A 56,856-nucleotide genomic window follows, 5' to 3' on the forward strand; every position below is an offset into this window, starting at 1 on the left:
CGGAAGGTGACCTTCCGGCGCCGCAAGGCGCACCGCCCGCAGGGCGGACTCCCCGGCCGTGTCAGGCGACGCGATGACCACCCGGCTCCGGTGGGGTTGGACCCCAGGTAACCCTTGTGGTTCCGGCCGATTACACTGAACAGGTTGTCTCGGCGAGGCGGGCTCCATGCTGCACCCGGTGCCCGACGTGATCGACGCGGCGGCTTGAGGTCCGCTGCTCGAGCATGTCCGTGGAACTCGCCGCCGATGCGACCACCCGCCATCTGCGCCGCCACGCAAAATTGTTTGAAGGAGTGCTACACCGTGTCCGAGGTACGTCTGTCCGCCGAGCCCCGCACCGAGTTCGGCAAGGGCGCCGCGCGCCGCACCCGTCGCGCCGGCAAGGTTCCCGCCGTGCTGTACGGCCACGGTACCGACCCCCGCCACCTGGCCCTGCCCGCTCTGGAGTTCGCCCGCGTCATCCGTGAGAACGGCAGCAACGCGGTCCTCACCCTCAGCCTCAACGGCGACACCGAGCTGGCCCTGACCAAGACGGTCACCGTGCACCCGATCAAGAACTACATCGAGCACGTCGACCTGCTGGTCGTCCAGCGCGGCGAGAAGGTCACCGTGGACGTCCCGGTCGTGCTGACCGGCGAGCCGGCCCCGGGCACCCTGCAGGTGCAGGAGGTCGACACCCTGTCGATCGAGGTCGAGGCGCTGCACATCCCGGAGCAGTTCGAGGTGTCCATCGAGGGCGCCGAGGCCGGCACCCAGATCCTCGCCTCGCAGGTCACCCTGCCCGCCGGCGCGGTCCTGCTGACCGACCCGGAGAGCCTGGTCGTCGCCGTCAACGAGGCGCAGGCCACCTCCGCGGAGCCCGCCGAGGAGACCGGCGACGAGGCGGCCGAGAGCGCCGCCGAGTAAGTGAGTTCGGACGTTCCCGGGGCCGGCGAGCTGGTTCTGCTCGTCGGCCTCGGCAATCCCGGCCCGCGTTACGCCGGCAACCGGCACAACGTGGGTTTCATGGTGCTCGACGAGCTCGCCGCCCGCGTCGGCGGCAAGTTCAAGACCCACAAGTCCGGCGGTGAGGTCCTGGAAGGGCGTCTCGCCGGGCGTCGCGTCGTGCTGGTCAAGCCGCGGTCGTTCATGAACGTCTCCGGCGGCCCGGTCGCGGGCGCGGCCAAGTTCTACAAGGTCGACCCGAGCGGCGTCGTCGTCGTGCACGACGAGCTGGACGTGCCGTTCGGCGGGCTGAAGCTCAAGCTCGGCGGCGGCGAAGGCGGCCACAACGGGCTGCGGTCGATCAGCAAGTCCCTCGGCACGCGTGACTACTACCGCGTGCGCTTCGGCATCGGGCGGCCCCCTGGCCGGATGGACCCCGCCGATTTCGTGCTCAAGGACTTCTCCACGGTGGAGCGCAAGGACCTCCCGCTGGAGCTGGACCGGTGCGCCGACGCCGTCGAAGCGCTGATCGGCAAAGGGCTGACGGCGGCCCAAAACGACTTCCACGCTGGGTGAGCGTCAGTCACCCACAGGTGTTCCTCTCACCGCTCCATGGTGTTCCAGGGGGACAAATGCTCTTCCGGAGGTTTGATCCGGCGGCTAGGACGGGATTAGGGAAGTTGTCCCGTCCACGCTGAACTGGAGCACTCCACATGTCCCTTTCCGCCGAAGACGTTTATCGAGTCGAGTTCGGTAACGCCCCCATCGGCCGGCGCGGGTACGCCAAGCACGAGGTCGACGAGTTCGTCGAGCGCATCGCCAGGACCCTGGTGGGCGAGGACGACCTGACGGCCGCCGAGGTGCACCACGTCATGTTCAGCAAGCCGCTGCTCGGGAAGCGGGGCTACGACGAGCGCGAGGTCGACGAGTTCCTCGACCAGGTCGAAGACGAGTTCGCCCGCCGAGGCGGCCGCCCCTACCCGGTGCCCGAGGCCCGGACGGTCACGCAGGCGACCGCACCACGCGCGGAAGGCGACCCGGCCGAGATCCCGAAGGTGACCCTCACGGAGTGAGCAACCGCCGAACTCGCGCCTGAGCGCAGACCACACCCCCTGGAACGTGGGGCTCGCGCACACCCGGCGAGCCCCACGCCCAGCGAGCCCTGCGCCCGGCCCCGCGAACCCCACACCCCAGCGAATGAACTCCCCACCCGGGCCGGGTGGGGCGGCGGTCAGGAGGCGGCGTTCTTCGCGATCGCGTCGGCGTACTGGACCGCCGTCGCTGCGCGTTTGACCTTGCCGGACGGCGTCTTGGGCAGGCTGCCTGCCGGCAGGACGACCACCGCGTACGGCCGCGCGTCCACCGCGTCCCGCACCCGCGCCGCGACCTCCTTCTGCAGCCTCCGCTCGGCCTCGGCGTCGCCGGCCAGCTTCGACTCCAGCACCACCGCGAACCGCTCCCGGCGCGTCCCCGCGTCGATCCGCACGGCCACCGCGTTGCCTGCCCGCACCCCGTCCACGGCGGTCGCGGCGCGCTCGATGTCCGTCGGGTAGATGTTGCGGCCACCCATGATGATGACGTCCTTGCGGCGCCCGCAGATCACGATCTGCCCGTCGACCAGGTACCCGAGGTCGCCCGTCGCGAGCCAGCCCTCGGCGTCCTGCGTCGGCTTCGGGCCCTCCATCGTCAGGTAACCGGGCGTCACGGCCGGGCCGGTCAGCTGGATCTCCCCGACCTCGCGGTCGCCGAGCACCTTGCCGCTGTCGTCGACGATCCGCGCCTCCAGTCCGTCCAGCGGCCGGCCCAGCACGGCGAACGAGCGGACCTCCTCGGTCCCGCGCCGCGGGTCGCCCTCGGGCACCGGCACCGCCCGGTTGTCCGCCTCGAGCGCGTCGGCCTCGATGACGTCCAGCGTCAGTCCGGTGAACAGCGGCGCGAACGACACCGCGAGCGTCGCCTCGGCCATGCCGTACGCGGGGAACACGCACTCCGCGGGCATCTTGAACCGGGCGCCGCCCTCGACGAACGACTGCACGGCCGACTCGTCGATCGGCTCGGCCCCGTTCAGCGCGATCCGCAGCGTGGACAGGTCGTAAGCGTTTTCGTCCTCCACCCGCTGCAGCCGCTTGCCGACGATGGCGTAGGCGAAATTCGGGGCCGCGGTGGTGGTGGCGCGGTACTTGCTGATCAGCTCGGGCCAGATCAGCGGCCCGGTGAGGAACTCGGCCGGGGTGATCTTGATCAGCTCCACGCCGAACGTCATCGGCACGGTCAGGAACCCGACCATGCCCATGTCGTGGAAGGTGGGCAGCCAGGAAACCATGATGTCCTTCGCGAAGTCGAACTCCGCCCGCTCCACCATGGCCTTGACGTTGGTGTAGAGGTTGCCGTGGGTGATCCGCACGGCCTTCGGGTCGGCGGTCGAGCCGCTGGTGAGCTGCAGCAGCGCCAGGTCGTCCTCGCCACGCGCCACCGGCTCGGCGATCGGCTCGCCCTCGAACAGGTCGGTGATCATCCGGAACCCGATGTTGTGCTCGGTGAGCACCGGCGCGAGCGCGTCGAACGGCTCGCCGAGCACGACCAGCTTCGCGTCGATCATGCCCAGCACCTTGACCGTGTCCTCGGCCCACAGCGCGAGGTCGGTGCGCGGGGTGGGCTGGTGCAGCATCGTCACGCTGCCTCCGGCGAGCCACACCGCCTGCACCGTCGGTGCGATCAGGGCGGGCGCCCCGGCCAGTACGGCGACGGCGCTGCCCGGCTCCAGGCCGCCCGCGACGAGCGCGCCGGCCATCCGCCGCGCCTGCTCGTGGACTTCGGCCCAGGTCCGGCGCACCGGCTCCTTCGGCTCCCCGGTGACCATGCCACGCAACTGACCACCCTCCGCAGCGGTGCGGACGAGCGTCTCCACGAACCGACTCATGGCGCTCACCTTATCCGGCGACGAAGTTCCCCGGATCGTCCCGGCGGCGGTGTCGAAACCCGCCCCCGCGCTCCGACCTCCTGGTAAGACAGCCCTTGAGGAGGCACCCGTGAAGTACTTGCTGATCATGCACATGAACCCCGCCGTGTGGGAGTCGCTGACGGAGGAGGAGCGCAACGCGATCATGAGCGGGCACGGACCGTTCATGGACGCCATCCGCGAGTCCGGCGAGTTCATCGGCACGACCGCGCTGGCCGACCCGTCGAACAGCGCGGTCGTGCGGGTGCGGGACGGCGCGCAGGTGGTGACCGACGGCCCGTACCTGGAGGCGAAGGAGTACCTCGGCGGGTACTACCTGGTGGACGTCGAAAGCCGGGAACGCGCACTGGAACTGGCCGCGATGATCCCGGACGCCGCGGTCGACGGGCTCGGCATCGAGGTCCGGCCGGTGATGTTCTCGGCAGGCACCGAGATGTGAGACCCGGTGCCGGGCGGGGTGGCCCGCCCGGCACCGGCGGTCACACCGCGCGGGAGCCGGCCGAGGCCATGCCCAGCCAGGTGTGCGGGTTGCCCTGCCAGCACCAGCCGAGCTTCGGCGCCCGCTTGCTGATCCAGATCGCCGGCACCCGCCGGTCGCCGCAGCGCGAACCGCCCAGCGAGAAGCACTTGTTCTTGACCAGCACCTCCGGGAAGTGCGTGATCAGGGCGATGCCCTCCTCGATGGTGAGCAGGGTGCGGCTGCGGCCGGCGATCACCTCCATCGCGTCGTTCGGGACCGCGCCGCAGAACTCCTCGCCGCGCTCGACGTCGAACAACAGGTAGGCGTCCGGGGCCGGGAGGTCCACAGTGGACACCAACCGGTCGAGCGATCCGGGTTCGAAGGAGTGGTCGACGAACCCGGGCAGCCTCCCGCGGTGCAGGGTGGTGCGCGGCATCGTCTCCTCGATCGGTGCGACCTTCCGGGTCACGACCAGCAGGAACGGCACGCGGCCCGCCTCCGGGTCGAGGTCGCCGGCCCGGGCCGCGGCGCGCAGCGGCTCGACCAGTGCGCGGAAGCCGTCCTCGTCGAGCCCGGCGAGCGCCGGGTAGCCGCGGTCCACCAGGTTGGCGACCTGGCGGTCGAATTCGGCTGTCACATCGAACGTCAAGCCCTTACCTCCTTGATCGCGGCGATGTCGGCGGGCGTGCCGGACATGATCGTCCGCACGTGCCGGGTGACCAGTTCGACCGGCCAGTCCCACCAGGCGGCGCGTTCGAGCCGTTCGACGTCCTCCGGCTCGTAGCGAGCGCGGATCGGCCGGGCCGGGTTGCCGCCGACGATCGTGTACGGCGGCACGTCGGCGGTGACGACCGCGCCCGCGGCGATGATCGCGCCGTTGCCGATCGTCACGCCGGGCATCACGGTCGCGCCGTAGCCGAACCAGACGTCGTTGCCCACCACCGTGTCGCCCCGGCTGGGCATGTTCGTGACGAGGTCCAGTGTGGACTCCGCCCACGCGCCGCCGAACATCGTGAACGGGTAGGTCGACACCCCCATCGTCGGGTGTTCCGCCCCGGCCATCAGGAACCGCGTGCCGGAGGCGATCGCGCAGTACTTGCCGATGATCAGCTTCTCCGGCCCGTAGGCGTAGAGGACGTTGCGGGTCTCGAACTCGGTGGCGGCGTCCGGGTCGTCGTAGTAGGTGAACTCGCCGACCTGGATACGCGGATCGGTGACCAGCGGTTTCAGGAACACCACGCGCGGGTGCTCGGCGAGCGGGTGGAGCACGGTGGGGTCTGGCACGAACACCTCACAGGAGTAAACTTACTACCGACGTAAACTTATCCCGAGCGCAGGCTGGTTGTCAACGTAAAAATAGGACGAGGGTAAGATTCGCTCATGACCGTCACCGGCCTCCGCGAAGCCAAGAAGCAAGAGACGCGGCAGTTGATCTCCGACCAGGCGACCCGGCTCTTCATGGCGAAGGGTTTCGAGCAGACGACGATCGCCGAGATCGCGGAGGCCGCGCGGGTCGCGAAGAAGACCGTGACCAACTACTTCCCGCGCAAGGAGGACCTGGCGTTCGACCACCAGGACCAGTTCGTGGCGAGCCTGGCCCGCACGGTCGTGGCCCGCGAGCCGGGTGAGTCGGCGCTGGCCGCGCTGCGCCGGGACTTCCTGGGGGCGGTCGAGCGGCAGGACCCGGTCGCGGGGTTCGCGGGCCCGGAGTTCAGCCGGATGATCGCGGAGAGCCCGACGCTGTCGGTGTGCCTGCGCGGCCTGCACGACCAGCGCGAGGAGGCGCTGGCCGCCACCCTCGCCGAAGCGACCGGAGCCGCACCCGGCGACATCACACCCCGCGCGGCGGCGTCGGTGCTCGGTGGGGTGCACCGGGTGCTGTTCGCGCGCATCCAGGAGCTGACCCTGGCCGGCCGGGGCAACCCGGAGATCGCCGCCGTGGTCGGCCCGGAGGCCGAGCAGGCGTTCGCCCTGCTGGAACCCTCACTCGGCGACTACGCCCGCGCCTGACCGGAGACCGGCACCAAGGCCCTCAGTGATGGCGTCGAAGCAGCCCGGTGCGCCTACTCCACCAGTTCGGAGGTCTCCAGCCAGCGCGCCTCGACGTCCTCGATCTCCGCGCGCACCGTCTTCAGCTCCGTGTTCAGCTCGACCAGCTTGTCCGGCTCGGTGGCGTGCTCGGCGAGCTGCTCGTGCAGCTTCGTCTCCCGCGCGTGCAGCTGGTCCAGCCGCCGCTCCAACCGGGACAGTTCCTTCTGCGCCGCCCGGAACTCCGCCGCGCTGGACGTCTTCTGCGCGGGCTTCGGCGCCGACACCGAGGCACGGGCGGACGCCCGCCGCGACAGGTACTCGTCGATTCCGCCGGGCAGGTGCGTGATCCGGCCGTCGCCGAACAGGGCGTACACCGCGTCCGTCACGCGTTCCACCAGGTAGCGGTCGTGCGAGACCACGACCATCGTGCCCGGCCAGGAGTCCAGCAGGTCCTCCAGCTGCTGCAGCGTGTCGATGTCCAGGTCGTTCGTCGGCTCGTCGAGCAGCAGCACGTTCGGCTCGGCCATCAGCAGCCGCGCCAGCTGCAGCCGCCGCCGCTCGCCGCCGGACAGGTCCTCCACCGGCGTCCACTGCCGCGCCGGCGGGAACCCGAGCTTCTCCGCCAGCTGCGACGCCGACAGCTCCTGCTTGCCCAGCACGACCCGCGCCGAGACCTCCTCGACGGCCTCCAGCACCCGCAGCTGCCCCGGCAGCTCGTCCAGCTCCTGCGACAGGTGCGCCAGCCGCACCGTCTTGCCCTCGATCCGCCGCCCCGCGACCGGCTCGCGCTCCCCTGCCAGCAGCTTCAGCAGCGTCGTCTTGCCTGACCCGTTCACGCCGACCAGCCCGAACCGGTCACCCGGCCCGATCCGCCAGGTGAGCCCCTCGACGACCGTCTTGTCGCCGGCCTTGAGGGTCACGTCCTCCAGCTCCAGCACGGTCTTGCCGAGCCGCCGCTTCGCGAACGACATCAGCTCGGCCGTGTCGCGCGGCTCCGGCACGTCCGCGATCAGCGCCTCGGCCGCCTCGATCCGGTACCGCGGCTTCGACGTGCGGGCCTTCGCGCCGCGCTGCAGCCAGGCCAGCTCCTTGCGCGCGAGGTTGCGCCGCTTCTCCTCCATCGACGCCGCGAGCCGTGCCCGCTCGGCGCGCGCGAAGATCCAGTCCGCGTACCCGCCCTCGTACTGCTCGACGCGGCCGTCGGCGACCTCCCAGGTCCGCCCGCACACCGTGTCCAGGAACCACCGGTCGTGGGTGACGACCACGAGCGCGGACCGCCGCGCCAGCAGGTGGTCGGCGAGCCAGCGCACGCCCTCGACGTCGAGGTGGTTGGTCGGCTCGTCGAGCACCAGCAGGTCCAGGTCGCCGATCAGCGCGGCGGCCAGCGCGACCCGGCGACGCTCCCCACCGGACAGTGTCGCGGTCGGGTTGTCCAGCCCCAAGTCGGTGATCCCGAGTCCCTCCACAATGGACCGGACCCGGGCGTCGGCCGCCCACTCGTGCTCGGCGTCGAAACCGGCGAGCACGGCGTCGCGGATCGAACTGCCCTCCGCCAGCTCCGTGCGCTGGGTGACCACCGCGAGCCGCAGCCCGCGGACCTGGCTCACCCGGCCGGAATCCGGCTCGGCGAGTCCGGAGAGGACCTCCAGCAGCGTGGTCTTGCCACCGCCGTTGAGGCCGACGACGCCGATGCGCTCGCCTTCGCCGACGCCGAGGGAGACGTTGTCCAGCAGCGGGCGGACCCCGTAGGACTTGGAGACCGCCTCGAGGTTGATCAAATTCGCCACTACGCGTGCACCTGCGGAGGAGTGGGCCGGTGTTCGTCGCCGCCGACGAGCCGCGCGCCCGGCACCGGGCCGTGCGCGACCCGCACCGTCCGGCACACGCCGGCCCCGGCCAGCTCGGCCGCGACCTCGAGCGCGGACTCCGCGTCAGCGCACAGGAACGCGCACGTCGGGCCGGAACCGGACACGGTGCCTGCCAGCGCGCCGGCGTTCACCCCGGCGCGCAGCGTGCGGCGCAGGCCGGGCCGCAGCGACACCGCGGCGGCCTGCAGGTCGTTGCCGAGCAACAGGGCCAGCTGACGCGGGTCGCCGGAGGCCAGCGCCTCGACGACCGGCGCGTGCGAGCCGACGCGCGGCGGGTTGCCGGTCTCGCGGAGCCGGTCGAGTTCGGCGTACACGCGCTCGGTGGACAGCCCGCGCTGGTCGAACGCGAGCACCCAGTGGAAGGTGTGCCGCGACAGGACCGGCACCAGCTGCTCGCCGCGGCCGGTGCCCAGCGCGGTGCCGCCGTAGAGCCCGAACGGCACGTCCGAGCCGAGCTTCGCCGCGATCCCGGCGAGCTCGTCGCGCCCGATGTCCAGCTTCCACAGCGCGGCGAGGGCGACCAGCGTGCCCGCGGCGTCGGCGCTGCCGCCCGCCATTCCACCCGCGACGGGGATCCCCTTGCGGAGGACCACCCGGACGTTCGAGGCCCCGTCGGTCTTGCCGACGTGCGCGGCCAGCGCCTCGACCGCGCGCCACGCGAGGTTGCTGGCGCCGGTGGGCACGACCTGCTCACCCTCGCCGTAGACCTCGACACCCGGCTCCTCGGCCAGCGCGACGGTGACCTCGTCGGTCAGCGAAAGCGCGTGGAAGACGGTCGTCAGGTCGTGGAAACCGTCCGGGCGCAGGTCGCCGACCGACAGGTGCAGGTTGATCTTGGAGGGCACCCTGACGGTGACAGGTGGCGGTACGACGGCGAGCACCAGTCAAGCCTACGTGCCCGCCGGAGAGCGTGGAGAGGCAAGCTCCAGTGCGACGCGCAGCGCCACGTCGGCCGACTGCTCGCTCGGGTTTTCGTCCAGGAACTGCGGGTTGTTGCCGAGCATGAGCGCGACCAGGGCGAGCCGGGAGCGCAACTGGTCCTCGGGGCTCGCGTCGGCGGGGACGAGGAAGGTGAACAGCCCCTTCATCCGTGTCGCGAGCACGTGCCCGGCGTGCAGGTCCTTCAGCGCGGGCTGGTTGTCCTGCATGAACCGCATGATCGGGCCGAACCGGCCCTGGATCAGGTCGGAGAGCCTGCGCAGCAGCTCCTCGCGGGCCTGCGCGGGATCGTTCTGGGCCCGCGCCCACTCGATGATCTCGTCGAGCGAGGCGCCGATGTCCTCGATCAGGCTGTGGACGATGTCTTCCTTCGTCCGGAAGTGGTAGTAGAGCGCGGCTTTGGTCACCCCGAGCGCTTCCGCGATCTCCCGCAACGACGTCTTCTCGTAGCCCTGCTCGACGAACAGGTCCAGCGCGATCTGCTGGATGCGCTCGCGCGTGTCGGTCCGCCGCCCCGCCATGACCGTCCTTCCTGAGGAACTCTCAAACTTGCTTGACGCCCGGCTAGGAATGGGCCTACCGTGTCGGCAGCGCCATTACTTGTCGGCCGACTAGTAATGCTTGCTCTCAGTCTAACCCAGTTCTCCACCAGGGGGTTTCCACCATGACGACAACCACTCCGGCGCCGGTGACGGCGCCGGCCGACTCGAGGAAGTGGTGGGCGCTCGCCGTCGTCGGGCTCGCCCAGCTCCTCGTCATCATCGACACCACCATCGTCAACATCGCGCTGCCCACCGCGCAGGCCGACCTCGGCATGTCCGACGTGGCCAGGCAGTGGGCGATCACCGCCTACACGCTCACCTTCGGCGGTCTGCTGCTGCTCGGCGGACGGCTGGCCGACCGGCTGGGCCGCAAGAACACGCTCATCGTGGGCGCGCTCGGCTTCGCCGCCGCGTCCGCGCTCGGCGGGATGGCCACCGGCTCGGGTCTGCTCATCGCCGCCCGCGCGGCCCAGGGGGTCTTCGCCGCGCTGCTGGCGCCGTCCACGCTCTCGCTGCTGACCATCACCTTCACCGAGGCGAAGGAACGGGCCAAGGCGTTCGGGATCTACAGCGCCATCATGATGTCCGGCGGTGCGGTCGGGCTGGTCGCCGGTGGCGCGCTGGCCTAGTACGCGTCCTGGCGCTGGTGCCTCTACGTGAACCTGCCGATCGCGGTCGCCGCCGCCATCGCGGGCTGGTTCGTGCTGCCGAACGTGCCGGGCCACCGCTCGACGCGACTGGACTGGATCAGCGGCGCGCTCGGCAGCGCGGGGATCGCCGGGCTCGTCTACGGCCTCTCCGAGGCCGCGACCCGCGGCTGGGGTTCGGCAGTGGTGCTCGGCACGCTGGCCGCGGCGGTGGCGCTGCTGGCCGGGTTCGTGTTCCGGCAGGCCCGGGTCCGGAACCCCCTGCTGCCGCTGCACGTCCTGGCCGACCGCGCCCGCTCCTCGGGCTTCCTGACCATCGCCGTCGCGGCCTTCGGGATGTTCGGGATGTTCCTGTTCCTCACCTACCAGCTGCAGGCGATCATGGGCTTCGGCGCGCTCGGCGCCGGCCTGGCGTTCCTGCCGTTCCTGCTGGGCAATGTCACGGTCTCGACGCTGCTGACGCGCCGGCTGATCCCGCGGACCGGGCCGCGCCCGCTGCTGGTGACCGGGCTCCTGCTGATGGCCGCCGGGCTCGCCGGGCTGACCCAGCTGTCGGTCGACACGTCCTACTGGAGCCTGGTCCTGCCGGTGGAACTGGTGCTGGGCGCGGGCGCCGGGCTGGCGATGCCGACGGTCATGAACATCGCGACCGCCCGGGTGGAGCCGAAGGACTCAGGGGTGGCGTCGGCGTTCATCACCACGTCCCAGCAGGTCGGCGCGTCGATCGGCACGGCGTCGCTGAACACGATCGCGGCGAGCGCGACCGCCTCGGTCGCCGGCCTGGCCCTGCCCGCGGCGACCGTGCACGGCTACGCCGTGGCGAACGGCTGGGCCGCGGCGATCGTGGCCGCGGGCGCGATCGCGGTCGGGGTCCTGGTGCGGGGCAAGTGAAAACGAGGAGGGGCGCCCGGCCGGGACGCCCCTCCTTGCGTGCCTGGTCAGGCCGCGACGATGCTCTTCGGGCCTTCCTTCGGGTGCACGACGTGCGCTCCCCGGTCGGCGATCCACGCCAGCGCCGCGTCGGCCTGGCTGCCGTTGACGCCGACGCGGAAGCGGGCCACCGGGGTGTCCCCGACGCGGGTCAGGCCGCCGCCGATGGTGGCGAGCTCGACCTCGAACCGGGCGGAGGCCTCGGGCAGCAGCGCGCCGACGGCCGCGAAGCCGATCAGCACCACGTCGACGGACCGGTCGTAGCTCGACGACTGGCTGCGCGGCGTGTCGATCGGGGGCAGCAGGCTCTGCGCGACCTTGCTCGCCGGGTTGGCCAGCAGCTCCAGCACGGTGCCCTGCTCGACGAGCCGCCCGTCCTCCAGCACCGCGACCCCGTCGCAGACGCGCCGCACCGCGGCCCCGTCCTGGGTGGTGAGCAGCACCGTCACGCCCAGCTCCGCGCGGGCGCGGTCGAGGACGGTCAGCACGGCGCCGGTCTCCTCGGCGCCGACACCGGCGGTCGGGTCGTCGGCGAGCAGCACGGCCGGGCCCGCGGCCAGCGACCGCGCCAGCGCGACGCGGCGGCGCTGGCCCGGGGTGAGTTCGCTCGGCCGCAGCGCGGCGCGCTGGGTCAGGCCGGCCAGGTCGAGCAGGCGGCCGACGCGGCTGCGCCGCTGCGGGCCCTCCAGGCCGAGCTGCTCCAGCGGGGCCGCGACGTTGCCCGCCACGGTGCGCTCGGCGTGCAGCACCGGCTGCGCGTCCAGCACCGCAACCTGGCGGCGCACCTCACGCAGCTTCCGCCCGTCGAGGCCGGTGGTGTTCAGCCCGTCCAGGCGGACGACGCCGCGGTCGGGCTTCTCCTGCAGGGCGATGCACCGGGTGAGGGTGGACTTGCCGGAGCCGGCCGGGCCGACGACGCCGAACAGGGCGCCGGCGGGCACCTCGACGCTCACGTCCCGCAGGGCGTGGACGGGCTTGGCGGCACCGGGGAAGGACTTGGTCAGGTTTTCGACAGTGATCACGAATGGCTCCAGCACAACGGGCGCGAACGCGCCGACCGCACACCAAGGAGACCGTCTACAGAGGACGGTCAGGCGAAGTCAGGAAATGGTGGTGAAGGGAAAGCGGTCAGCGACGACACGCACAGACCGTGCGACGACATTCGTCGACGACGCGGCGCCTCGTGAGCATCGTGCGGTACACAGGAATCCTCCATCGGTCCTGGCGTTAGCACCTGCCCCCGGGTGGGGTGGTTGCTGCGGCTTCGGCGAGCCAGGTCTCTCAGCCGCTCGGGATGGATACCTCAAAGAGTAGAACGGACTTCACATCTTTTTGGCAAGTCCCTGGTCCGGATCAGGGTGCGAGATCACACAAACGGTGGTAAGGACTTGCTCCTGGCGATCTTGGCGAAGTCCCTTACCCCCAGTTGCTCGCCCCGAGCGCGGGGGTCGACGCCGGCCGCGCGGAGGATCGCCTCGGCCTTCTCCCCCGAGCCCGCCCACGACGACAACGCGGCACGCAGCGTCTTGCGACGCTGGGCGAAGGCGGCGTCGACGACGGCGAAGACCTCGTCCCGGTCCGCGTCCGACACTGGTTCCGCGGCGCGCTCGAAGCCGACGAGCGCGGAGTCGACGTTCGGCACCGGCCAGAACACGGCACGTGGCACGGGCGCGACCTTGCGGGCCGGGCCGTACCAGGCGAGCTTCACGCTCGGGACGCCGTAGGTGCGGCTGCCGGGGCCCGCGGCCATCCGGTCGGCGACCTCCGTCTGCACCATCACCAGGCCGTGCGCCAGCGACGGCAGCTCGGCGAGCAGGTGCAGGACCACCGGGACGGCGACGTTGTAGGGCAGGTTGGCCACGAGGTGCGTGGGCTGGTCGGCGAGGTCCTCGGCGGCGAGCTTGAGGGCGTCCTGGATGTGGACGGTGAACCGGGCGGCAGCCTCGGGGGCGCGCTCGGCGACCGTGGCCGGCAGGCGCTCGCCGAGGACCGGGTCGATTTCGACGGCGGTGACGTGCGCGCCCGAATCCAGGAGGCCGAGCGTCAGCGAGCCGAGGCCGGGGCCGACTTCGAGGACGTGGTCGCCTTGGCCCACCCCGGAGAGGTCGACGATGCGGCGGACGGTGTTCGGGTCGTGCACGAAGTTCTGGCCGAGCTTCTTCGTGGGACGCACGTCCAGCTCGGCGGCCAAGCCACGGATCTCGGCTGGTCCGAGCAGTGCTGTCACGGGGATGGATCGTAGCCGCTACGCGGGTGTCCAGGGCGCCGGGCTTCGCTTCGCTACGCCCGGGTCTGCTCCTCCCGAACCCGATCTTTCAGTGTTCGGTTGCCGAGACACCGCGTCAAGCCGGGAAAGCGTGGCTTGACCCGGTGGCTCGGCAACCGATTTGGCTGGGGATCGGGTTGCGGGAGAGGGGTGGTTCGGGGGGTTTCGGGCTTTCGTTGCCGGGTGCCGGTACGCGGGAAAAAAAGATGACCCCGGCCACCGGCCGGGGTCATCATGTGTGTGCTGTCGGGGATCAGCTGGTGGCCTTGGCGCCGCAGACGGGCCAGGCGCCGTAGCCGCCGCGGTCGTCGCGCACCTTGGTCGCCACCGCGATCTGCTGCTCGCGCGTGGCCTGGTGCGGGTAGGCCGCGTACTGGTCGCCGCCGTAGGCGTCCCACGTGCTCTTGTTGAACTGCAGGCCGCCGTAGTAGCCGTTGCCGGTGTTGATCGACCAGTTGCCGCCGGACTCGCACTTCGCGATGGCGTCCCAGATGGCGCTGTCGCTGATCACCGGCTGCTTGGTGCCGACCCGGACGATCTTCGGCTTGGCCTCGACGATCACCTTCGTCGAGAGCTCCTCGCGGGCGGTCTCCTTGCCGTTGCGCTTGGTGATCCGGTAGGTCACCAGCTTCTTGCCCGCCGTGCCCGGGTCCTGGACGACCTCGTCGCCCGCGTCGAGGGTCGCGTCCTTGATCTCCTGGACCGGAGGATCGATGTCCTCTTCCTGGTTGATCACGGTGACCCCGGTGCGCGAGATGTGCACCTCGGCGCCGTTGGTCAGCTTGAGGGCCAGGCCGCCCTCGATCTCGTCGTCCGGGCCGAGCGACATGCCCTGCTCCGCCAGGAACTCCTCCGCGGTGATCGCGGTGGTGCTGATCTGCCGGGGGGCGGCGTCGCCGTCGTAGACGGTGATGTTCTTGAGGGTCTTGACCTCGACGGTCGCGCCGTCGAGGGGCAGCTCCGCGTCCAGCGGCATCGAGTACGCGGTGCCCGGGCCGAACTGGCCGCTCAGGCCCAGCTGCGTGATGGCTTCCTGCAGGCTCGTCGCGCGGACCCAGGACTCGCGGGCGACCCCGTCGACGACCAGGTTCAGCTTGCGGCCGCGCTCCAGCTTGATGACGCCGCCGTCACCGACCGGCGCCTGCGGCGAGGGGGACAGCGCGTCGTGCTCACCGACGGTGAGACCGGCGTCCTCGAGGACCTCGCCGACCGTCTTGCCGAAGCTGTGCACGGTCTGCGTGTGGCCGTCGACGTCGACGGTCACGCTCTTGTTCATGGCCAGCGCGGCGGCGCCGCCACCGGTGAGGCTGATCAGGAGGGCCAGGACCGAGCCGCGGAGGAACCGCCGCTTCCAGGTCTTGACCGCGGAGACGAGGGCCTTCTCCGGCTCCTCCTCGGCCTCCACGGCGGCCGTGCGGTCCTGTGCGGCCGCGTCCGGGATGGCGAGGGCCGGGAGCATCGTGGTCTCGGCGTTGATCAGCCGGATCAGCTCGTCGACGTCGATCTCGGCCTCGGCCATGAGATCGTCCGCGTCGTTGCCCAGCACCGTGCGGATGTCGTGCTCGGTGACAGCCAGGTCGTCCGAGAACGCGTCGGCGTCGGGCCAGTCGAGGGTGCCCACCGCGCCACCACGGCTGGACTCGAACCAGTCCATCGCCTCAGTCGGACGCGCGTCGGCCCATCTACTACCAGTCACAGCAGGTCGATCCCTTTCGCACTACGGCTCCCGAAGTCTTCGCCATCCCCGATCCCGACCTGCACTGGCTTGACTCCGGGTGTCCCGCTCTTCGCCCGGTTGGAGCGATCATGCGGCACGGTCACGGGACAGTAACGGACCCCGCGAGGTTGCGCAAACACCGGGCGGAATGTCGTGGCGTTCGTCACTCCTCCAGGTGGATGGTTGATTTCCACGGATGTCGCAGTCCGTTCAACCCGCTGTGACGGACGGCAGCCGGAACACGCGTTCGGCCGTCTCCGACACCGCCGAACAGACCTGTTCCAGCCCCTCCGAACGGAGGTCGGCGAGGAACGCGACCGTATAAGCGGTGCAGTACGGCTCGTTCGGCCGTCCGCGGAACGGGTGCGGCGTCAGGAACGGCGCGTCGGTCTCGACGAGGAACTGCCCGGAGGGCACGAGCCGCGCCGCGGCCTGCAGCGCCCGGGCGTTGCGGAACGTGACCGTGCCGGCGAACGACAGCACGTACCCGGCGTCCACGCACCGGCGTGCGATGTCCTCGTCACCGGAGAAGCAGTGGAACACCACGGTCTCCGGCGCGCCCTCCTCGTCCAGGATCCGCAACACGTCGGAGTGCGCGTCCCGGTCGTGGATCATCAGCGGCTTGCCGACCCGCTTGGCGAGGTCGATGTGCCAGCGGAACGCCTCCTGCTGGGCGTCCGGCGGCGAGTAGTCCCAGTAGTAGTCCAGACCGGTCTCGCCGACCGCGACCACCCGGTCCTGGCGCGCCAGATGCTCTATTTCGGACTGTTCCGCCTCGCCGAAGTCCTTGGTGCGCGTGGGGTGGATGGCCACCGCGGCCCACACCCGCTCGTCCCAAGTGGACGCTTCCGCGGCCCAGCGGGCGGCGTCCAGGTCGTCGGCGACGGTCACCATCCGGGTCACCCCGGCCGCCGCGGCACGGTCGGCCAGCTCGGCCACGTCGGCCGCCGTGACCGCACCGCAGGCGTCCAGGTGCGTGTGCGAGTCGACCACCGGCGCCGGCAGGCGCTCCGGCACCGGTGGCCGTTCCTTCTTGCTCACTGCGCGATCGGGGCCCACTCCGGACCGGTCTCGCCGAGCTTCGGGTCGAGCTTGGCGAACAGCGGCGTCGGCTTGGCCAGCGGACGGCCGACCTCGATCGGGATGGACTCCCAGCGCGCCTGCTCGGCCGCGTAGTCGCCGGTCAGGATCGGGTTGATCCGGCCGGGGATGTCCAGGTCCTCGACGTCCTGCAGCTCCGGCTGCGCGGCCCACACGCCGGTGCCGCCCAGCGCCTCGTGCACCTTCTGCGCAGAGTGCGGCAGGAACGGGGTGAGCAGCGTGTTCGCGTCCGACACCACCTGCAGCGCGGTGTGCAGCACCGCGTCGCGGCGATCCGGGTCGTCCTTGAGCTTCCACGGCTCCTGGTCCGACAAGTAGCGGTTGGCCGCGGACACGACCCGCATCGCCTCGGTGGCCGCCAGCTTGAACCGCGACCGCTGCAGGTGCCCGCCAACCGTCTCGAACGCCTTGCGGGACAGCGCCTTCAGCTCCTCGTCCGCGGGCGCCGGCTTGACCGGGGCCGGAATCGCGCCGTTGTTCTTGTGCGCCATCGAGATCGAGCGGTTGACCAGGTTGCCCCACTCGTTGGCCAGCTCGAAGTTGGTCCGGCGGACGAACTCGTCCCAGGTGAAGTCGGTGTCCTGGGTCTCCGGGCCGGCCACCGCGATGAAGTAGCGCAGGGTGTCCGGGCCGAACTCGCGCAGGAAGTCGTTGACGTAGATGACCGTGCCGCGCGAAGTGGAGAACTTCGACCCGCTCATGGTCAGGAACTCCGACGACACGATCTCGTCCGGCAGGTTGAGCTTGCCGTACGGGCCGACCTGGCCGCCCTTGTCACCCGCGCCGTTGTGGCCGAGCAGCAGCGCGGGCCAGATCTGGGCGTGGAAGGTGATGTTGTCCTTGCCCATGAAGTAGTAGCCGCGCGCGTCCGGGTTGGTCCAGAACTCCTGCCACGCGTCCGGGTTCCCGCTGCGGCGGGCCCACTCGACGCTGGCCGAGAAGTAGCCGATCACCGCGTCGAACCACACGTAGAACCGCTTCAGCGGCTGGTCGCGCCAGCCGTCCAGCGGGATCTTCACGCCCCAGTCCAGGTCGCGGGTGATCGGGCGGGGCCGCATGTCGTCGAGCAGGTTCTTGGTGAAGTTGACGACGTTGGGCCGCCAGTCGGTCTTCGTCGACAGCCACTTGCCGAGGCTCTCGGTGAACGCGGGCAGGTCGAGGAACAGGTGCTCGGTCTCGACGAACTTCGGCGTCTCACCGTTGATCCGCGACTTCGGGTTGATCAGCTCCGCGGCGTCCAGCTGGTTGCCGCAGTTGTCGCACTGGTCGCCGCGCGCGCCGTCGTAACCGCAGATCGGGCAGGTGCCCTCGATGTAGCGGTCCGGCAACGTGCGGCCGGTGGACGGGCTGATCGCGCCGGTCGTGGTCTTGGGCACGACGTAGCCGTTGCGGTGCAGCGCGAGGAAGATCTGCTGCGTGACCTCGGCGTGGTTGCCGGTGCTGGTGCGGGTGAACAGGTCGTAGGTCAGCCCGAGGCCCTGCAGGTCCTGGCCGATCTGGCGGGTGTACTTGTCGGCGGTCTGCTGGGAGGTGAGGCCCTCCTTGTCCGCCTGGACCGTGATCGGCGTGCCGTGCTCGTCGGTCCCGGACACCATGAGCACCCGGTTGCCGGCCATTCGCTGGTAGCGCGAGAACACGTCCGACGGGACGCCGAAGCCGGAGACGTGGCCGATGTGACGGGGCCCGTTGGCATAAGGCCAGGCCACCGCCGTCAACACAGGGATGCTCATGCCTGTTTAGCGTACGGATGCCGTCTCGTGCATTGTTACCTGGGAAGGCTTAAGGAGGTCGGGTGTCGCCGACGCGGCTGCTGGTGCTGGGCGTCGTACGGATGTACGGCCGGGCGCACGGCTATCAGGTGCGGCGTGAGCTGCTGGCCTGGTCGGCCGACCGCTGGGCGAACGTCCAGCCCGGGTCGATCTACCACGCGCTCAAGAAGATGGCGGCCGAAGGCCTGCTGGAGGCGGTGCCGGACGAACCGGAGGGACGCGGCCCGGACCGGATCGCCTACCGGCTGACCGACGACGGCGAGACCGAGTTCCAGGTCCGGCTGGCCCAGATGATCGCGGAGACCGAGGGCGACGGGGCCCAGGACGCGTTCGCCTTCGCCGCCGCGCTGACCTTCCTGCCCTCCCTGCCCCGCGACCGGGCCCTGTCGCTGCTGCGGCACCGCCTGACGTGGCTGGAGGGCCAGCTCGCGACCACCCGCAGCGTGCTGGACGGCGGAGTCAACTGGGGCCACCCGGAGCACGTCGGCGAGCTGTACCGGCTGTGGGGCACGAACGTCGAGGCGACCATCGAGTGGCTGCGGGGCCTGATCAAGCGCCTGCAGGACGGCGAGTACGTCATGGCCGACGACCCGGGGCGCCACTTCGGCGCACCCCCGGAGATCAAGTAATCAAATTTGACTACGGCGCGATAGTTGGGGCAGAGTGGCCGCCATCACTAGTCAAATTTGACTACTGAATCAAGGGGGATTTCTCATGATCAAGGCACGCGGCCTCGCGCGGACGTTCACCGCGCGCGGCCGCAGCGTCGAGGCCGTGAAGGGCGTCGACATCGACGTCGCCGAGGGTGAACTGGTGGGGTTCCTCGGCCCGAACGGCGCCGGCAAGACCACGACGCTGCGGATGCTGACCACGCTGCTGCGCCCGACCGCGGGCGAAGCGCAGGTCGCGGGTCGCGACCTGCTGGCCGACCCGGTCGGCGTGCGCAGGCAGATCGGGTACGTCGCCCAGGGCGGCGGCGTCACCCCGGAGATGAAGGTGCTCGAGGAGATCGAGCTGCAGGGCCGGCTCTACGGCATGTCGAAGGAGGACTCGCTGCGGCGGGGCCGGGAGCTGATCGACCAGCTCGACCTCGTGGGGCTGGACGACCGGCTGACGAAGACGCTGTCCGGCGGCCAGCGGCGGCGGCTGGACATCGCGCTGAGCCTGATCCACGACCCGAAGCTGATCTTCTTCGACGAGCCGACCACCGGGCTGGACCCGCAGAGCCGCGCCAACCTGTGGGACCACATCCGGCGGCTGCGCGCGGACCACGGCGTGACGTTGTTCCTCACCACGCACTACCTGGACGAGGCCGACTCGCTGTGCGACCGGATCCTGGTGATCGACAACGGGGAGATCGTGGCCGAGGGGTCGCCGGACTCGCTCAAGGCGCGAGTGTCCGGCGACGGCGTGACGATCGGGGTGGCCCCGGAGTTCGTGGACGCCGCGGCCGAGGTCGCCGGGCGCCTGGACGGCGCGCACGAGGTGACCACCGGTGAAGCCGAGGTGCGGTTCCGCGTGCCGCGCGGGGACACCGCGCTGCCGGAACTGTTGCGGCGCCTGGACGGCGACGGCATCGCGATGACCTCGATGCAGGTGAACCGGCCGACGCTGGACGACGTGTTCCTCACGCTCACCGGCCGGTCACTGCGCGACGCCGAGCAGTCCCAGCAGCACGAGGAGGCCGCCCATGTTGCGTGACACGTGGCTGATCTTCAAGCGGGACTGGACGTTGTCCATGCGCAACCCCGCGTGGATCATGATCGGCATCATGCAGCCGGTGCTGTACCTGGTGCTGTTCGGGCCGCTGATGGAAAAGGTCGTCAGCAGCACGCCCGGCTTCCCGCCGGGCACCAGCTGGACCATCCTGACCCCGGCGCTGATCATCCAGCTGGCGCTGTTCAGCTCGTCGTTCGCCGGGTTCGCGCTGCTGATGGACTACCGCAGCGGCGTGCTGGAACGGCTGCGGGTGACGCCGGCCAGCCGGGTCGGGCTGCTGCTGGGCAAGGTGGCCAACAACGTGATCCAGGCGGTCATCCAGGCCGTGCTGATCACGGTGCTCGCGTATGTCGCGTTCGGACTGGACGCGCCGGTCGGCGGGGTGCTGCTGAGCCTGGTGATCGTCGGACTGGTCGCGGCGACGCTGGCTTCGGCGTCGTACGCGGTGGCGCTGACGCTCAAGAGCGAGCAGGCCTTCCCGGCGCTGCTGAACGCCGTGCTGATGCCGGTGCTGCTGCTGTCCGGCATCCTGCTGCCGATCACCAGCGTCCTCGCGCCGGACTGGCTCTACGCCATCTCGCGGATCAACCCGTTCACCCACGTCGTCGACGCCGAGCGAGCCACCTTCCGCGGCGACCTCACGATGGACGCCCTGATGACCGGCTCGATCATCCTCGTGGTGATGACGGTGCTGGCCGTGTTCTGGGGCACGAGGACGTTCCAGAAGGAGAACGCCTAACGGCACGGCACCGGCACGTCCGCGCGCAGGTTGCCGGGCGCGCTGTCGCTGAAGTCCGCCGTGTCGAAGTACGGGTCCGTCTCGTGGGTCAGGTTCGCGCCACCCTGCGCCTGGGCCGCGAGACGGCCACCCGCGCTGCCCGGCTGCCGGCGGTGCTCCGGTCGAGCGAGGCGTCGAACGCACCGGTGATTTCGCCGATGCCGCCGCGACCGCGGCCGCCCCACACTGGCCCTCCCCAGATCACGGAGGTGACCAGTGCGCACAGCCGTCCTCGCAACGTTACTGGCGGTGTTCGCCGCGGTGCTGCCCGCCACGGCGGCGGCCGCGAACCCGACGATCACCACACCACCCGCGGGCAGCCGCGGGTTCCCGTTCCTCGCCGCGGCCGAGGACCTCGGCTCGTTCGGCTACACCGAGAGCGAGTTCTTCATCTCGGGCACCGCGACCGCGTACGCCAAGTCGGGGCTGTGGACCTCGTCCGGCCGCTGGGACGTCCGGCCCACCACCCAGGCCGCGTACCGGACCCGGCTGCTGGTCCGGCGGCCGAGCGACCCGGCGCGCTTCAACGGCACGGTCGTCGTGGAGTGGCTCAACGTCAGCGCTCAGCTCGAACTGTCGCCGGACTACTGGTTCATGCGGGACGAGCTGCTGCGCCAGGGCTACGCGTGGGTCGGCGTGTCGGCGCAGTCCGTCGGTGTCAACGGCGGGCTCGGCGACATCGCGGGCCTGCGTGGCTGGGACCCGGCCCGCTACGGCAGCCTCGTGCACCCCGGTGACGCCTATTCCTACGACATCTTCTCCCAGGCGGGACAGGCGTTGCGCACGCCGAACGGGCCGGACCCGTTGGGCGGCCTGGAGATCCGGACGCTGCTCGCCGACGGGGAATCGCAGTCGGCCGGGTTCATGACCACCTACGCCAACGCCGTCCAGCCGGTCGCGCGCGTCTACGACGGCCTGATGATCCACAGCAACAGCGCGGTCGCGGCCCCGATCAGCGGCAGGCTCGTCGACGTGCTGACGATGCCGGACCCGAGCCGCATCCGGACCGACACCGCGGTTCCGGTGTTCGTGGTGCTCACCGAGACCGACGTGCCGGGCGCGGCGGCGGCACGGCAGGCGGACACCGACCGCATCGTGCACTGGGAGCTGGCCGGCACCGCGCACGGCGACCAGTGGGCCGTCGACCTCGGCGGCCCGACGGTGCAAAAGTCCGCCGGGTCGGCCGCGCCGCAACCGAGCTGCGCCGCGGGGTCCGCGCCCTACAACGACGGGCCCGGCCACTACTCGATGAACGCCGCGCTGCGGGCGCTGACCACGTGGGCGCAGGGCGGACCGCGCCCGGCGAGCGGCGCGCTGCTCGACGCCGACCGCCGCGACCCGGCCACCGGCCTGGCCACCGGCGGCATCCGGCTGCCCGACGTCGCGGTGCCGACGCGCACGCTGAGCGGCGAGCGGAACACCACCGACAGCGGCGTCTTCTGCGGCCTCTACGGCGCGCGGGACCCGTGGAACGGCGACGCGGACCCGTGGGACCGGCACGACGACGGCGACCCGTCCGACCCGTCGTTCCCGCCCACCGCGGAGCCGGTGCTGAGCCGCCTGTACCCGACCAACGCCGACTACGTGGCCAAGGTGCAGGCCGCCGCGCAGTCCTCGGTCGCCGCGGGCCACCTGCTGCCCGAGGACGCCGCCACGATCGTCGAAGCCGCCCGGAATTCGGGCATCGGGGGTTAGCAGACCCGGCCGCCGGTCCGCGGGCCGGCGGCCGGGTTCCGCCCGCCGCCACCTCCACTGTGGACTCCCCGACGGTGACCGTGCCGTCACCCCGCGCCGCCACGCCCGGTACTTGCCGTGAGTCACACCCTTTTCGGGGGGTGCGTCGATACGGCAACCGGGGCTTTTCGCGCTTATGGTGACTACGCAGTGTCCTGGCGAGCGCATTTGCGTGGAATGAAGGCGGCGGTTTGACGGAGGGCAGCACGGAGCGCGGGATCAACCTCGCGCTGCACGCGACCGTGGCGGACTGGGACGCGGTCCGGTCCGGTGCGGTCTCGTTCGCCTCCATCACCGTCACCGAGAACACCAACTGGCTCGACCGCGGCGCCGGGAAACAAATCGAAGCGGCGCAGCGGGCCGGCATCCGCACCGGCATCCGCCATTACGCGCGCCCCGGCGCACCCCACGACCAGGCCGAGCTGTGCGTGCGCGCGGGCCGGGGGCTCGGCGTGTTCGGGCCCGGTTCGCTCGCACCGACGCTCGAAGTCGAGGCGGAGGGCGTCGACGACCGGTTCGTGAAGGCGTGGATCAAGACCGTGCGGCAGTCCGCGGGCATCCAGCGGGTCGTGATCTACGCCGATTACGGGCTCTGGTTGCGCCGGTTGCACCCGCAGAAGTGGGCCGACCGCGAGGTCGTGCTGTGGGTGGCGCGGCACAACGACATCCCCGGCCGCCCCGGCTGGTTCCACCCGCGCCTGGCGCTGCACGAGCACAGCTCGGTGCCGCCGATGCCCGGTGTGTCCGGTCCCATCGGCATGGACGCCCTGGTCTACCCGTTCACGCTGGCCGACCTACTGCTCTAGCGTGCTCCGCATCAGGAACACGTTGTACGGGCCCCACTGCGACATCAGGTAGTAGACGTCCGGGCCGTCCAGCGCCCACGGGTGCAGGTAACCGCCGTAGAGGCCGGGGTACCGGTGCCCGGGCACGGCGACCTGGCCGGGCGACCACGGCCCGGTGAGCCGGTCGGCGGAGCGCAGCAGGATCGCGCCGCCCGGGTCGTCCAGGTGCATCGCCAGCCACTGTCCGAGGTGGACGTCGTAGGCCACGGACAGCTCACCGACCGGGCCCGGGATGACCGGCGCGGCGGCGAACTCGTCCCGGGTCCAGCCGCGGCCGTCGAAGTACTCGTAGGACGACGCGTCCAGCAGGTGCGGGATCGCCGTGCGGGCCAGGTAGGCGTCGCCGTGCCGCCCGTTGGTGGTGCCGAAGAGGTAGACGTGGTCGCCCTCGCGGGCCAGCGCGCACATCTGGAACGGGTCGTCCCGCTCGGCGCGGTTGATCCAGCGCGCGCTCCACGGCTTGGCCCAGGTGACCCCGCCGTCGTCGGACACGGCGAGGCCGGAGTAGTTGGTGGTCCACTTGCCCGGCGGGCCCCACTGCCGCACGGACATGTAGTGCACGACCTGGAGCCCGTCGACCGCCAGGCCCGAGTTCGGGATGACGGTCACCTCGTCCCGGCGGCCATCGCGCGGGATGACCTGGGCGGCGGTGCCGTCCGGCCGCGTGACGACGCCGTCGAAGGTGAGACCGGCGGCCAGGTCCGTGCTGGTCGAGAAGGCGAGGACGTTGTTGCGCCAGTCGGCGCTGTTCGGGCCGCCGCCGTCGCCGCCCCAGCCCTCGCCGAAGGTGTCGCCGAACAACACGAAGACCCGCCCGTCACCGCCGTCCCACAGGATGCCGAGATCCGTGCCGTGGATGGCGAACCGGTCGGTCCGGTTGATCGAATCTGCGCCCGTCACCTTGCAGATCTGCTCCGTCTCGACCACACGCATGCGTCCGACGGTAGGTCACAATGTTCCCGTGCGGGTGACGCGAACGAGGCTTGGCCGGGGAAGAACACCGGATGAGGTGCTGCTTCTCCTCGACGAGCGCGCCCGCTCCCGGGGGATCGGCACGGCGGCCGGCCTGTGCGGCGAGTGGTTCGGCTCCCAGGCCGTGCTGGTGCCCGAGGTGCAGCTCCGCCCGGTCACCGACCCGTTCGAGGTGCCGGACCGGCAACCGCGGGTCGAAGCTCCGGAGGGGGTCGTCGGCGGCGGCTGGTTCGGCTACCTGTCCTACGACCTCACCGACCCGTCCGGCCGGCGCACCGCGCTGCCCGCGGCGGTGTGGGGCTGGGCCGACCACGTCCTGCGGCTGGACGCGGACGGCTGGTGGTGGTTCGAATCGCTCGGCGGCCCGGACCTGGCGGCGGAGTTCGCGGAGCTGCTGACCCGGCCGGCGCCGTCCCCGGCCTGGCAGGCGGGGCCGTTGCACCGGCCGATGCCCGCGGAACACGGCGACGCGGTGAAGGCCTGCGTGCACGCGATCGAGGCCGGGGAGGTGTTCCAGGCCAACATCTGCACCCGTTTCGAGGGCACGTTCGAGGGCTCGCCCGCCGCGTTGTTCGCGCAGGGGGTGCGGGGGCTGCGGCCGCGCCGCGCCGCGTTCCTCACCGGCGAGTGGGGCAGCGTCGTGTCGTTGTCGCCCGAGCTGTTCCTCGCCCGCCACGGCGACCGGGTCCGCTCGACGCCGATCAAGGGCACGCTGCCCCGCCGCGGCCCGGCGGACGACGTGCTGGCACAACGGCTGCGTGAGTCGGTCAAGGACGTGGCCGAGAACGTGATGATCACCGACCTGGTGCGCAACGACCTCGGCCGGGTGTGCGCGGTGGGCAGCGTGCGGGTGCCCGAGCTGCTGCGGGTGCGCCCGGCGCCCGGCGTGTGGCACCTGGAGTCGACCGTGGAGGGGCGGCTGGTCACCTCGGACGCGGAGTTGCTGGCCGCGACCTTCCCGCCCGGCTCGGTGACGGGCGCGCCGAAGATCCGGGCGCTGGAGCTGATCGCGGAGCTGGAGCCGCGGCCGCGCGGGGTCTACACGGGCGCCGTCGGGCTGGCGTCGCCGGTGGCCGGGCTGGAGCTGAACGTCGCGATCCGCACGTTCGAGGTGCACGGCGGTTCGATCGCGCTCGGGGTCGGCGGCGGCATCACCGCGGATTCGGACGCCGAGGCAGAATGGCAGGAATGTCTGCACAAAGCCGCCCCGCTGGAAGCACTGCTCACCTGATCCGCCTCGGCACAGCAGCCGACCTCGACGGCGCGGCGGCAACTCTGGGCGCGGCCTTCGCGGACTACCCGTTCACGCGGCACACCGTCGCCGCGGCGGACCACTTCGCGCGGGTGACCGGCCTGCAACGGCTGTTCCTGGAACACGTCGGGCTGCCCTGCGGGCGGGTCTGGGTGAGCGACGACCTGGCAGCGGTGGCGGTGTGGACGACGCCCACCTCCGGCGAGCCCGACTTGGACGCGCTGGGCCCGCGGCTGCGCGAGCTGGCCGGTGACCGGGCGGCCGCCGCGGCGGCCGCGGAGGAGGCGATGGCCCCGCACCGGCCGACCGGGCCCGCGTGGTTCCTCGCCACGGTCGGCGTGGCGCCCGGCCGCCAGGGCGAGGGCCTCGGCCGGGCTGTCCTCGCACCCGGGCTGCGTGCCGCCGCCGAGGAGGGCCACCCGGCCTACCTGGAGACCTCGCTGGAGTCGAACGTGGGCTTCTACCAGGGGCTGGGCTTCGAGGTGACCGCGCAGGTCCCCCTCCCCGACGATGGCCCGGTCACCTGGGCGATGCGGAAGGACCCCGCCTGACGCTCAGGCGCGCCGCGCCGCCAGCACCGCGTCGTACAGCTCCTTCTTCGACACCCCGGTCGCCTCGGCGACCTCGGCCGCCGCGGACTTGAGCCGCTCACCGGCCGCCACGCGTGCCGACACCTCCGCCACCAGGTCCGTCACCGACACCGCCCGCGGCCGGGCGCCCTCCAGCACCACCGTGATCTCGCCGCGCACGCCGTCCGCCGCCCAGGCCGCCAGCTCGGGCAGCGTGCCGCGCCGGACCTCCTCGTACGTCTTCGTCAGCTCCCGGCACACCGCCGCCCGCCGCTCGTCACCCAGCGCGGCGGCCGCTTCGGTCAGCGTCGCGGCCAGCCGGTGCGGCGACTCGAAGAACACGACCGTCCGCGGCTCGGTCGCCAGCTCCCGGAACCAGCGGCCCTTCTCACCCGGCTTGCGCGGCGCGAAGCCCTCGAAGCAGAACCGGTCGCTGGGCAGCCCGGACAGCGCCAGCGCGGTCGTCACCGCCGAGGGCCCGGGCAGGCAGGTGACCGGCAGGTCCTCCTCGACGCACGCCGCGACCAGGCGGTACCCCGGATCGGACACGCTGGGCATGCCGGCGTCGGTGACCAGAACGACGGTCTCCCCGGCCCGCAGCGCCTCCAGCAGCTTCGGCAGCCGGGACGTCTCGACGTCCTCGTAGAAGCTGACCACCCGCCCACGCGGCGTCACGTCCAGCGCGGTGGCCAGCGACCGCAGCCGACGGGTGTCCTCGGCGGCGATCACGTTCGCCTCGGCCAGTGCGGCGACCAGGCGCGGCGAAGCGTCGCGGGAGTCACCGAGGGGGGTCGCGGCGAGGACGAGTGGCATGGCCTTCACCCTATTAGCCGCGCGGGAACTCCGAGTTCACCCGTGGGTCCCTAGGATCACCCCCGTGACCGCTGTGCTGACGCGACCGGACCAGGTGGACCACCTCCGCCCGCCGACGGACCGTGCCGCCACCCTCCTCGGACGGCCGATGCCGGCTGACCGGCTGCGCGGCTGGGTGGTCACGATCGTCCTGACGCTGGTCGCGGCGGTCACCCGCTTCCAGAACCTCGGCTCCCCCACCGACAAGGGCACCCCGGTCTTCGACGAGAAGCACTACGTGCCACAGGCGTGGCAGATGCTGCGCAACGGCGGGTTCGAGGACAACGCGGGCTACGAGCTGGTGGTGCACCCGCCGCTGGCCAAGCAGCTCATCGCGCTCGGCGAGTGGATGTTCGGGTACAACGGCTGGGGCTGGCGCTTCAGCGCGGCCGTGGCGGGCACGATCATCGTGCTGCTCACCATCCGCATCGCGCGGCGGCTGACCCGCTCGACGCTGCTCGGCGGCATCGCCGGGATACTCGTGATCTGCGACGGGGTGCTGTTCCTGCAGGCCAGGATGGGGATGCTGGACATCTTCATCGCCCTGTTCGCGCTGTCCGCGTTCGCGTGCCTGCTGTGCGACCGCGACCAGGTGCGGCAGCGGCTGGCGGTGGCGGTCGCCGAGGGCTGGGCGGACGAGTCGCCGTGGGGGCCGCGGCTGGGCTTCCGCTGGTGGCGGTTCGCGGCCGGGGTGTGCCTCGGCCTGACCTTCGCGGTGAAGTGGTCGGGCCTGTACTACATGGCGTTCTTCGGGCTGCTGTGCGTCGGGTTCGACCTGGCCGCGCGCCGGGCGGCGGGGGTGCCGCGGCCGTGGGTCGGGACGCTGCGCCGGGACGTGCTGCCCGCGTTGTGGGCCATCGTCGCCATCCCCGCGCTGATGTACCTGGCGAGCTGGTGGGCGTGGTTCGCGAGCGAGTCCGGCACCGACCGGCACTACACCGAGCTGCAGGGCATCGACCCCGGGTTCTGGAGCTGGGTGCCGCCCACGTTGCGGTCGCTGGGCGACTACTCGATGAACGTGCTGCACTTCCACGAAAGCCTGGTCACGCCGAAGGACGATCCGCACCCGTGGGAGTCGAAGCCGTGGACGTGGCCGATGGGCCTGCGCCCGATGCTCTACTACTACGAGTCGGGCAACGGCACGTGCGGCGCGTCGGACTGCATCCGGGCGACGATGCTGATCGGCACGCCCGCGATGTGGTGGCTCGCGATCCCGATGCTCGGGTGGGGCCTGTGGCGGTGGCTGTTCCGGTTCGACTGGCGCTACGCCGCCGTGCTGGTCGGCTACCTCGCCGGGTTCCTGCCGTGGTTCACGAACATCGACCGGCAGATGTACTTCTTCTACGCGACGCCGATGGCGCCGTTCCTGGTGCTCGGGCTGACGCTCGCGCTCGGGCAGATCCTGGGCAGCGCGCGGCGCGGGTTCGAACGCCGCGGGACGGGGCTGCTGGTGGTGGCGCTGTACGTCGGCCTGGTGGTCGCGAACTTCGCGTGGCTGTGGCCGATCCTGAACGGCGACCCGATCAGCAACGCCCGGTGGCAGGCGGAGCTCTGGCTGCCGTCCTGGCGATGACCGGGTACCTGGACCGCGCCCGGGAGTCGTACGACCGGGTCGCGGAGGACTACGCCGAGTTCGTGCGCCCGCGGTTCGCGGCGGACGCGGTGGGCCGCGGGATGCTGAGCGCCTTCGCCGAGCTGGTCACCGGACCGGTCGCCGACGTCGGCTGCGGACCCGGCCACGTGACGGCGCACCTGGCGGGACTCGGCACGCAAGCGTTTGGCGTCGACTTGTCCCCCGGGATGGTCGAGATCGCCCGCCGGTCGTACCCGCGGCTGCGGTTCGAGGTGGGCTCGATGACGGCGCTCGACGTGCCGGACGGGTCGCTCGGCGGGATCGTCGCGTGGTGGTCGATCTTCCACGTCCCGCCGGCCGTGCTGCCGACGGTGTTCGCCGGCTTCGCCCGCGCGCTGGAGCCCGAAGGCCACGTGCTGATCGGCTTCCACGCCGGGAACGCCCAGCTGCAGCCGGAGACGGCCTACGGCCACCCGGTGGACTACGACGCGTACCTGCTGCCACCCGACCACGTCGCGAAACTCCTGAAACGCGCCGGCTTCGACATCGCGGCCCGAGTCGAACTGGAAGGCGCGAAGCACCCGCAGGCGATCCTGCTGGGCCGGAAGCGAACCGCCCGGCGTTCCGCGCTGCCCCACCGGTAGCGCCTGCGCCCCGGCTCGGCACGATTGCCTTCGAGCAGGAGCACCCGCAGACCATCCCGTCGGGCCGCAGGCGCACCTCGCGCGTCCCACGCCCCGTCCGGAGCGTCCGGTGCCGCGCACCCTCGGCGCCAGCGCGGCGGCATCGCCCGCGGCGCACCACCGCGCACGCGCCACGCCGCATCCAGCGCCACAAACCCCAGTCAGCGCGGCGGCATCGCCCGCGTGGTACCGCCGTGACGCGGCACGATCCGCGTCACCGGCCCGTCCATCGACTTGCCCGCCCGCGACAGGAAGCCCTCCACCTCACGCACCACCGTGTGCAGCGTCGGGCGGCGGCGGGGTTCGTTGTCGAGCGAGGCGATCAGCAGCCGGGCGTGCGCGGAGCGCTGCGGCAGCTTCGAGACGGGCTCGGCGCGCGCCGCCGCCATCAGGGCCGCCATCGGCGTCTCGCGGGTGCCCCGCGGCGGGTAGCCGGACAGCGCGTAGCTCACCGTCGCCGCCAGCTGCCACGCGTCCGAGGCCGGGGACGCCGCCGCGCCCGCGGCCTGCTCCGGGGCGACGAAGTCGGGGGTGCCGATCATCATCCCGGTCGCGGTCATCGTCGAGTCGCCGCGGCTGCGGGCGATGCCGAAGTCGATCAGGTGCGGCATGCCCTGCGGGTCCAGGATCACGTTCGACGGCTTCACATCGCGGTGCAGCACACCCTTCTCGTGCGCCGCCGCCAGCGCGCCTGCCATCGTCGCCCAGAGGCGGCCCGCCGCGACGTCGTCCAGCGGTCCCATCGTGTCCACCGCGGTGGCCAGCGACTGGCCCTCCAGGTACTCCATGACCAGCGCGAGCCCGTCCGGCTCCTCGACCAGGTCATAGACCCGCACGCAGTTCGGGTGGTCGACCATCGCGAGCGCCCTGGCCTCGCGGCGCATGCGCTCCTCGGTGTCCCGGTCCGGCGCGTGGGCGATCTTCAGGGCGACCGTGCGGCCCAGCTGGTTGTCCACGGCCTGCCACACGGTGCCGAAGCCACCGTGGCCGAGGCGCTTGATCCGCCGGTACCGGCCGCCGCCGTTGGCCGTCGACCCCGGCGGCAGCGGGACCGGGCCGGGCGCCGCGGCGAGCTCCTGCGCTGCGGGCGCGACGGCCGTCGGCGCGTACTGCTTCGGCGGCTGCTGCTGCGGCGGTGGCGGAGGCGGCGGCACCTGCGGCGGGGGCTCGCGCCGCGGCTCCGGGCGCGGCCGCTCCGGCTTGTTGATGACCGACCACGGCGGCGGCCCGACCAGGGCGATCGGGATGATCCCGAGCATCGCGATCGGGATGAACCCGAGCCACAGGAACACGCCCGCGTTGGCCGAGACGCCCACCGAGAACACCACGAACATCACGAACCCGACCCACAGCAGGCGGCCCGGCCACTTCGGTCCGCGGCGCATCGCGGTGCGCGCCTGCAGGATCATGAACAACAGCGCGAGCAGCGGCAGCCCGACGAGCGCGCCCAGGTAGTAGCCGTAGGCGAGCACGTTGCCGGAGGGGTAGAAGATCGTCTCGAAGATGTTCTGCCCACCGCCGAGGTACTTGCTCTGCGTGCCGATGAACGAGCAGTACTCGCGGTTCAGGGTCGCCAGGTCGGCCTTCGACAGGGAAGAGGTGCCCTCGGCGGCAGCCCGGTAGATGCCCGAGATGCCGTTGAACGCCATCCACGGCAGCCCGAACGAGAACACGAACGCGATCACGCCGATGGCCGCGATCGTGCCCGTGTCGTACCGGTTGCCGGTGAACTTCCGCATGAGCGCGACGAGGACCGCGCCGGCCACCGGGAACAACGCGGTCAGCGCCCCCGCGGCCACCGTGGCCCACACCCAGTCACCGGGGCAGAACCCCGGGTTGAACAGGGCATGCGCGAGGGACAGCAGCCAGTCCGCGAACGCGTTCACCGCCCGGGTCCCTTCGTGTTCGGGGTCTTCTTCCGGTCTCCCACCCTATTCGCACCTTGGACGCGGCAGGGGACGGGCGGGTTGCGGTCGCCCTGCGGAGTGAGACTTCTCAGATGCCGGGCCGCCAGATGACCGGCGCCAGCCGCTCCGCCTCGACGCGCCACCGCTCCCGCCGGAAGCGCAGGACCAGCACCGACAGCAGGACGCTGCTGAGCACCGCGCCGGCGACGACGACCGCGACGACGCCGGTCAGCCCGCCCAGCACGACCGCGACCAGGCCCAGCACCACCACCGCGGCGATGGCGACCTGTCCCTGGCCGTGCCACACCCACCGCCGTCCCGCGTCGAGCTCGGCCAGCAGGGCCTGCGCGCCGGTGGTGAGCCGGGCGTCGGGCACGTTCAGTTCGAGAATGCGGCGGGCCGCCCACGCGCACAGCTCGCGCTGGCGCGCCGATGTCACCACGGACAGCCCCTCTCTGGTTACGCTGCGTGCGGACACGGTCAGCGCTTCGAGCGCGTGCGCGAGCCGCAGACGCAGGTCCAGGTCCGCCGGAGCCGCGGCGAGCTGCTGTTCGAGCGCTTGAACAGCGGTCATCGGGTCGGTCTGTTCGGTCACGTGAATCTCCCAAAAGGAGTAACCCGGGCGGGACGCTCGATGCTACCCTCAGTGCTCACTTCTGCACGAGCGGTTGACGAGGGGACAGTGATGCCGCCTCCTGGGGGCCAGCCGAGCTCGGCGCGTCTGGCGCTGCTCGCGGGTGTGGCTAACCTCGTCGTGCTCGGCGCGGTCGGTACCGCGCTGCTGCTCGTCCGCGACAGCGGCGACGGCGGGACCACCCAGCTGGCCACGGCCACGTCGAGCTCGGCCGCGACGACCACGAGCGCGTCGAGCAGCCGCCGCACCTCGACGACGACCACCACGACGACGACGAGCAGTTCGGCGCCGCCGGGGAGCGAGGTGACCGGCCCGGCCGGGATCCGCACGGTCATCCCGGAGGGCTGGACCGTCGCGCCGACCCAGTCCGCGGGCAGCGTGCAGGCCACTGATCCCGCCGACAGCTCCCGCTTCGTCCGCTACGGCGGCTCGGCCGTGCCGAACGCTTCGATCATGGAGTCCCACCTCGAGGCCGAAAGCGACTTCGCCGCCGCCCGGCCCGGCTACTCCCGGGTGGAGCTCGCCCAGACGACCCTCCGCGGGTACGAGGCGATCGTGTGGGAGTTCGAGTGGACCGCGCCGGAGGGCAGGCGGCACGTGAAGGCCGAGTACTGGCGCGCCTCCGGCACCGAGTACTTCGTGTACGCCTCGTCGAAGGCCGCCGACTGGCCCGAGATGGTCCCGATCCTCACCGCCATGACGGAGAACGCGATCCCGTGACCGGAACGATGACCGCCTGGACCGTCCCGCACCAGGTGCGGCCCCAGGACGACACGACGCGGTACCTGTGCGCCGCCGCGCACCTCGACTCCGGATACGCCGACCGCGCGATCCGCGAGTTCCTCACCGAGCCGACCCGGCCGCTGCCGCACTCGCCAGGGTTCGACCCGGCGCGGGTGCTGGTGGAGGCGATCGCCTCGCGGGGCCGCCGCAAGCTGCGCGACGGCATCCTGGCGGTGCTGTTCGGCTTGTTCGTCTGGGCCTCGGGCCCGAGCCTGTTGCTGTTCACGTGGCTCGCGCTCGCGGTGGCGCTGGTGATCCCGTCGATCTGGCGCAGGGCGATCAACGTGGCGCTCAAGGCGGCGATCGTCGTCGTGCTCGGCACGTTCGCGCTGGCCGGTCTGCTGATCTACTTGCTCGGCGCGATCGATCCGGAGGCCACCGAGGACTTCACCGGCGGCTACTACGGGGACTACTACAGTCCGCCCGCCGGCGACGATGAGGTCTGGTTCTACGTCTCGATCGCGCTGGTCGTGCTGATGTTCGCGATCCTGGTGACCGACCGGCTGGTGGTGCGGTCGCTGCTCGTCGACCGGTTCGGCTACCGCGCCCGCAATCGGCCGCCCGCCGACCCGTTCACCACCGAGCGCCCGCTGCTCGGCCTGTGCCCGCCGCGGTTCGTGCGGCAACTGCACCGCTACCGGGACGCCGAGGAAAGCCCGCAGGGCGCGGTGCCGTTGTTCGTGCACCGCGGCTACAACCCGTTCGTCGGCGCCGGGTCGCACCGGGAGTCCTGGTCGATGGCGTTGCCGCTGGACCGCCTGCCGGAGGATCACAAGCCGGACGGCACGCCGTTCGACGAGCTGACCACGCCGTTGCTGTACGAGCGGGTCCGCGCGGCGATGGCTGTGCTGCAGGAGAGCGAGTCGCTGTCGCCGGACCGGCGGTTGCGTGAGCTGTCGATCCGGGAGGCCGTGTTCGCGTCGTCGGCGGAGCTGATCGACCACGTGAACCAGCCGGAGTCGGTGGTGTACCTGCGGGGCCTGGACCGGGCGCCGGAGCGGTACCTGCCGCCGGGCGAGGTGGCGGCGCTGCGCCGGCAGCCGCGTGAGTGGGCGCGCTACTACCTGTGTTTCCAGGTCGAGACGTGGGACCGGGACCTGGTGATGTCCAGCTACCTGCACGCGGCCGTCGACGCCAGCACCCTGTACCTGGAGTGGACGCCGTGTGTGCTGCCGCCGGTGCGGGACCGGTACCGCGCGGTGGACAAGCTGCCTGCCGGGGTGGCCGCCCCGATCGGGCAGGCGCTGCTGCGGTTGTTGCGGTTGCCGGTGACGATCTGGGGTCGCGCAAAGCACACGCTGGAGTGGATCCAGCCGCTGCGGCAGGACCGCGGCCTGATCAACCCGGACGCCTACGGCTCGCTGCGGACGTTGCGCGAGATGGCGGCCGCTGAGGACGTGGACAGCTATTTTCAGCTGGTCGACGTGGAGCGCTACGAGAAGATCCTGCACAGCAGGCTGATGCCCGCGATAAGCCGCATCCTGCGCGACTGCGGCTATTCGCCGGCGAGTTTCGAGCGCCAGGCCGCGACCGTGATCCACAAGGAGATCACCATCCACGGCGACAACTACGCCCCCATCAACACCGGCGCCAACACCGGTTCGATGGACGGCGCGAACGTGCAGACGGCCAAGGGGGACTGAGCACATGACCGGCATCAACATCAGCGGCGGGAACTTCGGCCCGATCAACACGGGAACGAACAGCGGCTCCATGAGCGGCGCGAACATCAACCAGCAGCAGGCGCCGCTGGTCACGCTGCTGGAGCAGCTGCGTGCCGAGACGGCCGCGCTGGAGGTCGCGGACCGGAAGGCGCTGGACCGGAACTTGGCCGGTCTGCTGGAAGACGCGCGGAAGGCCCAGGACCCGGACACGGCCGAGGACGTGGAGCCCGAGGTGGTCCGCACCCGGTGGGAGAAGGTGAAGGCTCTGCTGTCCCAGGCATCCGAGGTGAGCGGGACGGTGGCGCAGATAGGTGGACATGTTTCGGAGCTCATCGGGGCTTTCTGACTCGTCAGGGTTCTTGGGTTTCTCGTGCCTGGCCTGTCTGCGGGGGCACGGGTGCCGGGGACGGGTGTGCCGCAGCTTCACGAGTGCGTGGTGGTTGCGAGCTGCGCGCGAAAACTTGACTCGGCCCGGCGAGACGGCGATCAGACACGCGGCGGACCGCTGGCCCAAGGGTTCAGCGGTAGCGAACCGAGGGCGGCGGCGGCCGGCGCGGCAAAGTGGCGATCAACCGCGGCGGGCCGTAGCTGCACAGGGGCGCGGCCGTAACGAGCCGCGGCGGGTGACGCGCGGCGGGCGACCGGTCGGGCGCGGCCGTAACGAGCCGCGGCGGGCAGTGGCGACCTGCGGCGGGCGACGGTCGGGCGCGGCAAGGCGGCGACTGCAAGGCGACGGGCAGCAGTGGTGGTAGCGCACGACCCGCAGTGACTGCGCGCTGCGGCACGCTGGGTGCGTGGTGTGGTTGGCCCGGCAAAGGCGGCAGTCGATGCGCGGCGGGCCGCAGCTGCACAAGGGCGCAGTCGTAACGAGCCGCGGCGAGCGATGGTTGGGCCCGGCAAGTGACTGTGGGACGGCAGGGCGTGAGCGGGTGCAGCGCACGGCAGGTGGCGGCTGCGTGCTGGGCGGTGGCTGAGCGCCGGGCGGTGGCTGAGCGCGGTCGGTGGCTGAGCGCGGTCGGTGGCTGAGCGCGGCGGGTGGTGATTCAGGGCGCCGGTGGCGGCTGTGCGCGGCACTGGGGCCGCGCGGCGGTGGCGCGGCGCTGGGGCAGCGCGGCGGTGCGCGCGGGCGCACCAGGGGCCGCGGTGGGCACGTGGGGGTTTGGAGGGCGGCGCGAGGCGGTCAGACCGCGTGGAACGGCCGGGTGGCGCGGAGAGGCGAGGTGGCCGGGCGGCGCGAGGCGGTCGGACCGCGGGGAGCGGCGCGGCGCAGGGCGGCGAGGCGGCCGAGTGGCGTGGGGGCGGTCGGACCGCGTGGAACGGCCGGGCGGCGGAGCGGCGAGGCGGCCGGGCGACGCAGAGCGGCCGGACCGCGTGGGGCGGCCGGGCGGCGGAGCGGCGTGGGGCGGCCGAGTGGCGCGGGGGCGGTCAGGGGGCGGGGATTGCGTCATGATGTGGGGCACGAGCTCGACGACGAGGAGGTCTGCCCCATGGGCCGTCACGTGGAGGAACACCAGCGCAGCCTTACTGATCCGGAAGGGTTCTGGCTCGCGGCGGCGAAGGCCATCGATTGGACTCGTGAGCCGTCGCGGGCGTTGGACTCTTCGCGGGCTCCCTTGTTCCGCTGGTTCCCGGACGGGGAGCTCAACACCGCCTACAACGCCCTCGACCGGCACGTCGAACGCGGGCGCGGGGAGCAGCCCGCCCTGATCTGGGACTCGCCGGTCACCGGGGGCAAGCGGACCTTCACCTACGCCCAGCTGCGGGACGAAGTCGCCCTGTTCGCGGGGGCCCTGCGGTCCCTCGGCGTCGGCAAGGGCGACCGCGTCATCGTCTACCTGCCGATGGTTCCCGAGGCCGCCGTGGCGATGCTCGCCTGCGCCCGGATCGGCGCCGTGCACTCCGTGGTGTTCGGCGGCTTCGCGCCCAAGGAACTCGCCGCGCGCATCGAGGACGCCAAGCCGAAGGTGATCGTCGCCGCGTCCTGTGGCATCGAGCCGAACCGCGTGGTCGAGTACAAGCCGATCATCGACGAGGCCCTCGCCGCCACCACCCATCAGCCGGACAAGGTCGTGGTGCTGCAACGCGACGCGGCGCAGGCGACGCTCGGCGAACGGGACGTCGACTGGCGGGAACTGGTCGCCGGGGCGAGCCCGGTCGACCCGGTCCCGGTCGCGGCTACCGACCCGCTCTACATCCTCTACACCTCCGGCACCACCGGGAAACCGAAGGGCGTCGTGCGCGACGCGGGCGGCCACGCGGTCGCGCTGGCCTACTCGATGCACGCGGTCTACGACATCCAGCCCGGCGACATCTGGTGGACCGCCTCCGACGTCGGCTGGGTGGTCGGCCACTCCTACATCGTCTACGCGCCACTGCTGATCGGCGCCACGACCGTGATGTACGAGGGCAAGCCGGTCGGCACCCCGGACGCCGGCGCCTTCTGGCGCGTCATCAGCGAACACAAGGTGAAGGCCCTGTTCACCGCTCCGACCGCGCTGCGGGCGATCAAACGGGTCGACCCGGACGCCACCGAACTCGCGAAGTACGACCTGTCGTCGTTCCGCACCCTGTTCATGGCCGGTGAGAGGCTCGACCCGGAGACCCTGAACTGGGCCGCCGACAAGCTGGGCGTGCCGGTGATCGACCACTGGTGGCAGACCGAGACCGGGTGGCCGATCGCGGCGAACCCGCGCGGGCTGGAACCGATGCCGGTGAAACCGGGCTCGGCGACCGTCCCGGTGCCCGGCTACGACGTGCGGATCCTGGACCAGGCCGGCGACCCCCTGCCTGCCGGGCAGGAAGGCGCCATCTGCATCAAACTCCCGATGCCGCCGGGCACCCTGCCGACGCTGTGGGGCGACGACGAGCGCTACGTGGAGGCGTACCTGTCGCGCTACGAGGGCTACTACCTCACCGGCGACTCGGGCTACTTCGACGAGGACGGGTACCTGTTCGTCATGGGCCGCACCGACGACGTCATCAACGTGGCCGGGCACCGGTTGTCGACCGGGTCGATGGAGGCCGTGCTGGCGGCGCACCCGGCCGTCGCCGAGTGCGCGGTGATCGGCGTGCACGACTCGCTCAAGGGCCAGCTGCCGCGCGGGCTGGTGGTGCTCAAGTCCGGTGTGGACGTCGACGAGGAAACGCTGAAGGCGGAGCTGATCGCGGCCGTCCGGCGGGACATCGGCCCGGTGGCGGCGTTCCGGCAAGTGTCCGTTGTGGACGCGCTGCCGAAGACGCGATCGGGCAAGATCCTCCGCAAGACCATGCGCGGACTCGCCGAAGGCCGGGACGAACCGGTGCCGTCGACCATCGAAGATCCTTCGGTGCTCGACAAGCTGCGCGCGGTGCTGCGGGACGACTGACCGCGAAAGAGTCCACTTGAGACGGATGAGGCCGTTCGGCAGGGCGTTGATGTTCACACCGACAAGCTAGACCCGAGCACCGACAGAAAGCACTGTCCGGCCGGGGAATCGCCACCCGAACGAGTCGAACGCGGCGGTTCACCCGGCCGGAGCAGTGCGACGGCAACCGGGGCATTGCGCGCGCCGGAACACTGGTCTATACCTTTAGGGGACCCGCTCCCGATCCCCGCGGAGAGTGACCCATGCGCAGATCCCTGGCCGGCCTGCTCGGCGCCACCGCGCTCGCGCTGACCGCCCTCACCCAGCCCGCACTCGCCAGCGAACCCGCCACCGCGCCGAGCACCCGCGCGCTGGCGGACGTGATCCCCGTTCCGGTGTCGGCGATCGCCGACCCCAAGGCCGACTTCCGGCTGACCCCGGCCACCGCGATCGAGGCCGACCGCGGCGCCCGTCAGGTCGCCGACTACCTCGCCGGCCTGCTCCGCCCGTCGACCGGGTACCGCCTCCCGGTCGTCGAGCGCACCTCGGCGCCGTCCATCGCGCTGGAGCTCGGCCCGACCGCGCGGGTCGGCGACCAGGGCTACCAGATCACGGTGACGAAGAAGGGCGTCACGCTGCGCGCGAACAGCGGCGACGGCCTGTTCGCCGGCGTGCAGACGTTGCGCCAGCTGCTGCCCGCGCAGGTCGAGTCGCGGCAGGTGGCGCGCGGCCCGTGGATCGTCCCGGGCGGGAAGATCGTGGACTACCCGCGCTTCGCCTACCGCGGCGCGATGCTCGACGTCGCACGGCACTTCTTCACCGTCGACGAGGTCAAGCGCTACATCGACCAGATCGCGCAGTACAAGGTCAACCGGCTGCACCTGCACCTGTCGGACGACCAGGGCTGGCGGATCGAGATCAAGAGCTGGCCACGCCTGGCGACGTACGGCGGCAGCACCGAGGTCGGCGGCGGCCCGGGCGGCTACTACACGCAGGAGCAGTACAAGGACCTGGTGGCCTACGCCGCGTCCCGGCACATCACGGTGATCCCGGAGATCGACATGCCGGGCCACACCAACGCCGCGCTGGCCTCGTACGCGGAGCTGAACTGCGACGGCGTCGCGCCGCCGCTGTACACCGGCATCGAGGTCGGGTTCAGCTCGCTGTGCGTGGACAAGGACATCACCTACAAGTTCCTCGACGACGTGATCGGCGAGCTCGCCGCACTGACCCCGGGCCGCTACCTGCACATCGGCGGGGACGAGGCCCACGCCACGACCCCCGAGGACTACCAGAAGTTCATGGGCCAGGTGCTCCCGATCGTCGCCAAGCACGGCAAGCTGGCGCAGGGCTGGCACGAGATCGCGAAGGCCGATCCGCCGGTGTCCGCGGTGCCGCAGTTCTGGGACACCGACGGCGTCGACGCGGACACGGCGGCGGCCGCCGCGGCGGGCAACAAGATCGTGGTTTCGCCGGCCAACAAGGCCTACCTCGACATGCAGTACAACGAGAACAGCCCGCTCGGCCTGCACTGGGCCGGGTACGTCGAGGTCGCCGACGCCTACGACTGGGACCCGTCGACGGCGGTGCAGGGCGTCGGCGAGGCGTCCGTAGCGGGTGTCGAGGCGCCGTTATGGTCGGAGACCCTGACCGACAGCGACGACATCGAGTTCATGGCCTTCCCGCGGCTGCCCGGCATCGCGGAGATCGGGTGGTCGCCGAAGTCGACCCACGACTGGAACGGCTACCGCGAGCGGCTGGCGCAGCAGGCGCCGCGGTGGGAGATCCAGGGGATCGACTTCTACCGCTCCCCGCAGGTCGACTGGCCGTGAGCAGGGCCGTGGGCCCGGCGCGTCCCCCGCGCCGGGCCCGCGGTCAGTTCCCGGCTTCCCGGAGGGCAGCCCACGCGTCCGCCACGGGCGCCAGGTGCCCGAGCTTGTCCGGGTTGCTGACGGTGCGGATCGTCTGGACCACTCCGTCGGCGATGTCGAACGCCCAGATGCTGATCAGCCCGCCGTCGCGGTCCCGGAAGATCGCGCCGGGCTGGCCGTTGACCGGGTGGACGGCCACCTGGGCGCCGATCCGCGCGAACATCGGCATGAGCGTCGCCAGCACGCCGGCCACCGCGCCCGCCCCGGTGAACCGCTCCACCCACTGCGGCGCCTTGCCGCCGGCGTCGCCGATCATCTGCACGTCGGCGGCCAGCAGCGAGGTCAGCGCGCCGACGTCCCCGTTCCGGAACGCGTCGAGGAACCGCCCGGCGAGCTCGTCCCGCTTGGCCCGGTCGGCCTCGAACCGGGGGCGGCCGGCGTCGACGTGGCGGCGGGCCCGCACCGCGAGCTGACGGCACGCCGCCTCCGAACGCCCCACGGCGGAGGCGATCTCGGGGAAGCCGAACCCGAACACCTCGCGCAGCACGAAGACCGCGCGCTCCAGCGGGCTGAGCCGCTCCAGCAGGAGCAGCGCCGCCATCGACAACGAGTCGGCCAGCTCCGCCGCGCGCTGCGGGTCCTCGTACGGATCGGCCAGCAGCGGCTCCGGGAACCACGGCCCGACGTACTCCTCCCGCCGGACCCGGGCCGAGCGCAACACGTCGATCGCGATCCGGCTCACCGTCGCGGACAGGAACGCCTTGACCGACTCCGGCCGGGTCGGCGACGTCGCGAAACGCAGCCAGGTCTCCTGCACCGCGTCCTCGGCTTCGCTCACGCTGCCCAGCAGCCGGTAGGCGATGGAGAACAGCAGCGGCCGCAGCTCCTGGAACTCCTCGGAGCGGTCCATCACGCCCCGGTCTACCACGGCAGCGGCCCGTCCTCTGCGAAGAACCCGGCCGTCGGTCCGTCCGGGCCGAGCGTGGCCAGCCGCACCACGACCGCGGCGCCCTGCGCGACGGTCAGGAACCCGGTGTGGTTGTTGCTGTCCGTGTCCACGAACCCGGGAGCGACCGCGTTGACCAGGACACCGTCCTTGCGCAGCTCGTTGGCGTACTGGACGGTCAGCGCACACAGGGCGGTCTTGGACGGGCTGTACGCCGCGGACGGCAGCAGCGCCGCGAAGGGGCCGTCCGGGTCGCTGGTCAGGGTTAGCGAGGCGGCGTGGCTGCTGACGTTGACGATGCGCGGCGCCGGTGACCGCCGCAGCAGCGGCAGCACCGCGTTGGTCACCGCGATCACGCCGAACACGTTGGTCTCGAACACCGCACGGACCATGTCCAGGTCGACCGTGCTCGGGATCTGGTCGCGCGCATCCGCCGGGTCGACCTGCCCGGATCCGGTGATGCCGGCGTTGTGACCAGCACAGGAGCTGTTGCTGGGCGAACAGCAGAAGGTCGCGCTGGTCACCGGAGCGAACAAGGGGATCGGGCGTGGCGTGGCCGAACAACTGGCCGCGCTCTGCATGACCGTCGGTCGCTCCGGGTGGATGTTCGGCACCCGAGACGAGACAGCCGCTCCCCCTGTGACATCCGGTCGAGTAGACAGCGTCTACAGATCTTGGTACACAGGTGTCTACCAGGTGAACACCGGATGTCGGAGAGCTGAATGGGCTATCAGAGGTTCGTCGCCCTCGGCGACAGTTGCGCGGAAGGCCTGCACGACCCGTACCCGGGCACCGACATCTACCGGGGCTGGGCCGATCTGGCCGCGGCCACGCTGGCCCAGTACGACCCCGCCTTCCGGTACGCCAACCTGGCCGTCCGCGGCCGCCGCCTCGACCAGATCATCGTCGAGCAGATCCCCGCGGCACTGGACCTCAAGCCCGACCTCGTCACGCTCTTCGGCGGCGCGAACGACGTCATGACCCGCACCTACCGCGCCGAGGTCGTCGCGAAGCGGGTGGACGCGGCCATCCGCATGCTCACCCGCGCCGCGCCCACCGTCGTCGTCTTCACGCTCAGCGACGTCTCCGGCCGCGTGCCCGGCCTGCTGCGCATCCGCCACCGCCTGGAAGCCCTCAACGACGCGATCCACGCGTCCGCGGCGAAACACGGCGCCGAGGTGGTCGACCTGTGGGGCGAGGAAGCCGTGCACGACCTGCGCTACTTCGGCCCGGACCGGCTGCACCTGTCCGAGTACGGCCACCGCCGCCTGGCCGCGCACCTGCTCACGACCCTCGGCGTCGACTACGACCCGGCCTGGCTGGAGCCGCTGCCCGGCGACCCGGTGCGCCCCGGCCTGCGCGCGCACGCCGGGTGGGTGTGGCGCGAGGTCCTGCCGGTGATGGTCACCCGCACCCGCAACTGGTTCACCGGCCGGTCGCCCGGCGACGGTTTCGCGCCGAAGCGCCCCGATCTGCTCCCCGTCATCGCCGACGAGCTGGCGTCGTGGAAAACGATCCCCGGCAGCGCCTGATCGACAGCGCCGTCGCCGTCCTGACCAGCGAGGGTGTCGAGGCCGTCACCCTGCGGCGGATCGCGCGCGAGGCGGGCGTCTCGCACGGCGCGCCGCTGCGGCACTTCGCCGGGCGGGCCGAACTGCTCGCCGCGGTCGCCGCGTCCGGGTTCGCGGAGCTGCACGACCGCGCGGCCGCCCTGCCGGAGGGCAACCCGCAGCAACGGCTGCTGACGGCGTGCCGCCGCTACCTCGACTTCGCGCTGGCGAACCCGGCCATGTTCGAGCTGATGTTCCGGCCGGACCTGATCGACGTGCGCGAACCCGCGCTGGCCCGCCTGTCCAGCGCGGTGTTCGAGCAGTTCCTGGACCTGGTGACTCAAGCGCAAGCGGTCGGCTGGCGGCGGGGCACCGCTTCGCGTCCGCTCGCCGCGTCGCTGTGGGCGTCGCTGCACGGCCTCGCCGCGCTGTGGCTGCGCGGCGGGTTGCCGTCGGCCGCCGAGTCCTCCGACGTCGAGCAGACGCTGGCTGTCACGCTCAACACCTACCTCCGCTCCTGACACGCGGCGGCGATCCGCCGGTACGCCGCCTCCACGTGCTCGGCGCGGGTGGCCGGTGAGCCGACCGCGAGCCGCAGCAGCACGTGCCCGTTCACCTTGGTGTGGCTCAGGAACAGCTCGCCCGACGCGTTGAGCCGTTCCATCGCGGCGAGGGTCTCCGCGTCCGGGTCGGGAACGGACGACGGCCACCGGGGCCGGAAGCACACCAGCCCGAACGGGTGCCCCGGGTGCAGCTCGAACCCGTCGTCGGCGTCGATCAGGCGGGCGAACCGCGCGGCCAGTTCGACGCAGTTCCGGATGTGCGCGCGCAGCCCCTCCGCGCCGTACCAGCGGATCACCGACCACAGCTTCAGCGCGCGGAACCGCCGCCCGAGCGGAACCTGCCAGTCCCGGTAGTCGATCACCTCGCCCGACTCCGTCGCCGTGTTGCGCAGGTACTCCGGCAGGATCGACAACGCGTCGATCATCGGCCGCCGGTCCCGCACCCACAGCACACCGCAGTCGAAGTTGGTGAGCAGCCACTTGTGCGGGTTGGTCGCGTACGAGTCCGCGTACTCGGCCACGCCGTCGTTGATCCACCGCAGCTCCGGGCACACCGCGGCTGATCCGGCGTAGGCCGCGTCCACGTGCAGCCACACCCCGGCCGCGCGGCACACCGCGCCGATCTCCGCGACCGGGTCGATCGCCGTGGTGGACGTCGTCCCGATCGTCGCGCAGACCAGCGCCGGCACCGCGCCCCCGGCCACGTCCTCGGCGATCATGCGCCGCAGCTCGGCGACGTCCATCGCGAGCGTCACCGGATCCACCGGCACCATCCGGACGTTCTCCCCACCGAGACCCGCGATGCGGCCGGCCCGCTGCAGTGACGAGTGCGTCTCGGTGGAGACGTAGATCCGGTAGGTGCCCGTCACGCCGTGGTCGCGGATCTTCCCGCCGCTCGCCCGGTGCAGCGCGGCGAGCAACGCCACCAGCGCCGCGCTCGACGCCGAGTCCTGGATGACCCCGCCACCCGCGCCGTCGGTGCGGAACTCGGCGGGCAGCCCGAGCAGCTCGGCGAGCCAGTCGACCACGACGGTCTCCAGCTCGGTGCACGCCGGGCTCGTCGCCCACACCATCCCCTGCACGCCGAGGCCGCTGGACAGCAGGTCGCCGAGGATCGCCGGGCCGGAGGCGTTGGCCGGGAAGTAGGCGAAGAAGTCCGGGTGCTGCCAGTGGGTGATGCCCGGCAGGATCACGCGGTCCAGGTCGCCGAGGAGGTCCTCGAACGGCTCACCCCGCTCCGGCGGGTGCGCCGGCAGCCGGTCGCGCACCTCCCCCGGCGCGAGCGGCGAGCGCACCGGCCGGTCCTCGATCGTGCTCAGGTAGTCGGCCACCCAGTCGACGACCTGCTTGCCGTAGCGCCGGAACTCCTCCGGTGTCATGTGCCCCGTCATGTCCCCGAGTCAACCGCGCCACGCCTTTTCGCGCAGCAACCGCAGGCCGTTGAGCGCCACCAGCACCGTCGAGCCCTCGTGACCGGCGACGCCGAGCGGCAGCGGCAGCTCGCCGAACAGGTCCCAGAGCACCAGCCCGACGATGAACCCGCCCGCGATCGCGAGGTTGGCCAGCACCAGCCGCCGCGCGCGACGGGCCAGTGCGACGACCGCGGGGATCGCCGTCAGCTCGTCCCGCACGACGACCGCGTCGGCGGTCTCCAGCGCCAGGTCCGATCCGGCCCGTCCCATCGCGATGCCGGTGTTGGCCGCGGCCAGGGCGGGCGCGTCGTTGACGCCGTCGCCGACCAGCAGGACCCGCTCGCCGAGCTCCCGGACGGCGGCGACCTTGTCCTGCGGCAGCAGCCCGGCCCGCACGTCGGTGATGCCGACCTCGTCCGCCACCCGCGCCGCCGCCCGCGGGTTGTCCCCGGTCAGCAGCACGGGGGAAGCCCAGCTCAGCGCGGTCACGGCGGCGCGCGCGTCCGGGCGCACGCGGTCGGCGAGCCCGAGCACGCCCGCCGGTTCGCCGTCCACCCGGACCAGCACCGCGGTCCGCCCGTCCGCCTCGGCCTCGCGCACCGCCTCGCCGTCGTCCCGGCCGACGAACACCTGCCGCCCGTCGACCACCGCGTGCACGCCCCGGCCGGGCTCGGCGCGGAAGTCCCGCGCCGGAGGCACCCGGTCCGCGGCCGCGACGATCGCCCGGCCCAGCGGGTGCTCACTCGCCTGCTCCGCACCGGCCGCGAGGCGCAAAACATCCTTTTCGGACATCCCGAGTGGACGGACCTCGACCACGCGCGGCGACCCCTCGGTCAGGGTGCCGGTCTTGTCGAACGCGACGCGCTCCGTCGTGCCGAGCCGTTCGAGCACCACAGCCGACTTGACCAGCACACCGTGCCGCCCGGCGTTGGCGATGGCGGACAGCAGCGGCGGCATGGTCGCGAGCACCACTGCGCACGGCGAGGCGACGATCATGAACGTCATGGCGCGCAGCAGCGTTTCCTGCAGGCCGGCGCCGAAAACCAGCGGCACCAGGAACAACGCCAGCGTCGCCACCACCACGCCGACCGAGTACCGCTGCTCGATCTTCTCGATGAACAGCTGGGTCTTCGCCTTGGTCGCCGACGCCTCCTCGACCATCGCGACGATCCGCGCCAGCACCGTGTCCGAGGAGTCGCGCGTGACCCGCACCCGCAGCACGCCGGTGCCGTTCAGGGTGCCCGCGAACACCTCGTCGCCGACGGCCTTCGGCACCGGCATCGACTCGCCGGTGATCGACGACTGGTCCACCTCGCTCGCGCCGTCCAGCACGACGCCGTCCCCGCCGATGCGCTCCCCCGGCCGGACCACGAACTCGTCGCCCACTTCGTAGCTGTCCGCCTCGCCGGTCAGGTCGAGGAGGCTGCGCACCGAATCCGCGGTGCGTTGCGTGGCGACCGCCTCCAGCGCGCCGGAGGTCGCGAAGATGACGATCAGCAGGCCGCCGTCGAGGACCTGCCCGATCGCCGCGGCGCCGACGGCGGCCACGACCATCAGCAGGTCGACGTCCAGCATCCGCTCGCGCAGCGCCCGCAGCCCCGCCAGCAGCGGCTCCCACCCGCCCGCGGCGTAACAGCCCAGGTAGAGGGCCCAGTACAGCCAAGCGGGGCCGCCACCGAGGTCGGCCGCGAGCCCGGCCAGGAACAACACCAGCGCGGCCAGCGCCCACCGGACCTCGGGCAGCAGCAGCCGGCGCGCGGGACGGACCGCGGCCGCTCTGTCGATCATTTGCACCACGTGCCGAAGCATACCCGAACACATGAAGACGTCTACATGTGTTCTTCGACTAGAATCGTCTCGTGGGTCACGGAGTCGACAGCAAGGACAGGCGGGCAGCGTCGCTGGACGCGCAGAGCGCGGCGACCGTCGCCGCCACCCTGCAGGCTCTGGCCACACCCAGCCGCCTGCTGATGCTCTCCCGGCTGCGGCAGGGGCCGTGCGCGGTCGGCGAGCTGGCCGAGGCGGTCGGCATGGAGCAGTCCGCGGTCAGCCACCAGCTCCGCCTGCTGCGCAACCTCGGCCTGGTCACCGGGCAGCGCTCGGGCCGCAGCATCGTCTACAGCCTCTACGACAACCACGTCGCCCAGCTGCTCGACGAGGCCGTCTACCACATCGAGCACCTCCGGCTCGGAGTTCCGGACAGCACCACCGCCTGACTGGCAAAGTGGTGGCGTGACGAATCCCGTGGTGGATCTGCGGCCGCCCGCGAACCTGGTCAGCCGCAAGGCCGTGCTGTTCTGGGCCACGCGTGCGGCGATCGGCTGGGTCGTCGTGCTCGCCGGCGAGGGCGTGTGGCTGGGGCTGACCGGCTGGTTCCCGCTGGTCGTCGCGCTCGCCGTGACCGCGGTGGTGGCGATCGCGCACCTCGCCGTCATGCCGCAGTGGCGCTTCCGCGTGCACCGCTGGGAGACCACGCCCCAGGTCGTCTACACGCAGTCCGGCTGGATCAACCAGGAGCGCCGCATCGCGCCGGTGTCCCGGATCCAGACCGTCGACACCGAACGCGGCCCGCTGGAGCGGTTGTTCGGGCTGGCGAACCTGACCGTGACGACGGCCTCGGCGCGCGGACCCGTCCAGATCCACGGCCTCGACATCGAGGTCGCGCAGCGGCTGACCCAGGAGCTCGCCACGCAGACGCAGGCCACGCCGGGGGACGCGACGTGAACGACGACTGGCAGCGGCTCAGCGCGCGCATGCTCGCGGTCCACCCGGTGCAGGAGGTCGTGCGCCTGCTGCCGGTGCTGATCGGCGTGCTGTTCATCGGCCGCGGCGGCCAGGGGCAGATCTGGAGCCTCGTCGGCCTCGGGCTGGCGATCGCGGCCGGGCTGCTGCGCTGGTTCACCACGACCTACCAGATCACCGCCGAGCACGTGCGTGTGCGGCGCGGCCTGCTCAGCCGCAAGGAACTCTCCGTGCCACGCGACCGGATCCGCACGGTCGACCTCACTTCCCGTCCACTGCAACGGATCCTCGGGCTGAGCCGGGTCGTGATCGGCACCGGCCGCGGCGACTGGCAGGGCGCGATGGGCGTCACGCTGGACTCGCTGGCGACAGCGGATGCCGCACGGTTGCGCGAAGAGCTGCTGCACCGCCGCACCGAACACACCGAGGGCCTGGTGGACGTGCTGGCCGAACTGCGGCCGGGGTGGGTGCGGTTCGGGCCGTTCACGCTGTCCGGCATCGCCGCGATCGGTGTGGTCGTCGGCTCGCTGGCCAACCTGTTCAACGAGGTGCGCATCGACGAGGACGACTTCGGGATGCTGCAGTCGCTCGTCGGCCGGGTCGCGTCGACTCCGGTGTGGCTCATCGTGATCGTGCTGCTGGTGCTGACCGTCGTGCTGGTGTCCGTGCTGTCGGTGATCGCGTACGTGCTGGCGTTCTGGAACTTCCGGCTGGCCCGCGGCGAAGGCACGCTGCGCGTGACGCGCGGCCTGCTGACCACCCGCCAGACCACGATCGAGCTGCGCCGCCTGCGCGGGGCCGAGATCAGCGAACCGCTGCTGCTGCGCGCCGCCCGCGGGGCACGCTGCTCGGCGATCACCACCGGATTGCGTGGCGAGCACAGCGGTTCCGTGCTGCTGCCGCCCGCCCCGCGCGCGGTGGCGCACCGCGTGGCGGGCGATGTCCTCGAAGATCCGGCGGCCGCCACTGCCGAACTGGTCCAGCACGGTCCGCGCGCCCACCTGCGCCGGCACACGCGGGCGTTCCTGTTCGCGGCGGCCGTGACCGGGCTGTGCGCGCTGCTGTGGTGGTTCGCGGACTGGCCCGCCTGGCTGTGGCAGGTCGCGCTGGCGCTGTTCCCGATCGGCGCGTTGCTGGCCGAGGACCGCTACCGCAACCTGGGGCACGCGCTGATCGGCGGCAAACTGGTGTTCCGGCAGGGCAGCCTGGTGCGGCGGCGACAGGTGCTCGCGACCGAGGGTGTGATCGGCTGGGTGTTCCACCGGTCGTTCTTCCAGCGGCGGGCCGGGCTGATCTCGCTGACCGCGACCACGGCCGCCGGGCGTCAGCACTACACCGGCGTCGACGTCCCGGCCGCGGAAGCCATCGCGCTCGCCGACGCCGCGGAACCCGGTCTGCTGGAGCCGTTCCTGGTCCGGCGGTAGGGACAACCCGACCGGCGATCGACCGGTGCACCGCAGTGATCTCGTTGCCGCACGGGCGAAAACTCGTGGCATGACTGCTTCGACGCGGATCCGCCCGCCGCTCGTCGGACTCGGGCTCGTCACTGTCGCCTTCCTCGCCTACGCGCTGCCGCCCTACCTCGGGCTGGACCCGGCGCAGTCCCGCGTGCCGGCCCGGTCCGGCACGTGGTTCCACTACCCGCTGCTGGTGACGCACATCTTCCTGGGCACGGCGGTGCTGGTGACCGCCGTGCTGCAACTGTGGCCGTGGCTGCGGCAGAAGCACCCCGAGGTGCACCGGTGGAGCGGCCGGATTTACGTGTTCGCGGCCATCCCGGGCGGGCTCGCCGCGCTCGCCGTGGCGCCGCTGGGGGCGGCCGGGCTGAACCAGCGCGCGGCGAACACGATGCTGGCGCTGCTGTGGCTCGGCACGACGGTGACGGGTTATGTGATGGCCCGGCGGCGCCGGTACGCGCAGCACCGCGAGTGGATGGTGCGCAGCTTCGCGCTGTGCTTCTCCATCGTGGTCAACCGCCTGTGGACGACGGTGTGCGTGGCCGCGTTCGTGCCCGACCCGTCCGACGCGGTGGCCCTCCAGCAGGCGATCGGCGTCGGCACGTGGATGAGCTGGCTGGTGAACCTGCTGATCGCGGAGTGGTGGCTGCAGCACACGCGGCACCGCCGCAAGACCCGCCGCGCGCCGCTCAGCTCTCCCGTGCCAGCCGGAACGTGAGGCGCAGGTCCGCGACCCACTCCGCCGGGATCTCCCACGGGATGAAGTGCCCGCCACGCTCGTGGGCGCGCACGTTGACCAGGTTGTACCAGCCACCCCGCTCGCTCGCCACGAAGTTCCGCACCCGCTCGCCGGGCGTCGACACGCCCGGCGGGTTTTCGTGGTTCACCAGGGTGAGGCCGGTCGGCGCCTCGACCACCGGCTGCCGGTCGTGCGACGGCGTCCACGGGTAGCGGTTGTTGTTGGCATACGTGCGGATCGAGGTGCCGATCGTGTTCGTCACCCAGTAGATCGTCGCGTGGGTGAGCAGGTCGTCCTTGCGGTACACCGTCTCCGGGGAACTCCACTTGACCCACCGCTGCAGGATCCACGCGAGCATCCCGGCGGGCGAGTCCGTCAGCCCGAACGACAGCGTGCTCGGCTCCAGCACGTGCGCGGTCAGGTGCACCGCGAACCGCCGCTCCAGCTCCAGCACCCGCGCGTGCGCGTCGGCGGGCAGCCCCGGCGGGATCGGCTGCCCGCCGGTGATGTCCCACGCGCGCTCGCCGTTGAACATGCTCAGCTTCTGCCCGGATCCGATGTGGATGCCGTGCAGTGAATCCGCGTGCTTGTGCCCGAGCTGCCCGGCGATCAGGGCGCCGACGTCGCAACCCCCGACGGCGTACTTGCCGAACCCCAGCACCCCGGTCATCAGCTCGTGGAAGATGTCGGCGATCTTCCAGTAGTTCAGGTCCGCGCGCGGCAACGGCGACGAGAACCCGAAACCGGGAAGCGACGGCACGATCACGTCGAACGCCTCCCCGTCGCCGTCGGGTTCGGCGAGCGAGTCGACCACTTTCGACCAGTGCCAGAACGTCCACGGCCACCCGTGGAGCAGGATCAGCGGCGTCGGGGACGGCCCGGCGCCGGGTTTGCGCATGAAGTGCACGGGCACGCCGCCGACCTCGACGCGGTAGTGGTCATAGGCGTTCATCGCCGCCTCGGCCGCCCGCCAGTCGTAACCGGACCGCCAGTGCTCGACGAGTTCCTGGAGCAGCGCGCGGTTCACACCGTAGGCGGAGTCCTCGTTGCCGAGGTCGTCCGGCCAGCGGGTCAGCTCCAGCCGCCGCCGGAGGTCGTCGAGCACCTCGCCGGGCACGTGGATGGGCGTCGGTTTCACTGTTCCCCCAGTTCTACGAGGTGCAGGAGGGCGGGCAGGGCGGCGGCGATCGCGGTCCGTTCCGCACGCGGCAACTGAGCGGCGAGCCGCTCCAGGTGCTTGATCCGCTCGGCGCGCCGCCCCTCGACGATCGCCGCGCCGTCGGGCGTGATCCGCACGATCACGGCCCGCCCGTCGGAGGGGTCCGGCAGCCGCTCGACGAGTCCCTCGCGCTCCAGTTTGGTCACCATCTGCGTGATCGCGGACTGCGTGACCTGCTCGTCGGCGGTCAGCTCGCCCAGCCGCTTCGGCCCGCGGGTGGCGAGCGTGTGCAGCACGGACAACGTGGTGAAGCTCAGCCGCTGCACCGCGGGCAGGCGGATGTTCATGCGCGTGAAGCGCTCCATCACGACCGTCAGCTCGGTGATGTCCAGCTCGCGCACCACCCAGTTATATCAGTTACTAATATTTTTCGTCGTGCACGCTCCGCTCGGCCGGAACGGCTCGGCGAGCTGCGCCAGGTACCCGTCCGGGTAGTGCGGCTTCGCCGCCATGCCGAGGTCGTCGCTGCGGAACCGCCGCTCCGGGTCGTAGGAGTAGGTGCCGAGGCAGTGGTCCCACAGCAGCGTGAACAGCCCGAAGTTGACGTCGCCGGCCCCGGCCCACTTGAGGTGGTGGAACCGGTGCGCCTGGTTCAGCGCGAGCACCGCGCGCAGCGGCCCCACCCGGTAGTCCACATTGGAGTGCTGCAGGAGCAGCTGGACCGCGACGCACAGCGCGAGCACGCTCGCGACGGCGGACGGCATGCCGAGCAGGACCAGCGGCGCGACACCGGCGGCGGTTTCCAGGGTCTGGTGCAGCGGGTGCTTCATCAGCCCGTTGAACCCGTACGCGCGTTTGACGCTGTGGTGCACGGCGTGCAGCCGCCAGAGCGCCGGGACCTTGTGGCTGGCCAGGTGCACCAGCGTGATCCCGAGGTCGGCGACGAGGACGGCGATCAGCACCTGCACCGCGAACGGCAGCGAGCCGGGCCAGATTCCGTCGATCGACGCGACCGCGGTGAGCGCCGGGAGCACGGCCAGACCGGCCAGCGTCAGCGTTTCGTTCACCACGGCGTGGGCGACATCTCGCCGGTCGTCGCCGTGCGGGACGTTCCAGTCGTCGCGGTAGGGCAGGACGCGTTCGGCGGCGAAGGACGCGCCCACCGCGACGAACAGCAGGCCGAGCAGCCAGAGCTTCGGATGACCGCCGGCCGCCAGGGCGATGGCCGCGCCGTCGACGACGAGGAGCATGAACGGCACGTAGCCGTACCGGACGAGGGTTCGCATGCCGCCGACCCTGCCCGCAGGCGGACCGATCCGGCTTGAACGAACTGGCTACTCCCACCGCACGCCGCGGGTCAGGGCGGACGGGGCGAGCCCGAACATGTCGTGGCAGACGCGCGTCAGGTGCGCGCTGTCCGCGAACCCCGCCGCGTGGGCCGAGTCGGTCAGCGTCGCGCCGGTGCGGGCGTGCTCGATCGCGCGCTGCAGGCGGGCCCACCGCACGTACGCGCGGAACGGCAAGCCGATCTCGTCGCGGAACAGGTGCCCGAGGCGCGACGCGGAGATCCCGGCCACGCCGGCCACTTCCGTCAGCGGGACGGTGGCGTCGAGCATCGCGGGCACGGCCTCGACCGCCCTGCGCAACGCGGGGTGCAGGCTGGTGGGCTCGTCCGCCCAGCCTTCAGCCAGGGATTCGCCTGCCGCCCGCCACGCCGCGGGTGATCCGGCGGGCAGGCCAGTGCCGCGGACCCGGGCGAGGAGCGACCGGCCGAGCACGCCGGTGGCGTCGACCCAGATCAGCTGCCCGGCCGCGCCACCGTGCATCTCGTGTTCGGCGCCAGCCGGGATCACGGCCGAACGGCACCACTCGTCGCCGTCCGCGCCACGCAAGCGCACCGGCTCGTCGGCGAGCACCACCTGCACGGCGGCGTGCCGGTGCCGGTGCGCGTCCCCCACCGTCCCGCGGTAGCCGAGCCGGCCAGGGCGCAGCGTCGCGGTTCCCCGCCAAGTCACGGCTCCCACCCAACACGAAAAACCGCCGATCGCCGAGCCCGGCGCCGGCCGACTGGCAGAATCGGCCGGGTGCAGGTCGGAATGCTCGGTCCATTCGAAGTTCGCACGGACGACGGCGGCTTCGCCGACGTGCCCGGCGCCCGGTTGCGCGGGCTGCTGGTCGCCCTCGCGCTGCAGCCGGGCCGCGTCGTCCCGAAGGCGGCGCTCATCGACTGGATCTGGGGTGAGCAGCCGCCGTCGGACGCGGTGAACGCCCTGCAGCGCCTCGTTTCCCGGCTGCGGAAGGCGCTGCCCGCCGGGTCGGTCGAGGGGCAGACGGACGGCTACCGGCTCCGGATCGAGCCCGACGCGGTGGACGCCGTCAAGTTCGAACGCCTCGTCGGCAAGGCGCGCGAGGACGAAGATCCGCAGCGGCTGCGCGAGGCCCTCGCGTTGTGGCGCGGTCCGGCCATGCAGGACGTCGGCCTGACCGACAGCGGCGCCTTCGACGCCGCGGTCACCCGCCTCGAGGGGCTTCGCCTGACCGCGCTGGAAGACCGGTTCGACGCGGAGATCCGCCTCGGCAACGGCGCCGATCTGGTCACCGAGCTGACCGATCTGGTGGCCGCGCACCCGGTGCGGGAACGGCTGGTCGCCGCGCTGATGCGCGCACTGGTCGCCACCGGCCGCGACACCGACGCGCTGCTCGTCTACGAGCGCACCCGGGAAACCCTGGCCGACGAGCTGGGCGTCGACCCCTCGCCGGAGCTGTCCGCGTTGCACGTCGCGCTGCTGCGGGGCGAGGTGGAGCGGCCCGCGGAGAAGCAGAAGACCAACCTGCGCGCCGAGCTGACCAGCTTCGTCGGCAAGGACGCCGAGGTCACCGCGGTCCGCGACCTGATCGGCGAACACCGGCTCACCACGCTGATCGGCCCCGGCGGCGCGGGGAAGACCCGGCTGGCCACGGAGACCGCGCGCACGCTGCTCGGCGACTTCCCCGACGGGACCTGGCTGGTCGAACTCGCCCCGCTCGGCGCGGACGGGGACGTCGCGCAGGCGGCGCTGGCCGCGCTGAAACTACGCGACGCGCTGCTCGGCGACGCGCCGGACGCGGACCCGGCCGACCGCGTCATCGCCGCCCTCCGCGAGCGGACGGTGCTGCTGGTCCTGGACAACTGCGAGCACGTGGTCGGGTCCGCCGCGGAGTTCGCCCACCGGGTGCTCGGCGAGTGCCGCCGGCTGCGGATCCTCGCCACGAGCCGGGAACCCCTCGGCATCACCGGTGAGGCGCTGTGGCCGGTCGCGCCGCTGGCGCTGCCCGCGGACGACGCCGACCCGGGCAAGATCGAAGCCGCCCCGGCCGTCCAGCTGCTGCGCGACCGGGCCGCCGCGGTGCGCAAGGACCTCGGCACCGACGCCCAGACGTTGTCGGCCATGGCACGCATCTGCCGGGCGGTGGACGGGATCCCGCTGGCCATCGAACTCGCCGCGGCCCGCCTGCGCACCATGTCGCTCGACCAGCTCGCCAACCGGCTCGACGACCGGTTCCGCCTGCTCACCGGCGGCAGCCGCACCGCGCTGCCCCGGCAGCGGACCCTGCGCGCGCTGATCGACTGGAGCTGGGAGCTGCTCAGCGACGCCGAACGGACGGTGCTGTGCCGGCTCTCGGTGTTCTCCGGCGGCGCGAGCCTGGAAGCGGCCGAGCGCGTCTGCGCCACCGACGAGATCGAATCGTGGGAGGTGCTGGAGCTGCTGACCGCGCTGACCGAGAAGTCGCTGGTGGTCACCGATGACGACGGCGCCCCGCGCTACCGGATGCTCGGCACCATCAAGGAGTACGCCGACGAACGGCTCGCCGAAGCGGGCGATTCCGAGGCGGCGCGCCGCGCGCATCTGGCGTACTTCACCGAACTCGCGGAAACCGCGGAGCCGCACCTCCTGCGCGCCGAACAACTGGAATGGCTCGGCGTGCTCAAGGCCGAGCACGACAACATCGCCGCGGCGATGCGCGGCGCGATCGCGGCCGGCGAAGCGGCGGGCGCGATGCGGCTCGCCGCGGCCGCGGGCTGGTACTGGTGGCTCGCCGGGCACAAGGCGGAGGGCAACGAGCTGATCCTGGCGGCGGCCACGATGCCCGGCGAGGTGGCGGACGAGACCCGCGGCGTGGTGTACGCGTTCGTGTCGGGGTTCATGACCTCCGGGCGCGGCAGCGACCAGTTCGACGCGGTGGAGTGGATCCACAAGGCGTACGAGATCAGCCGGCGCGTGCCCAACCCGCCGCCGTCGCTGCGGTTCGCCGGCGCGATGGAGCGCCTGCTGGAGGGGCCGGACGCGATGCTGACCGCGTTCGAGCCCCAGATCACCGACGACGACCCGTGGGTGCGCGCGCTGGCCCGGCTGCAACTCGGGAAGATGCGGGTGCAGCTCGGCCACGGCGGCCGGGAGGCGGACACCTACCTGGAGGCGGCGCTCACCGAGTTCCGCGCGATCGGCGAACGCTGGGGCATTTCGTTCGCCCAGACCGAGCTGGCGGAGCGGATCGCGACGCGCGGTGAGTTCACCCGCGCCTGCGAGCACTACGAACAGGCGATCGCGGTCGTCAAGGAGGTCGGCGCCGTCGAGGACGTCGTGCGGATGCGGTCGCGGCAGGCCCAGCTGTACTGGGTGCTCGGCGACGCGGAGCGCAGCGCGTCCGCCATGGCCGAGGCGCAGCGGTACGCGGACCGGATCGCCTGGCCGGAAGCGCTGGCCGAGCTGGCGCTGGCGAAGGCGGAGCTCGCGCGCTGGCGCGGCGACACCGAGCAGGCGCGCCGGGAACTCGGCATCGTGACGGAGATGCTGAGCGACAATGCGGAACGGGCGGCCGTCCGCGTGATGACGCACGATCTGCTGGGCTACCTCGCCGAGGACCTCGACGAGGCCAGGGAGCACCGCGCGGCGGCCGTCGAAGCGGCGGCCGAGGCGGGGCACCCGCTCATGATCGCCCAGACGCTGGTCGGGGCCGCGGATCTGGCGCTGCGCGGCGGACAACCCGAGCAGGCCGTCCGGTTGCTCGCGGCGAGCGACGCGCTGCGCGGTCTGCCGGACCGCTCGCAGCCGGACGTGGCGCGGATCGAGCAGGAAACGCGGAACCGCCTCGGTGACACGCGGTTCACCGAGGCGGTTCAGGAGGGGCGGGAGACGAGCTGGCGCGAGCTGATCGCGGTCACGCTCGCTTCTTGAACGTGGCGGACGCCCACAGGTAGCCGACGAGCGCAATGCCGGCGCACCAGGCGAGGGCGGCGATCAGGTCACCGGTGGCGGGCGAGCCGTTGAGCAGGCCGCGCAGGGTTTCGATGACTGGCGTGAACGGCTGGTACTCCGCGAACTCGCGCAGGCCCGGCCCCATCTTGTCGGCGGGGACGATCGCGCTGCTGAAGAACGGCAGCATGACCAGCGGCACCGACGCCATCCCCGCGGATTCCACCGACTTGGCCGCCAGTCCCAGCGCAACGGTCAGCCAGCCGGTCGCGAGACCGAGCAGCACGACCACGCCGAGCACGCCCAGCCAGTCGAGGAAGTCCGCCGACGGGCTGAACCCGAGCAGGAACGCCACGCCGACGAGCGCCGCGATGGCGAGCAGGTTGGTCAGCACGCTGGCGATGACGTGCCCGTTCAGCACCGCGCCACGGGAGACGTCCATGACCTTGAACCGGTTGATGATGCCCTTGGTCATGTCGGAGCTCACCGCGGTCGCGACACCGCCGAGTCCATAACAGACAGCCAGGAGCATCAGGCCCGGTGTGGCGTAGTCGACGTAGTCGACGCCGACGCTGAACGCGTCGCCGAGCATGTACACGAACATCACCATGACCACGATCGGCATCAGGACCGCGTTGAAGACGGTGACCGGGTTCCGCGCGATGTGCTTGAAGTTGCGGCGCAGCATCACGAGCGACTGGTTGTTCATTTCGCGACCACCTCCGTGGTGTGGCCCGTGAGGGCGAGGAAGACGTCATCGAGGTCGGGTGTGTGGACGGTGAAGGTTTCGGCGCTGAGCGAGTGCTCGTCGAGCCGGTCGAGCAAGGCGCGCAACGACTTCGTGCCGCCGTCGCTGGGCACGCGGAGGGTCAGCGCGTCGTCGTCGCGGGTGGCGTCGGGCAGGATCCGGGCAGCCGAGTCGAGCTCGGTGGCCGTGGCGAACCGGAGCCGCACGTGGGTGCCGGGGATCTGGCGCTTGAGTTCGTCGGGGGTGCCCTGCGCGACCAGGCGGCCCTTGTCCAGCACCGCGACGCGGTCGGCCAGCTGGTCGGCTTCCTCGAGGTACTGGGTGGTGAGGAAGATGGTCACGCCGTCGGCCACCAGGTCGCGGATGATGTCCCACATCGTGCGGCGGCTGCGCGGGTCCAGACCGGTCGTCGGCTCGTCGAGGAAGATGACCCGCGGGTTGCCGACGAGCGTCATGGCCAGGTCGAGCTTCCGGCGCATGCCACCCGAGTAGGTCGACGCGGGTTTCTGGGCGGCGCCGGCCAGGTCGAACCGGTCGAGCAACTCGGCGACGACGCGCTTGCCGTCCTTGGCCGGGACCCGGTTCAGGTCCACCATCAGCTGCAGGTTCTCCTGGCCGGTGAGCAGCTCGTCGACAGCCGCGAACTGGCCGGTCACGCCGATCGCCGAGCGCACCGCCTTGGCCTCGGTGGCGATGTCGTGCCCGGCGACGCGGACGGTGCCGCCGTCGGCCTTGATCAGCGTGGTCAGGACGTTGACGGTGGTGGTCTTGCCGGCCCCGTTGGGCCCGAGCAGGGAGAAGATCGTGCCCGCCGGAACGCTGAGATCGATCCCGTCGAGCACGACTTTGTCTTGGTAGGACTTCCGGAGCCCGGAAGCCGTGATCGCCTCTGTCATGACGACCACTTTCGACGGCCGCCCTGACACGGCCCGGTCACCGCACTGACACGACTCCTGACACCGATTCGGATACA

General features: G+C 71.7%; 51 protein-coding genes, 1 pseudogene and 1 riboswitch. Of the genes and pseudogenes, 27 read left to right on the forward strand and 25 right to left on the reverse strand.

Annotated features, from left to right (window positions below; translation table 11 throughout):
* Positions 1 to 303 precede the first annotated feature (303 nt).
* The 3 genes from L2C96_RS34360 (at position 304) to L2C96_RS34370 (ending at position 1,997) form a co-directional block, all read left to right on the forward strand.
* Positions 304 to 906: a 50S ribosomal protein L25/general stress protein Ctc gene (locus tag L2C96_RS34360; protein ID WP_020419428.1), complete on the forward strand. Its 603-nt coding sequence runs from the start codon at positions 304 to 306 to the stop codon at positions 904 to 906.
* A complete protein-coding gene (gene pth / locus L2C96_RS34365) occupies positions 907 to 1,500 on the forward strand; it encodes an aminoacyl-tRNA hydrolase (RefSeq protein ID WP_020419429.1) in 594 nt (197 codons plus the stop codon).
* A gap of 137 nt (positions 1,501 to 1,637) precedes the next feature.
* Entirely contained in the window at positions 1,638 to 1,997 is a 360-nt protein-coding gene (locus L2C96_RS34370; protein ID WP_020419430.1) for a DivIVA domain-containing protein, read from the forward strand.
* Between the two features lie 158 nt (positions 1,998 to 2,155).
* Here L2C96_RS34370 and L2C96_RS34375 read toward each other — a convergent pair whose 3' ends face one another.
* Positions 2,156 to 3,844 (reverse strand): fatty acyl-AMP ligase, encoded by a 1,689-nt coding sequence (locus L2C96_RS34375; protein WP_020419431.1) that lies wholly within the window; start codon positions 3,842 to 3,844, stop codon positions 2,156 to 2,158.
* Between the two features lie 109 nt (positions 3,845 to 3,953).
* Between L2C96_RS34375 and L2C96_RS34380 the strand changes: the two genes are divergently transcribed.
* A complete protein-coding gene (locus L2C96_RS34380) occupies positions 3,954 to 4,322 on the forward strand; it encodes a YciI family protein (protein WP_237339161.1) in 369 nt (122 codons plus the stop codon).
* A gap of 40 nt (positions 4,323 to 4,362) precedes the next feature.
* Here the strand turns inward: L2C96_RS34380 and L2C96_RS34385 are convergent, their stop codons facing one another.
* Positions 4,363 to 4,992, reverse strand: a complete 630-nt coding sequence (locus L2C96_RS34385) for a DUF5701 family protein (RefSeq protein WP_237339162.1) — start codon at positions 4,990 to 4,992, stop codon at positions 4,363 to 4,365.
* Positions 4,989 to 5,633, reverse strand: coding sequence for a CatB-related O-acetyltransferase (locus L2C96_RS34390; protein ID WP_237339163.1), 645 nt, complete (start codon positions 5,631 to 5,633; stop codon positions 4,989 to 4,991). Before L2C96_RS34390 ends, L2C96_RS34385 begins: the two co-directional genes overlap by 4 nt.
* Positions 5,634 to 5,723: 90 nt before the next feature.
* On the opposite strand from L2C96_RS34390, the gene L2C96_RS34395 reads away from it, so the two are divergent.
* Positions 5,724 to 6,353, forward strand: coding sequence for a TetR/AcrR family transcriptional regulator (locus L2C96_RS34395; protein ID WP_237339164.1), 630 nt, complete (start codon positions 5,724 to 5,726; stop codon positions 6,351 to 6,353).
* A 53-nt stretch (positions 6,354 to 6,406) separates the two neighbouring features.
* Here L2C96_RS34395 and L2C96_RS34400 read toward each other — a convergent pair whose 3' ends face one another.
* From L2C96_RS34400 to L2C96_RS34410, 3 genes are read right to left on the reverse strand one after another with little or no spacing between them, the layout of a single operon-like run.
* The gene (locus L2C96_RS34400; protein ID WP_237339165.1) at positions 6,407 to 8,161 is read right to left on the reverse strand and encodes an ABC-F family ATP-binding cassette domain-containing protein; all 1,755 of its coding nucleotides are present in this window, start codon (positions 8,159 to 8,161) and stop codon (positions 6,407 to 6,409) included.
* On the reverse strand, positions 8,161 to 9,123 hold the full coding sequence (locus tag L2C96_RS34405) for a 4-(cytidine 5'-diphospho)-2-C-methyl-D-erythritol kinase (protein ID WP_027936078.1): 963 nt from the start codon (positions 9,121 to 9,123) through the stop codon (positions 8,161 to 8,163). The genes L2C96_RS34400 and L2C96_RS34405 overlap by 1 nt, the downstream gene beginning before the upstream one ends.
* A 9-nt stretch (positions 9,124 to 9,132) precedes the next feature.
* Positions 9,133 to 9,702: a TetR/AcrR family transcriptional regulator gene (locus L2C96_RS34410; protein ID WP_237339166.1), complete on the reverse strand. Its 570-nt coding sequence runs from the start codon at positions 9,700 to 9,702 to the stop codon at positions 9,133 to 9,135.
* Between the two features lie 167 nt (positions 9,703 to 9,869).
* Here L2C96_RS34410 and L2C96_RS34415 point away from each other — a divergent pair.
* Positions 9,870 to 11,261: pseudogene (locus tag L2C96_RS34415) on the forward strand (MFS transporter).
* Between the two features lie 47 nt (positions 11,262 to 11,308).
* Here the strand turns inward: L2C96_RS34415 and L2C96_RS34420 are convergent.
* The 5 genes from L2C96_RS34420 to metG form a co-directional block, all read right to left on the reverse strand.
* Positions 11,309 to 12,322, reverse strand: coding sequence for a methionine ABC transporter ATP-binding protein (locus L2C96_RS34420; RefSeq protein ID WP_020419441.1), 1,014 nt, complete (start codon positions 12,320 to 12,322; stop codon positions 11,309 to 11,311).
* A gap of 187 nt (positions 12,323 to 12,509) precedes the next feature.
* Positions 12,510 to 12,601, reverse strand: a riboswitch (SAM riboswitch).
* A gap of 65 nt (positions 12,602 to 12,666) precedes the next feature.
* Positions 12,667 to 13,527 carry a 16S rRNA (adenine(1518)-N(6)/adenine(1519)-N(6))-dimethyltransferase RsmA gene (gene rsmA / locus L2C96_RS34425; protein ID WP_237339167.1) on the reverse strand — a complete coding sequence of 287 codons (861 nt, stop codon included), beginning with the start codon at positions 13,525 to 13,527 and terminating at the stop codon, positions 12,667 to 12,669.
* Positions 13,528 to 13,819: 292 nt separating this feature from the next.
* Positions 13,820 to 15,220, reverse strand: a complete 1,401-nt coding sequence (locus tag L2C96_RS34430) for a resuscitation-promoting factor (RefSeq protein ID WP_020419443.1) — start codon at positions 15,218 to 15,220, stop codon at positions 13,820 to 13,822.
* A 273-nt stretch (positions 15,221 to 15,493) separates the two neighbouring features.
* Complete coding sequence (locus L2C96_RS34435) at positions 15,494 to 16,324, reverse strand: TatD family hydrolase (RefSeq protein WP_237339168.1); 831 nt, start codon at positions 16,322 to 16,324, stop codon at positions 15,494 to 15,496.
* Complete coding sequence (metG, locus tag L2C96_RS34440; protein ID WP_237339169.1) at positions 16,321 to 18,114, reverse strand: methionine--tRNA ligase; 1,794 nt, start codon at positions 18,112 to 18,114, stop codon at positions 16,321 to 16,323. The genes L2C96_RS34435 and metG overlap by 4 nt, the downstream gene beginning before the upstream one ends.
* A gap of 62 nt (positions 18,115 to 18,176) precedes the next feature.
* Here metG and L2C96_RS34445 point away from each other — a divergent pair, with 62 nt between their 5' ends.
* The 5 genes from L2C96_RS34445 to L2C96_RS34465 all read left to right on the forward strand — a co-directional run bounded on the left by L2C96_RS34445 (position 18,177) and on the right by L2C96_RS34465 (position 23,190).
* Positions 18,177 to 18,782 carry a PadR family transcriptional regulator gene (locus tag L2C96_RS34445; RefSeq protein WP_020419446.1) on the forward strand — a complete coding sequence of 202 codons (606 nt, stop codon included), beginning with the start codon at positions 18,177 to 18,179 and terminating at the stop codon, positions 18,780 to 18,782.
* Between the two features lie 85 nt (positions 18,783 to 18,867).
* The gene (locus L2C96_RS34450) at positions 18,868 to 19,854 is read left to right on the forward strand and encodes an ATP-binding cassette domain-containing protein (RefSeq protein ID WP_237339170.1); all 987 of its coding nucleotides are present in this window, start codon (positions 18,868 to 18,870) and stop codon (positions 19,852 to 19,854) included.
* Complete coding sequence (locus tag L2C96_RS34455) at positions 19,844 to 20,611, forward strand: ABC transporter permease (RefSeq protein WP_020419448.1); 768 nt, start codon at positions 19,844 to 19,846, stop codon at positions 20,609 to 20,611. Before L2C96_RS34450 ends, L2C96_RS34455 begins: the two co-directional genes overlap by 11 nt.
* A 255-nt stretch (positions 20,612 to 20,866) precedes the next feature.
* A complete protein-coding gene (locus L2C96_RS34460) occupies positions 20,867 to 22,345 on the forward strand; it encodes an alpha/beta hydrolase domain-containing protein (protein WP_237339171.1) in 1,479 nt (492 codons plus the stop codon).
* A gap of 230 nt (positions 22,346 to 22,575) precedes the next feature.
* Positions 22,576 to 23,190: a glycoside hydrolase family 25 protein gene (locus tag L2C96_RS34465; protein WP_020419450.1), complete on the forward strand. Its 615-nt coding sequence runs from the start codon at positions 22,576 to 22,578 to the stop codon at positions 23,188 to 23,190.
* Here the strand turns inward: L2C96_RS34465 and L2C96_RS34470 are convergent.
* Positions 23,179 to 24,162, reverse strand: coding sequence for a glycoside hydrolase family 183 protein (locus L2C96_RS34470; RefSeq protein ID WP_237339172.1), 984 nt, complete (start codon positions 24,160 to 24,162; stop codon positions 23,179 to 23,181). The genes L2C96_RS34465 and L2C96_RS34470 overlap by 12 nt on opposite strands.
* Before the next feature lie 76 nt (positions 24,163 to 24,238).
* Here L2C96_RS34470 and L2C96_RS34475 point away from each other — a divergent pair, with 76 nt between their 5' ends.
* Positions 24,239 to 25,432 carry an aminodeoxychorismate synthase component I gene (locus tag L2C96_RS34475; protein WP_237339173.1) on the forward strand — a complete coding sequence of 398 codons (1,194 nt, stop codon included), beginning with the start codon at positions 24,239 to 24,241 and terminating at the stop codon, positions 25,430 to 25,432.
* On the forward strand, positions 25,390 to 26,004 hold the full coding sequence (locus L2C96_RS34480) for a GNAT family N-acetyltransferase (RefSeq protein WP_237339174.1): 615 nt from the start codon (positions 25,390 to 25,392) through the stop codon (positions 26,002 to 26,004). Before L2C96_RS34475 ends, L2C96_RS34480 begins: the two co-directional genes overlap by 43 nt.
* A 3-nt stretch (positions 26,005 to 26,007) precedes the next feature.
* Here the strand turns inward: L2C96_RS34480 and rsmI are convergent, their stop codons facing one another.
* Positions 26,008 to 26,835, reverse strand: coding sequence for a 16S rRNA (cytidine(1402)-2'-O)-methyltransferase (gene rsmI, locus L2C96_RS34485; protein WP_237339175.1), 828 nt, complete (start codon positions 26,833 to 26,835; stop codon positions 26,008 to 26,010).
* A 64-nt stretch (positions 26,836 to 26,899) separates the two neighbouring features.
* On the opposite strand from rsmI, the gene L2C96_RS34490 reads away from it, so the two are divergent.
* A complete protein-coding gene (locus tag L2C96_RS34490; protein WP_237339176.1) occupies positions 26,900 to 28,447 on the forward strand; it encodes a dolichyl-phosphate-mannose--protein mannosyltransferase in 1,548 nt (515 codons plus the stop codon).
* Entirely contained in the window at positions 28,444 to 29,091 is a 648-nt protein-coding gene (locus L2C96_RS34495; RefSeq protein ID WP_237339177.1) for a class I SAM-dependent DNA methyltransferase, read from the forward strand. Before L2C96_RS34490 ends, L2C96_RS34495 begins: the two co-directional genes overlap by 4 nt.
* A 200-nt stretch (positions 29,092 to 29,291) precedes the next feature.
* Here L2C96_RS34495 and L2C96_RS34500 read toward each other — a convergent pair whose 3' ends face one another.
* Positions 29,292 to 31,016 (reverse strand): serine/threonine-protein kinase, encoded by a 1,725-nt coding sequence (locus L2C96_RS34500; RefSeq protein ID WP_237339178.1) that lies wholly within the window; start codon positions 31,014 to 31,016, stop codon positions 29,292 to 29,294.
* Between the two features lie 109 nt (positions 31,017 to 31,125).
* Positions 31,126 to 31,632, reverse strand: a complete 507-nt coding sequence (locus L2C96_RS34505) for a hypothetical protein (RefSeq protein ID WP_237339179.1) — start codon at positions 31,630 to 31,632, stop codon at positions 31,126 to 31,128.
* 144 nt (positions 31,633 to 31,776) lie between these two features.
* Here L2C96_RS34505 and L2C96_RS34510 point away from each other — a divergent pair, with 144 nt between their 5' ends.
* From L2C96_RS34510 to L2C96_RS34530, 5 genes are all read left to right on the forward strand, one after another.
* A complete protein-coding gene (locus L2C96_RS34510) occupies positions 31,777 to 32,391 on the forward strand; it encodes a serine/threonine kinase C-terminal domain-containing protein (RefSeq protein WP_237339180.1) in 615 nt (204 codons plus the stop codon).
* Entirely contained in the window at positions 32,388 to 34,097 is a 1,710-nt protein-coding gene (locus L2C96_RS34515; RefSeq protein ID WP_237339181.1) for an AbeC-like domain-containing protein, read from the forward strand. The genes L2C96_RS34510 and L2C96_RS34515 overlap by 4 nt, the downstream gene beginning before the upstream one ends.
* 4 nt (positions 34,098 to 34,101) lie before the next feature.
* The gene (locus L2C96_RS34520; RefSeq protein WP_237339182.1) at positions 34,102 to 34,464 is read left to right on the forward strand and encodes a hypothetical protein; all 363 of its coding nucleotides are present in this window, start codon (positions 34,102 to 34,104) and stop codon (positions 34,462 to 34,464) included.
* 1,141 nt (positions 34,465 to 35,605) lie between these two features.
* On the forward strand, positions 35,606 to 37,483 hold the full coding sequence (locus L2C96_RS34525) for a propionyl-CoA synthetase (protein WP_237339202.1): 1,878 nt from the start codon (positions 35,606 to 35,608) through the stop codon (positions 37,481 to 37,483).
* A gap of 242 nt (positions 37,484 to 37,725) precedes the next feature.
* Complete coding sequence (locus L2C96_RS34530; protein ID WP_237339183.1) at positions 37,726 to 39,294, forward strand: beta-N-acetylhexosaminidase; 1,569 nt, start codon at positions 37,726 to 37,728, stop codon at positions 39,292 to 39,294.
* A 43-nt stretch (positions 39,295 to 39,337) separates the two neighbouring features.
* On the opposite strand, the gene L2C96_RS34535 is transcribed toward L2C96_RS34530, so the two are convergent.
* Positions 39,338 to 40,243: an RNA polymerase sigma-70 factor gene (locus L2C96_RS34535; RefSeq protein ID WP_237339184.1), complete on the reverse strand. Its 906-nt coding sequence runs from the start codon at positions 40,241 to 40,243 to the stop codon at positions 39,338 to 39,340.
* A gap of 11 nt (positions 40,244 to 40,254) precedes the next feature.
* On the reverse strand, positions 40,255 to 40,803 hold the full coding sequence (locus L2C96_RS34540; protein WP_237339185.1) for an SDR family NAD(P)-dependent oxidoreductase: 549 nt from the start codon (positions 40,801 to 40,803) through the stop codon (positions 40,255 to 40,257).
* A 198-nt stretch (positions 40,804 to 41,001) separates the two neighbouring features.
* Between L2C96_RS34540 and L2C96_RS34545 the strand changes: the two genes are divergently transcribed.
* Entirely contained in the window at positions 41,002 to 41,811 is an 810-nt protein-coding gene (locus tag L2C96_RS34545; protein WP_237339186.1) for an SGNH/GDSL hydrolase family protein, read from the forward strand.
* A complete protein-coding gene (locus L2C96_RS34550; protein ID WP_237339187.1) occupies positions 41,784 to 42,350 on the forward strand; it encodes a TetR/AcrR family transcriptional regulator in 567 nt (188 codons plus the stop codon). Before L2C96_RS34545 ends, L2C96_RS34550 begins: the two co-directional genes overlap by 28 nt.
* Here the strand turns inward: L2C96_RS34550 and L2C96_RS34555 are convergent.
* Together L2C96_RS34555 and L2C96_RS34560 are read right to left on the reverse strand one after the other, a co-directional pair.
* Positions 42,335 to 43,771 carry an aminotransferase class V-fold PLP-dependent enzyme gene (locus L2C96_RS34555; protein ID WP_237339203.1) on the reverse strand — a complete coding sequence of 479 codons (1,437 nt, stop codon included), beginning with the start codon at positions 43,769 to 43,771 and terminating at the stop codon, positions 42,335 to 42,337. The two genes, L2C96_RS34550 and L2C96_RS34555, sit on opposite strands and share 16 nt — an antisense overlap.
* Positions 43,772 to 43,792: 21 nt before the next feature.
* Entirely contained in the window at positions 43,793 to 45,592 is a 1,800-nt protein-coding gene (locus L2C96_RS34560) for a heavy metal translocating P-type ATPase (protein WP_237339188.1), read from the reverse strand.
* A 71-nt stretch (positions 45,593 to 45,663) separates the two neighbouring features.
* Here L2C96_RS34560 and L2C96_RS34565 point away from each other — a divergent pair, with 71 nt between their 5' ends.
* The 4 genes from L2C96_RS34565 to L2C96_RS34580 all read left to right on the forward strand — a co-directional run bounded on the left by L2C96_RS34565 (position 45,664) and on the right by L2C96_RS34580 (position 48,721).
* Complete coding sequence (locus tag L2C96_RS34565; protein ID WP_020421587.1) at positions 45,664 to 46,020, forward strand: ArsR/SmtB family transcription factor; 357 nt, start codon at positions 45,664 to 45,666, stop codon at positions 46,018 to 46,020.
* Between the two features lie 16 nt (positions 46,021 to 46,036).
* On the forward strand, positions 46,037 to 46,528 hold the full coding sequence (locus L2C96_RS34570; protein ID WP_235716256.1) for a PH domain-containing protein: 492 nt from the start codon (positions 46,037 to 46,039) through the stop codon (positions 46,526 to 46,528).
* Positions 46,525 to 47,970 (forward strand): PH domain-containing protein, encoded by a 1,446-nt coding sequence (locus tag L2C96_RS34575; protein WP_237339189.1) that lies wholly within the window; start codon positions 46,525 to 46,527, stop codon positions 47,968 to 47,970. The genes L2C96_RS34570 and L2C96_RS34575 overlap by 4 nt, the downstream gene beginning before the upstream one ends.
* A gap of 70 nt (positions 47,971 to 48,040) precedes the next feature.
* Entirely contained in the window at positions 48,041 to 48,721 is a 681-nt protein-coding gene (locus tag L2C96_RS34580) for a DUF2306 domain-containing protein (RefSeq protein WP_237339190.1), read from the forward strand.
* On the opposite strand, the gene L2C96_RS34585 is transcribed toward L2C96_RS34580, so the two are convergent.
* The 4 genes from L2C96_RS34585 to L2C96_RS34600 are packed head-to-tail and all read right to left on the reverse strand — an operon-like array spanning position 48,693 to position 51,916.
* Entirely contained in the window at positions 48,693 to 49,880 is a 1,188-nt protein-coding gene (locus tag L2C96_RS34585; RefSeq protein ID WP_237339191.1) for an epoxide hydrolase family protein, read from the reverse strand. The genes L2C96_RS34580 and L2C96_RS34585 overlap by 29 nt on opposite strands.
* Complete coding sequence (locus tag L2C96_RS34590) at positions 49,877 to 50,302, reverse strand: MarR family winged helix-turn-helix transcriptional regulator (RefSeq protein WP_202961471.1); 426 nt, start codon at positions 50,300 to 50,302, stop codon at positions 49,877 to 49,879. The genes L2C96_RS34585 and L2C96_RS34590 overlap by 4 nt, the downstream gene beginning before the upstream one ends.
* A 12-nt stretch (positions 50,303 to 50,314) precedes the next feature.
* Positions 50,315 to 51,187 (reverse strand): sterol desaturase family protein, encoded by an 873-nt coding sequence (locus tag L2C96_RS34595; RefSeq protein WP_237339192.1) that lies wholly within the window; start codon positions 51,185 to 51,187, stop codon positions 50,315 to 50,317.
* Positions 51,188 to 51,235: 48 nt separating this feature from the next.
* Positions 51,236 to 51,916, reverse strand: a complete 681-nt coding sequence (locus L2C96_RS34600) for a helix-turn-helix transcriptional regulator (protein ID WP_237339193.1) — start codon at positions 51,914 to 51,916, stop codon at positions 51,236 to 51,238.
* A 69-nt stretch (positions 51,917 to 51,985) separates the two neighbouring features.
* Between L2C96_RS34600 and L2C96_RS34605 the strand changes: the two genes are divergently transcribed.
* Positions 51,986 to 55,117, forward strand: coding sequence for an ATP-binding protein (locus L2C96_RS34605; protein ID WP_237339194.1), 3,132 nt, complete (start codon positions 51,986 to 51,988; stop codon positions 55,115 to 55,117).
* Here L2C96_RS34605 and L2C96_RS34610 read toward each other — a convergent pair.
* Positions 55,101 to 55,844, reverse strand: coding sequence for an ABC transporter permease (locus L2C96_RS34610; RefSeq protein ID WP_237339195.1), 744 nt, complete (start codon positions 55,842 to 55,844; stop codon positions 55,101 to 55,103). The two genes, L2C96_RS34605 and L2C96_RS34610, sit on opposite strands and share 17 nt — an antisense overlap.
* On the reverse strand, positions 55,841 to 56,779 hold the full coding sequence (locus L2C96_RS34615; protein WP_237339196.1) for an ATP-binding cassette domain-containing protein: 939 nt from the start codon (positions 56,777 to 56,779) through the stop codon (positions 55,841 to 55,843). Before L2C96_RS34615 ends, L2C96_RS34610 begins: the two co-directional genes overlap by 4 nt.
* Positions 56,780 to 56,856: the final 77 nt, after the last annotated feature.

It is taken from the genome of Amycolatopsis tucumanensis (assembly GCF_021654135.1).
GTDB lineage: Bacteria > Actinomycetota > Actinomycetes > Mycobacteriales > Pseudonocardiaceae > Amycolatopsis_E > Amycolatopsis_E tucumanensis.

Bases quoted from the DNA above. Each gene is read 5' to 3' on its own strand.
- L2C96_RS34370 (WP_020419430.1), top strand. From the start codon at position 1,638: ATGTCCCTTTCCGCCGAAGACGTTTATCGAGTCGAGTTCGGTAACGCC.
- L2C96_RS34375 (WP_020419431.1), bottom strand. From the start codon at position 3,844: ATGAGTCGGTTCGTGGAGACGCTCGTCCGCACCGCTGCGGAGGGTGGT.
- L2C96_RS34395 (WP_237339164.1), top strand. From the start codon at position 5,724: ATGACCGTCACCGGCCTCCGCGAAGCCAAGAAGCAAGAGACGCGGCAG.
- L2C96_RS34410 (WP_237339166.1), bottom strand. From the start codon at position 9,702: ATGGCGGGGCGGCGGACCGACACGCGCGAGCGCATCCAGCAGATCGCG.
- L2C96_RS34430 (WP_020419443.1), bottom strand. From the start codon at position 15,220: ATGGACTGGTTCGAGTCCAGCCGTGGTGGCGCGGTGGGCACCCTCGAC.
- metG (WP_237339169.1), bottom strand. From the start codon at position 18,114: ATGAGCATCCCTGTGTTGACGGCGGTGGCCTGGCCTTATGCCAACGGG.
- L2C96_RS34450 (WP_237339170.1), top strand. From the start codon at position 18,868: ATGATCAAGGCACGCGGCCTCGCGCGGACGTTCACCGCGCGCGGCCGC.
- L2C96_RS34455 (WP_020419448.1), top strand. From the start codon at position 19,844: ATGTTGCGTGACACGTGGCTGATCTTCAAGCGGGACTGGACGTTGTCC.
- L2C96_RS34470 (WP_237339172.1), bottom strand. From the start codon at position 24,162: ATGCGTGTGGTCGAGACGGAGCAGATCTGCAAGGTGACGGGCGCAGAT.
- L2C96_RS34480 (WP_237339174.1), top strand. From the start codon at position 25,390: ATGTCTGCACAAAGCCGCCCCGCTGGAAGCACTGCTCACCTGATCCGC.
- rsmI (WP_237339175.1), bottom strand. From the start codon at position 26,835: ATGCCACTCGTCCTCGCCGCGACCCCCCTCGGTGACTCCCGCGACGCT.
- L2C96_RS34495 (WP_237339177.1), top strand. From the start codon at position 28,444: ATGACCGGGTACCTGGACCGCGCCCGGGAGTCGTACGACCGGGTCGCG.
- L2C96_RS34520 (WP_237339182.1), top strand. From the start codon at position 34,102: ATGACCGGCATCAACATCAGCGGCGGGAACTTCGGCCCGATCAACACG.
- L2C96_RS34525 (WP_237339202.1), top strand. From the start codon at position 35,606: ATGGGCCGTCACGTGGAGGAACACCAGCGCAGCCTTACTGATCCGGAA.
- L2C96_RS34530 (WP_237339183.1), top strand. From the start codon at position 37,726: ATGCGCAGATCCCTGGCCGGCCTGCTCGGCGCCACCGCGCTCGCGCTG.
- L2C96_RS34535 (WP_237339184.1), bottom strand. From the start codon at position 40,243: ATGGACCGCTCCGAGGAGTTCCAGGAGCTGCGGCCGCTGCTGTTCTCC.
- L2C96_RS34545 (WP_237339186.1), top strand. From the start codon at position 41,002: ATGGGCTATCAGAGGTTCGTCGCCCTCGGCGACAGTTGCGCGGAAGGC.
- L2C96_RS34555 (WP_237339203.1), bottom strand. From the start codon at position 43,771: ATGACACCGGAGGAGTTCCGGCGCTACGGCAAGCAGGTCGTCGACTGG.
- L2C96_RS34560 (WP_237339188.1), bottom strand. From the start codon at position 45,592: ATGATCGACAGAGCGGCCGCGGTCCGTCCCGCGCGCCGGCTGCTGCTG.
- L2C96_RS34580 (WP_237339190.1), top strand. From the start codon at position 48,041: ATGACTGCTTCGACGCGGATCCGCCCGCCGCTCGTCGGACTCGGGCTC.
- L2C96_RS34595 (WP_237339192.1), bottom strand. From the start codon at position 51,187: ATGCGAACCCTCGTCCGGTACGGCTACGTGCCGTTCATGCTCCTCGTC.
- L2C96_RS34610 (WP_237339195.1), bottom strand. From the start codon at position 55,844: ATGAACAACCAGTCGCTCGTGATGCTGCGCCGCAACTTCAAGCACATC.
- L2C96_RS34615 (WP_237339196.1), bottom strand. From the start codon at position 56,779: ATGACAGAGGCGATCACGGCTTCCGGGCTCCGGAAGTCCTACCAAGAC.